Origin of the sequence: Sulfurimonas sp. RIFOXYD2_FULL_34_21 (genome assembly GCF_001830805.1) — a bacterium.
Classification (GTDB): domain Bacteria; phylum Campylobacterota; class Campylobacteria; order Campylobacterales; family Sulfurimonadaceae; genus Sulfurimonas.
Genome location: NZ_MICH01000015.1, coordinates 142,655 through 200,325, shown reverse-complemented (window position 1 = coordinate 200,325; position 57,671 = coordinate 142,655). Strand labels below are relative to the sequence as shown.

General features: G+C 34.5%; 60 protein-coding genes, 2 tRNA genes and 1 other RNA gene (2 of these 63 running past the window's edge). 29 read left to right on the top strand and 34 right to left on the bottom strand.

Going from position 1 to position 57,671, the window contains the following annotated elements; genetic code table 11:
• The 8 genes from A2530_RS11090 to A2530_RS11055 all read right to left on the bottom strand — a co-directional run.
• Window positions 1-1,112, bottom strand: partial view of a 2-hydroxyacyl-CoA dehydratase family protein gene (locus tag A2530_RS11090; RefSeq protein WP_294885315.1) — the 5' portion only. The gene continues 154 nt to the left of window position 1, outside the view; 1,112 of the gene's 1,266 nt are visible here — the first part of the coding sequence; its start codon is at window positions 1,110-1,112; its stop codon lies beyond the left edge, outside the window.
• Window positions 1,105-2,085: a 4Fe-4S binding protein gene (locus A2530_RS11085; protein WP_294885316.1), complete on the bottom strand. Its 981-nt coding sequence runs from the start codon at window positions 2,083-2,085 to the stop codon at window positions 1,105-1,107. The genes A2530_RS11090 and A2530_RS11085 overlap by 8 nt, the downstream gene beginning before the upstream one ends.
• Complete coding sequence (locus tag A2530_RS11080) at window positions 2,072-4,441, bottom strand: 4Fe-4S binding protein (RefSeq protein ID WP_294885317.1); 2,370 nt, start codon at window positions 4,439-4,441, stop codon at window positions 2,072-2,074. The genes A2530_RS11085 and A2530_RS11080 overlap by 14 nt, the downstream gene beginning before the upstream one ends.
• A 13-nt stretch (window positions 4,442-4,454) precedes the next feature.
• The gene (locus A2530_RS11075; RefSeq protein WP_294885318.1) at window positions 4,455-5,114 is read right to left on the bottom strand and encodes a sulfite exporter TauE/SafE family protein; all 660 of its coding nucleotides are present in this window, start codon (window positions 5,112-5,114) and stop codon (window positions 4,455-4,457) included.
• 10 nt (window positions 5,115-5,124) lie between these two features.
• On the bottom strand, window positions 5,125-5,502 hold the full coding sequence (locus tag A2530_RS11070; RefSeq protein WP_294885319.1) for a biopolymer transporter ExbD: 378 nt from the start codon (window positions 5,500-5,502) through the stop codon (window positions 5,125-5,127).
• Window positions 5,492-5,935, bottom strand: coding sequence for a TonB-system energizer ExbB (gene exbB, locus A2530_RS11065; protein WP_294885320.1), 444 nt, complete (start codon window positions 5,933-5,935; stop codon window positions 5,492-5,494). Before exbB ends, A2530_RS11070 begins: the two co-directional genes overlap by 11 nt.
• A 20-nt stretch (window positions 5,936-5,955) precedes the next feature.
• Window positions 5,956-8,151, bottom strand: a complete 2,196-nt coding sequence (locus A2530_RS11060; RefSeq protein WP_294885321.1) for a TonB-dependent receptor — start codon at window positions 8,149-8,151, stop codon at window positions 5,956-5,958.
• A 192-nt stretch (window positions 8,152-8,343) separates the two neighbouring features.
• A tRNA-Leu gene (locus A2530_RS11055) sits at window positions 8,344-8,427 on the bottom strand.
• Window positions 8,428-8,579: 152 nt separating this feature from the next.
• Between A2530_RS11055 and A2530_RS11050 the strand changes: the two genes are divergently transcribed.
• The 5 genes from A2530_RS11050 (at window position 8,580) to A2530_RS11030 (ending at window position 18,535) form a co-directional block, all read left to right on the top strand.
• Window positions 8,580-10,661, top strand: coding sequence for a flagellar biosynthesis protein FlgL (locus A2530_RS11050; protein WP_294885322.1), 2,082 nt, complete (start codon window positions 8,580-8,582; stop codon window positions 10,659-10,661).
• 69 nt (window positions 10,662-10,730) lie between these two features.
• The gene (locus A2530_RS11045) at window positions 10,731-12,920 is read left to right on the top strand and encodes a DNA translocase FtsK (protein WP_294885323.1); all 2,190 of its coding nucleotides are present in this window, start codon (window positions 10,731-10,733) and stop codon (window positions 12,918-12,920) included.
• The gene (locus tag A2530_RS11040) at window positions 12,920-13,312 is read left to right on the top strand and encodes a DUF3820 family protein (protein WP_294885324.1); all 393 of its coding nucleotides are present in this window, start codon (window positions 12,920-12,922) and stop codon (window positions 13,310-13,312) included. The genes A2530_RS11045 and A2530_RS11040 overlap by 1 nt, the downstream gene beginning before the upstream one ends.
• Window positions 13,313-13,436: 124 nt before the next feature.
• Window positions 13,437-16,022 carry a bifunctional aconitate hydratase 2/2-methylisocitrate dehydratase gene (acnB, locus tag A2530_RS11035; RefSeq protein WP_294885325.1) on the top strand — a complete coding sequence of 862 codons (2,586 nt, stop codon included), beginning with the start codon at window positions 13,437-13,439 and terminating at the stop codon, window positions 16,020-16,022.
• Window positions 16,023-16,156: 134 nt separating this feature from the next.
• On the top strand, window positions 16,157-18,535 hold the full coding sequence (locus A2530_RS11030; protein ID WP_294885326.1) for a diguanylate cyclase: 2,379 nt from the start codon (window positions 16,157-16,159) through the stop codon (window positions 18,533-18,535).
• Here A2530_RS11030 and lolA read toward each other — a convergent pair.
• A complete protein-coding gene (lolA, locus tag A2530_RS11025) occupies window positions 18,525-19,040 on the bottom strand; it encodes a LolA-like outer membrane lipoprotein chaperone (protein ID WP_294885327.1) in 516 nt (171 codons plus the stop codon). The genes A2530_RS11030 and lolA overlap by 11 nt on opposite strands.
• Before the next feature lie 176 nt (window positions 19,041-19,216).
• Between lolA and secA the strand changes: the two genes are divergently transcribed.
• Together secA and A2530_RS11015 are read left to right on the top strand one after the other, a co-directional pair.
• The gene (secA, locus tag A2530_RS11020) at window positions 19,217-21,790 is read left to right on the top strand and encodes a preprotein translocase subunit SecA (protein ID WP_294885328.1); all 2,574 of its coding nucleotides are present in this window, start codon (window positions 19,217-19,219) and stop codon (window positions 21,788-21,790) included.
• Entirely contained in the window at window positions 21,787-22,989 is a 1,203-nt protein-coding gene (locus A2530_RS11015; protein WP_294885329.1) for an ABC transporter permease, read from the top strand. Before secA ends, A2530_RS11015 begins: the two co-directional genes overlap by 4 nt.
• 7 nt (window positions 22,990-22,996) lie before the next feature.
• On the opposite strand, the gene A2530_RS11010 is transcribed toward A2530_RS11015, so the two are convergent.
• Complete coding sequence (locus tag A2530_RS11010; protein WP_294885330.1) at window positions 22,997-26,164, bottom strand: AsmA-like C-terminal domain-containing protein; 3,168 nt, start codon at window positions 26,162-26,164, stop codon at window positions 22,997-22,999.
• Between A2530_RS11010 and mltG the strand changes: the two genes are divergently transcribed.
• The 10 genes from mltG to A2530_RS10960 all read left to right on the top strand — a co-directional run bounded on the left by mltG (window position 26,094) and on the right by A2530_RS10960 (window position 37,099).
• Window positions 26,094-27,038 (top strand): endolytic transglycosylase MltG, encoded by a 945-nt coding sequence (mltG, locus tag A2530_RS11005; RefSeq protein ID WP_294891532.1) that lies wholly within the window; start codon window positions 26,094-26,096, stop codon window positions 27,036-27,038. The two genes, A2530_RS11010 and mltG, sit on opposite strands and share 71 nt — an antisense overlap.
• Before the next feature lie 139 nt (window positions 27,039-27,177).
• On the top strand, window positions 27,178-29,376 hold the full coding sequence (locus A2530_RS11000; protein WP_294885331.1) for an NADP-dependent isocitrate dehydrogenase: 2,199 nt from the start codon (window positions 27,178-27,180) through the stop codon (window positions 29,374-29,376).
• Between the two features lie 188 nt (window positions 29,377-29,564).
• Window positions 29,565-30,521, top strand: coding sequence for a malate dehydrogenase (mdh, locus tag A2530_RS10995; RefSeq protein WP_294885332.1), 957 nt, complete (start codon window positions 29,565-29,567; stop codon window positions 30,519-30,521).
• Window positions 30,522-30,523: 2 nt separating this feature from the next.
• Complete coding sequence (fumC, locus tag A2530_RS10990) at window positions 30,524-31,915, top strand: class II fumarate hydratase (RefSeq protein WP_294885333.1); 1,392 nt, start codon at window positions 30,524-30,526, stop codon at window positions 31,913-31,915.
• Between the two features lie 20 nt (window positions 31,916-31,935).
• Window positions 31,936-33,111: an ADP-forming succinate--CoA ligase subunit beta gene (gene sucC / locus A2530_RS10985; RefSeq protein ID WP_294885334.1), complete on the top strand. Its 1,176-nt coding sequence runs from the start codon at window positions 31,936-31,938 to the stop codon at window positions 33,109-33,111.
• A 13-nt stretch (window positions 33,112-33,124) separates the two neighbouring features.
• Window positions 33,125-33,997 carry a succinate--CoA ligase subunit alpha gene (sucD, locus tag A2530_RS10980; protein ID WP_294885335.1) on the top strand — a complete coding sequence of 291 codons (873 nt, stop codon included), beginning with the start codon at window positions 33,125-33,127 and terminating at the stop codon, window positions 33,995-33,997.
• A 187-nt stretch (window positions 33,998-34,184) separates the two neighbouring features.
• Window positions 34,185-34,520, top strand: coding sequence for a 4Fe-4S dicluster domain-containing protein (locus tag A2530_RS10975; protein WP_294885336.1), 336 nt, complete (start codon window positions 34,185-34,187; stop codon window positions 34,518-34,520).
• Window positions 34,520-35,674 carry a 2-oxoglutarate synthase subunit alpha gene (locus A2530_RS10970; protein ID WP_294885337.1) on the top strand — a complete coding sequence of 385 codons (1,155 nt, stop codon included), beginning with the start codon at window positions 34,520-34,522 and terminating at the stop codon, window positions 35,672-35,674. The genes A2530_RS10975 and A2530_RS10970 overlap by 1 nt, the downstream gene beginning before the upstream one ends.
• Window positions 35,674-36,531, top strand: a complete 858-nt coding sequence (locus A2530_RS10965; protein ID WP_294885338.1) for a 2-oxoglutarate ferredoxin oxidoreductase subunit beta — start codon at window positions 35,674-35,676, stop codon at window positions 36,529-36,531. The genes A2530_RS10970 and A2530_RS10965 overlap by 1 nt, the downstream gene beginning before the upstream one ends.
• 10 nt (window positions 36,532-36,541) lie before the next feature.
• Window positions 36,542-37,099, top strand: coding sequence for a 2-oxoacid:acceptor oxidoreductase family protein (locus A2530_RS10960; protein ID WP_294885339.1), 558 nt, complete (start codon window positions 36,542-36,544; stop codon window positions 37,097-37,099).
• An 82-nt stretch (window positions 37,100-37,181) separates the two neighbouring features.
• Here A2530_RS10960 and A2530_RS10955 read toward each other — a convergent pair whose 3' ends face one another.
• Window positions 37,182-37,799: a TetR/AcrR family transcriptional regulator gene (locus tag A2530_RS10955; protein WP_294885340.1), complete on the bottom strand. Its 618-nt coding sequence runs from the start codon at window positions 37,797-37,799 to the stop codon at window positions 37,182-37,184.
• 176 nt (window positions 37,800-37,975) lie between these two features.
• On the opposite strand from A2530_RS10955, the gene rnpB reads away from it, so the two are divergent.
• An RNA gene (gene rnpB / locus A2530_RS10950) (RNase P RNA component class A) lies at window positions 37,976-38,297 on the top strand.
• A gap of 375 nt (window positions 38,298-38,672) precedes the next feature.
• Here the strand turns inward: rnpB and A2530_RS10945 are convergent.
• The 22 genes from A2530_RS10945 to A2530_RS10840 form a co-directional block, all read right to left on the bottom strand.
• Entirely contained in the window at window positions 38,673-38,900 is a 228-nt protein-coding gene (locus A2530_RS10945; protein WP_294885341.1) for a hypothetical protein, read from the bottom strand.
• Window positions 38,901-39,574: 674 nt separating this feature from the next.
• Window positions 39,575-39,742, bottom strand: coding sequence for a hypothetical protein (locus A2530_RS10940; protein ID WP_294885342.1), 168 nt, complete (start codon window positions 39,740-39,742; stop codon window positions 39,575-39,577).
• Window positions 39,742-40,026 carry a plasmid stabilization protein gene (locus A2530_RS10935; RefSeq protein ID WP_294885343.1) on the bottom strand — a complete coding sequence of 95 codons (285 nt, stop codon included), beginning with the start codon at window positions 40,024-40,026 and terminating at the stop codon, window positions 39,742-39,744. Before A2530_RS10935 ends, A2530_RS10940 begins: the two co-directional genes overlap by 1 nt.
• Entirely contained in the window at window positions 40,016-40,420 is a 405-nt protein-coding gene (locus A2530_RS10930; protein ID WP_294885344.1) for a hypothetical protein, read from the bottom strand. Before A2530_RS10930 ends, A2530_RS10935 begins: the two co-directional genes overlap by 11 nt.
• Before the next feature lie 184 nt (window positions 40,421-40,604).
• Entirely contained in the window at window positions 40,605-40,754 is a 150-nt protein-coding gene (locus tag A2530_RS10925) for a hypothetical protein (protein WP_294885345.1), read from the bottom strand.
• A 12-nt stretch (window positions 40,755-40,766) separates the two neighbouring features.
• Window positions 40,767-41,303 carry a hypothetical protein gene (locus A2530_RS10920; protein ID WP_294885346.1) on the bottom strand — a complete coding sequence of 179 codons (537 nt, stop codon included), beginning with the start codon at window positions 41,301-41,303 and terminating at the stop codon, window positions 40,767-40,769.
• A 4-nt stretch (window positions 41,304-41,307) separates the two neighbouring features.
• A complete protein-coding gene (locus A2530_RS10915) occupies window positions 41,308-41,697 on the bottom strand; it encodes a hypothetical protein (protein WP_294885347.1) in 390 nt (129 codons plus the stop codon).
• Complete coding sequence (locus tag A2530_RS10910; RefSeq protein WP_294885348.1) at window positions 41,690-42,448, bottom strand: hypothetical protein; 759 nt, start codon at window positions 42,446-42,448, stop codon at window positions 41,690-41,692. Before A2530_RS10910 ends, A2530_RS10915 begins: the two co-directional genes overlap by 8 nt.
• A complete protein-coding gene (locus A2530_RS10905) occupies window positions 42,445-43,017 on the bottom strand; it encodes a hypothetical protein (RefSeq protein ID WP_294885349.1) in 573 nt (190 codons plus the stop codon). Before A2530_RS10905 ends, A2530_RS10910 begins: the two co-directional genes overlap by 4 nt.
• A 1-nt stretch (window position 43,018) precedes the next feature.
• The gene (locus A2530_RS10900) at window positions 43,019-43,660 is read right to left on the bottom strand and encodes a hypothetical protein (protein ID WP_294885350.1); all 642 of its coding nucleotides are present in this window, start codon (window positions 43,658-43,660) and stop codon (window positions 43,019-43,021) included.
• Between the two features lies 1 nt (window position 43,661).
• Complete coding sequence (locus tag A2530_RS10895) at window positions 43,662-44,027, bottom strand: hypothetical protein (protein ID WP_294885351.1); 366 nt, start codon at window positions 44,025-44,027, stop codon at window positions 43,662-43,664.
• Entirely contained in the window at window positions 44,028-44,252 is a 225-nt protein-coding gene (locus A2530_RS10890; protein WP_294885352.1) for a hypothetical protein, read from the bottom strand. It abuts the gene before it with no gap.
• 1 nt (window position 44,253) lies between these two features.
• Window positions 44,254-44,391, bottom strand: a complete 138-nt coding sequence (locus tag A2530_RS10885; RefSeq protein WP_294885353.1) for a hypothetical protein — start codon at window positions 44,389-44,391, stop codon at window positions 44,254-44,256.
• A 2-nt stretch (window positions 44,392-44,393) separates the two neighbouring features.
• Window positions 44,394-44,687 (bottom strand): hypothetical protein, encoded by a 294-nt coding sequence (locus tag A2530_RS10880; RefSeq protein WP_294885354.1) that lies wholly within the window; start codon window positions 44,685-44,687, stop codon window positions 44,394-44,396.
• A gap of 25 nt (window positions 44,688-44,712) precedes the next feature.
• Window positions 44,713-45,543, bottom strand: coding sequence for a major capsid protein P2 (locus tag A2530_RS10875; RefSeq protein ID WP_294885355.1), 831 nt, complete (start codon window positions 45,541-45,543; stop codon window positions 44,713-44,715).
• A 333-nt stretch (window positions 45,544-45,876) separates the two neighbouring features.
• Window positions 45,877-46,512 (bottom strand): hypothetical protein, encoded by a 636-nt coding sequence (locus tag A2530_RS10870; RefSeq protein WP_294885356.1) that lies wholly within the window; start codon window positions 46,510-46,512, stop codon window positions 45,877-45,879.
• A complete protein-coding gene (locus tag A2530_RS10865; RefSeq protein ID WP_294885357.1) occupies window positions 46,499-47,092 on the bottom strand; it encodes a hypothetical protein in 594 nt (197 codons plus the stop codon). Before A2530_RS10865 ends, A2530_RS10870 begins: the two co-directional genes overlap by 14 nt.
• A complete protein-coding gene (locus tag A2530_RS10860) occupies window positions 47,085-47,435 on the bottom strand; it encodes a hypothetical protein (RefSeq protein WP_294885358.1) in 351 nt (116 codons plus the stop codon). The genes A2530_RS10865 and A2530_RS10860 overlap by 8 nt, the downstream gene beginning before the upstream one ends.
• Before the next feature lie 91 nt (window positions 47,436-47,526).
• A complete protein-coding gene (locus A2530_RS10855; RefSeq protein ID WP_294885359.1) occupies window positions 47,527-47,718 on the bottom strand; it encodes a hypothetical protein in 192 nt (63 codons plus the stop codon).
• On the bottom strand, window positions 47,718-47,906 hold the full coding sequence (locus A2530_RS10850; protein WP_294885360.1) for a hypothetical protein: 189 nt from the start codon (window positions 47,904-47,906) through the stop codon (window positions 47,718-47,720). The genes A2530_RS10855 and A2530_RS10850 overlap by 1 nt, the downstream gene beginning before the upstream one ends.
• A gap of 1 nt (window position 47,907) precedes the next feature.
• Window positions 47,908-48,225, bottom strand: a complete 318-nt coding sequence (locus A2530_RS10845) for a hypothetical protein (RefSeq protein WP_294885361.1) — start codon at window positions 48,223-48,225, stop codon at window positions 47,908-47,910.
• Window positions 48,212-48,859 (bottom strand): helix-turn-helix domain-containing protein, encoded by a 648-nt coding sequence (locus A2530_RS10840; protein ID WP_294885362.1) that lies wholly within the window; start codon window positions 48,857-48,859, stop codon window positions 48,212-48,214. The genes A2530_RS10845 and A2530_RS10840 overlap by 14 nt, the downstream gene beginning before the upstream one ends.
• A 253-nt stretch (window positions 48,860-49,112) precedes the next feature.
• Here A2530_RS10840 and A2530_RS10835 point away from each other — a divergent pair, with 253 nt between their 5' ends.
• The 5 genes from A2530_RS10835 to A2530_RS10815 all read left to right on the top strand — a co-directional run bounded on the left by A2530_RS10835 (window position 49,113) and on the right by A2530_RS10815 (window position 51,825).
• Window positions 49,113-49,319 carry a hypothetical protein gene (locus A2530_RS10835; protein WP_294885363.1) on the top strand — a complete coding sequence of 69 codons (207 nt, stop codon included), beginning with the start codon at window positions 49,113-49,115 and terminating at the stop codon, window positions 49,317-49,319.
• A 118-nt stretch (window positions 49,320-49,437) separates the two neighbouring features.
• On the top strand, window positions 49,438-49,983 hold the full coding sequence (locus tag A2530_RS10830) for a response regulator (RefSeq protein WP_294885364.1): 546 nt from the start codon (window positions 49,438-49,440) through the stop codon (window positions 49,981-49,983).
• A gap of 100 nt (window positions 49,984-50,083) precedes the next feature.
• Window positions 50,084-50,158 (top strand) — tRNA-Glu (locus tag A2530_RS10825).
• Between the two features lie 84 nt (window positions 50,159-50,242).
• Window positions 50,243-51,541: a glutamate--tRNA ligase gene (gltX, locus tag A2530_RS10820; protein WP_294885365.1), complete on the top strand. Its 1,299-nt coding sequence runs from the start codon at window positions 50,243-50,245 to the stop codon at window positions 51,539-51,541.
• A complete protein-coding gene (locus A2530_RS10815) occupies window positions 51,538-51,825 on the top strand; it encodes a YggT family protein (protein WP_294885366.1) in 288 nt (95 codons plus the stop codon). Before gltX ends, A2530_RS10815 begins: the two co-directional genes overlap by 4 nt.
• On the opposite strand, the gene A2530_RS10810 is transcribed toward A2530_RS10815, so the two are convergent.
• The gene (locus A2530_RS10810; RefSeq protein WP_294885367.1) at window positions 51,822-52,307 is read right to left on the bottom strand and encodes a hypothetical protein; all 486 of its coding nucleotides are present in this window, start codon (window positions 52,305-52,307) and stop codon (window positions 51,822-51,824) included. The two genes, A2530_RS10815 and A2530_RS10810, sit on opposite strands and share 4 nt — an antisense overlap.
• 96 nt (window positions 52,308-52,403) lie before the next feature.
• On the opposite strand from A2530_RS10810, the gene mobB reads away from it, so the two are divergent.
• The 6 genes in view from mobB to A2530_RS10780 are tightly spaced (at most 34 nt apart) and all read left to right on the top strand, a layout consistent with a single transcriptional unit that may run on beyond the window.
• The gene (gene mobB, locus A2530_RS10805; RefSeq protein WP_294885368.1) at window positions 52,404-52,907 is read left to right on the top strand and encodes a molybdopterin-guanine dinucleotide biosynthesis protein B; all 504 of its coding nucleotides are present in this window, start codon (window positions 52,404-52,406) and stop codon (window positions 52,905-52,907) included.
• Window positions 52,908-52,912: 5 nt separating this feature from the next.
• Window positions 52,913-53,755, top strand: a complete 843-nt coding sequence (locus A2530_RS10800; RefSeq protein WP_294885369.1) for a class 1 fructose-bisphosphatase — start codon at window positions 52,913-52,915, stop codon at window positions 53,753-53,755.
• Entirely contained in the window at window positions 53,739-53,945 is a 207-nt protein-coding gene (locus tag A2530_RS10795) for a hypothetical protein (RefSeq protein ID WP_294885370.1), read from the top strand. The genes A2530_RS10800 and A2530_RS10795 overlap by 17 nt, the downstream gene beginning before the upstream one ends.
• 34 nt (window positions 53,946-53,979) lie before the next feature.
• Window positions 53,980-55,914: a methionine--tRNA ligase gene (gene metG, locus A2530_RS10790; protein ID WP_294885371.1), complete on the top strand. Its 1,935-nt coding sequence runs from the start codon at window positions 53,980-53,982 to the stop codon at window positions 55,912-55,914.
• The gene (locus A2530_RS10785) at window positions 55,911-56,909 is read left to right on the top strand and encodes a hypothetical protein (protein ID WP_294885372.1); all 999 of its coding nucleotides are present in this window, start codon (window positions 55,911-55,913) and stop codon (window positions 56,907-56,909) included. The genes metG and A2530_RS10785 overlap by 4 nt, the downstream gene beginning before the upstream one ends.
• Before the next feature lie 8 nt (window positions 56,910-56,917).
• Window positions 56,918-57,671, top strand: partial view of a TRAP transporter substrate-binding protein gene (locus A2530_RS10780; RefSeq protein WP_294885373.1) — the 5' portion only. It continues 377 nt past the right edge of the window; only the first 754 of its 1,131 coding nucleotides appear in the window; its start codon is at window positions 56,918-56,920; its stop codon lies beyond the right edge, outside the window.

The following is a 57,671-nucleotide window of genomic DNA, read 5'->3' as shown; positions in this document are numbered from 1 at the left end:
TCATACACCTGACAACCTGCAAACGCCTGATATATTACGCCATCAGCCTTATAATCTCTAACTAAGTCTATTATTCTTCTTTTTCTATCACTGTTTTTAGTAAAGATAGGGCAGGTGCAACCTTTGAGGTATCTATCTGCGATAGAATCAATCATATCGTTTACAAACCACTCATCAACGCTTATCATGTCGTTAAACATTCTATTTGACGAACATGTCTCATCGGCTACGATTATGGCGTCAGATTGCTCTATTAAAAGGGGTATTTTTAGATTTGGAAATATCGGCGGCGAACCGGTATAGACAATTCTAGGGCTCATTTTTGATGCCGCATTTACCTGAGTTTCTACTCTTTGCTCACACTCCTGCACAAGATTTTCCATGGCATCTATCCAGTTGTCTATCTTGTCAAAAAAGAATGCGTTAGTAACTAAAAACATATCTTTACCTAAGATAGGGGAGGCGGTATTTTTTCGCAAAATATTCAGCTTATGGTATAAATGTTGGGCATAACCAACTTTTTTAATTGACTCTTTAAGACTCTTTTTTGTCAGCTTTTTATTAAGGTCTATCGATAAATCTTTTGTAAATTTTCTAACACTTCTTCTCCAATACTCTCTACTCTCATGGCTCTCTTTGGTACGCGGAAACTCCATGTCATAAACACTAAATCCCATGCCTTCTATAATCGCACCAGACTTTGCTTTTTGATCACATGTAGTAGGAGATATGATAACATCGGGCTTGTCAGAGAAGTTATTTGATGCAAACTGCCCAACGGTTGCTTTTACCAAAGGGCATGATTTTGATGGGAGCAGGTCGCTTCCTATCTCATCGTCCGTATAAAAACCATTGCATAGTCTAAGCGGAACAGCGTCAAGCGCATAGATTATCTCTGATGGAACTTGAATACACATCGTTCCCACTTTTGCTTTGTCCACATGTAAAGACTCATGTTTGCAGTTTACTCTCTCATAAAGATCATAAAAGTAGCTCATTGCGCGAGGAGGCTCTTTAAAGTTGTGCTTTATTTTTTCTAGTACACTTGCTGCTTCCATCGCTTTATGGCGGTTTTGTCTCTCTCTTGATGTTTCTATTTTATGTTCAGTCATCTTTTTTCTCCAGCTTATCCATCTGCATTCTTTTTGCAAAACCGCCTTTTGTCGAGCTAAATAGTTTCATATTTAAAATATCTACATGTAGAGCATCATCCTCGGGACATGCCGCCACACACTTCATACAAAGGATGCAGTCGTCTCTTAATATATTTGTACTTTTTACATCATCGGCTATATCTTTTATCTGCATATCGCATACATTGTAACAATCGCCGCATTTTGTACATTTGTCACCATCTTTTTTAAGTTTTAAAAGTGCAGCGTCGCTAAATATATAGTGCATTGCACTCATTGGGCAAAAAAAACAGAAAAATCTTTTTTTAACAAACGAGCCGATAACAAATAACCCTGTAAAAATCAGACCCAAAGTAGTTAAAATCATTGCTGTTTTTGTAGAAAAATCAAGACTCCACTGAGAAACATCTCCCACAAAAAGAGGTGTTATCATCCTACCTGGGCAAATTTCACAAAATGCCGTTCTCCACTCGCCGCCGAGGATTCCCATACCAACACCCATAGGTGCTAAAATTACTAAAGCGAGCATTATGTACTTTATTTTTTTGAGCTTATCAAACTGTGGTTGTGTATATGTGCTGTAGCGGATGCCCATTTTTTTACGCAAACCTGTTAGCCAATCCTGCATAGTACCAAGCGGACAAGCATAACCGCACCACGCTTTGTTAAATACAACAAACCACAATAAAAAAGTTATAAAACCGATAAGAACAGATATACTTGCCGCACTAAAAAGCACATCCAAGGGGCGTGCCAGCTGATGTTGAAGCGGCAAGAAATAGCACATTCCGCCTACTTGTCTATCGTATCCGCATGAAAATACAGGTATGCTGTTTCCTAGATTAATAGCAAAATATCCGCCGTATATAAAAAGTACAAAGAAGAAGAGTTGAAGCCAAAAGCGAAATCTTCTAATGTCGGCTCTGTTTATAAAATCTCTAATTCTCTTCATCAAAACGTACCTCCTTAAAAGGTTTTTCCCGTCTTGTTCTGTACATGTAAATAACAAATCCGCTAATTATCATAATCAGTACAGCCGCGGATAAGCCATACGCATAAGATTTATATCCGCGTTCATTTGGGTAATAATAAGAGGGGTAGGTTGCACTATAATTTATTTTTTGATATTGGCGCTCATTATCTACCCCTGATACATCTTTTACATAAGATGCACTAAGTAAAAATTCATTTTTATATCTTTTGTTAAATTCATTCCAGTTTGGAAAATAGTCTTCTATAAGCGTAAAAGTTGCAACTCCGTTTTTGTCCGTTTTTAGAGTTTTAGACCAGAGAGTTTTTGTAGATAGTGTTACGTCTGCACCCTCAATTGCCTCCTCTTCAAGTACTACTTTAACTCTTAACTTTTTGCCTGAGTATAGAGCGTGAAAAAAAGTTTCATCATCCTCTCTTACTCTTAAGATATCAAAAGGAGCCTCTTTTATCGTGTGTGCATCCATCTTCTTTTTGTCATAGATAGCATAGTTGCTATGGTTAAATCTCAAAAACTCATATTTTGCCGTCGTTATATAGAGTGTGTTATCTTTAACATCTTTATTGACGTAAAAAAGATTGTAGTATCCGTTGTCAGGCATCTCAAAAGTTACCGATTTGCATCCTGCATCTTTTGATACCGTTGCCTCTTTGGTATTTAAGTTTGCATCAAGCAGATAAAGCTTTGCTTCTAGGGCACCTAAACAATTTTTTTTGCCCTCTGCATCTTCAAAAACAGGCCATACCTCTTTTGTAGCGACTCTGCCTCTTGCTCCGCCGTGACTGTGTCCGCCGCCGTAAGATTTTTTTTCTGCAGTAGGATTTATTTCAGAAAAATAGATAGTGTCACTGAATTCAGGCTTTATAAAAGTGGGTAAATCTTGTTTCTCTGATTTTTTGTTAACTCTCTCAACACCTCCATGACTTGCGTGTCCGTTTGATGCCTTGCCGTAAGTTTTAAAGATATAGCCGACGTACATGTTAACTGCTAGAAAAAAGATAATCAAAGATGCGGCAAACGGAAAAGCGGCTATTTTTCTTAATCTGCTAACATCAAGAAGTTTTACTCTTTTATATAAAATAATTAAAGCCCAGATTATAGCAACCCATTTTAGCAAATCAAATACATGTAACCAGCCATCGCCTCTGTTTGCTAAAGGAGCGACGTCAAGCGTAAATCCAAAACCGTAAGCAAACCCTTCTGCAATATGCTCGTAGCCTTTGAGAAAAAACATCTCAAACGAATGAGCGATTGAGCCGAGTATAAACAGAGGTGCATAAGAGTATCCTAAGTCGTAAAATACGGTATTAAAATCTTTTTTTAATATTTTTGCCGCTATAAACATACCGATAACCGCCGCTAAAATAGTAAAAATCAGCGCATATACAAATGCAAACAGACCTATAGGGTCAATAGCGCCAAAGTCTATATAATGTTTTAAAAATTCGGCTGTTTTTGACCATATCATGTCGCCTGCCGCATTACTTCTTCCTATGCCGTGATGAAAAGACATAGTTATTGAAATTGATGCCAATATAAGTATAAATGCCCAAACTTCTGCTTTTAGGACTTGAAACTTTGAAAATAGAGAAAACGAGGGGTTTTTATACTTAAAACTAACAGCTTCACATGCGCTGCTGCAGTCCATACACAGAGTACAGTCAGTCATAGAATTTCTGTTATCAAACGTAAAAGGTTTTAGGTTATATGGACATGCCGTCGCACACTCAAAGGTTCTACAATCATTGCAAGCACTTTTATATGTTCCGAGCCATGTAAAAGAGAGTTTAGAATAAGCGCGTGTAAGTGTTCCGATAGGGCAGATATATTTGCAATAGCTCATATCTTTATAGAGAAAGTAAACTATAAAAGCGATGAGTGTCATTACCGCAAATAAAATTGCAGTTCCAAGTGGAGTTCTAAAAAGGTTCGGGAACATGTAATATACTCCCCACCATCCAAACACAAGCAAAAATACGCCTATATATCTGTTTTGAAGCCATTTTGGCATAGTTTTTTTAAGTCCGTATTTTGTTATATATTTTCCCATAAATCCGTGAGGACAGATGCCGCAAAATATTCGTCCAAATGTAGGAAGAGTCAGAACCATAAACAAAGACCAAAATATTCCCCAAAATACGGCGGTTGTAAAAGTATTTTCTTTACCTGTATGTGTAAATCCGAAATATAGAGCATATAAAAAAAGCATAGAGATTGCTATTTTTAATATTGTTAAAAATTTTTGATTTTTAAACAAAACCCCCAGTAGAGGTTTTGCATATATATCATCTTTATCACGTTTTATAAAATTTACCATTACTTTCCTTTTTTTAAAGTTTTAAAATACCGTTAAACACAAGCAAACCTACCGCTATAAGCAGTAGTGCCGCAACTCGTTCTATGTGAAGTTTGTAGGATGAGAACTGAATCATCATCCCTTTAATAAATTTAGATACTATAAATCCGTAAAACAGAATTGAAAACATTACGGCTCCTAGACCAAAAAACAGACCGAGTCCTATAGTGTTATAGATATTGCTGCTGTTTGCGGCAACTCCCAAAAGTGCCATTATCGGAGCACAAGGGTTTATTGACATTGTTGCACCGATAGTAAAGAAGCCAAACTTATTTAACTTAGGTTTCTTTATTATGGGTGTAGCGTGCCCACATGAGTATGTAGGTTTAAAACTTTTATATAGTAAAAAAAGACCCATTCCTACAGTGCTTGTCCCAAGAATTAAGCCAAATAGAGAGTTGTCATCGAGTATCTGCTTTACCCAAGAAGAGCTAAGATACGCGACAACTGCTAAAAATGTATAACTAACAATTCTTCCAAGACTAAAGGGCAAAATAACATGTAAAGCCTCTTTTGTACCGTTTGAATTGTTAACAAGCAACGGTGTTAAAAATGGCATACATGAGAACATACATGCAGTAGCTCCGTAAGAGAGACCTATTATAAAAATAGATAAAAAAGCGGCATTTTCCATAATCGCTCTCTTAATCTTTTTTTGTGATTATTCCAAGGTTTGTAAAGTTCTTCTCTTTTAGAGTATCAAGAAGGATTACAAAAAAATCAAACTTCGCATCTTTATCACAATTTATATAAATTGGCATATCCGTTTTGTATTTGCATAGTTCTGCTTCAATATCTTTTACAAAAATGAGCGTTTTATCAAATAAAATATCACCGTTTTGTTTTATTGTAATAGTTAGATTTTTTTTATCATCTTTTGTCGCACTTTTTGAGCTAGGAAGGTCAACAGGAATAAGCCCCTTTGCCACAAAAGTTGCTGTTGTTAGAACAATCACAAGAAGAACAAGCATAATATCGATAAACGGTACTACGTTGATGGAATCAAATTTTTTAATTTGCAAGTTTTTCCTTTTGATGTATATCCCAATAAGCCAAAACAACCTCGATTTTTCTAGCTAAATGGTTATAAAACACGGTTGCAGGAATAGCTACCAAAAGACCCATTGCAGTAGCTTTTAGTGCAAGAGCCAAAGACGTCATAATCATTTTAGCATCCAAGGTATCACTCTGACCCATTGCATAAAAGGTAATAATTATCCCAAATACCGTTCCTAAAAGACCGATATATGGAGCATTAGAACCAAATGTCGAGATTATGTTAATATTATTCGTAAGAGCAATTTCAAGCTCCTCTTTTGTCTTAAAATTGCGCACGTCTATTGCTTTGTAAAATAGAAGTCGCTCAATCCAAAACCAAAAAGCCATAAAACTCATAACTCCCAAAAGTCCTATAATCCCATAATCAACAATATCTTTAAGTAGTTCTATATTCATATATCTGCCTAATATTTATATTAAAATTTAACCGACAATCCTGCTGTATATACTCTTCCGGCATTAACCGTAATAGACAAATCTTCGGCATTGAAAACACCGTCTTCATTTCTATCGCCGCTTGATCTTGCAGTGCTGTAATAACTTTTGTCAAAAACATTGTCAATTCTTGCAAAGAGGTTATACTCATAATCGCCTATTTTGTTACCGTAATTTGCAAGTAGATTTAGAGTTGCTTGTCCGGGGATTTTAATCTGATTTAAATCATCTGCATAATATTCTGATTTTGCATTAATTTCAGTTGATAATTTTAGATTTTTCATCGGCAAATAGTCTAAAATAAGGTTTACTTGATGTTTTGAAGTTCTAGGAATTTGATTGCTTGTTACATTATAAAACGTAAGATTTGATAAATAAGCGCTACCGTCTAAATCAATACCGAAATTGTCATATTTTGTATAATACGCATCAAGGTAAGTATATGCAAGGTTAAACGATAATTTATCCGCTGCTTTTCCCTCTGCTGAAAGTTCTAAACCTCTATGTCTAGCACCTCCTACATTATCCCACATGTCGGTATTTGTATTGTTAGCAGAACCGTAATTTCCTGATGTTTTCATGATAAAGTCATCTCTATCAATTTGAAAAATTGCAGCTTCATAATTAACTTCGTTAAATCTAGTTCTGACTCCTATCTCATAGTTATAAGATTTTTCAGGATCTAAATCAGGGTTGTTTTGAGTATATCCCCAACTACTCGTACTTCCTGCATATAATTGAGCAACGGTCGGTGCTCTAAAACCTGTTGAGTAATTTGCAAAAATATCAAAATTATCAACTATTTTATAGTTAGCACCTATTCTATATGAGTAAATTTTGAAATCCTCTTTGTAGCTGTTATTGCGATAATCTTCATAATCAAGTTTGATTAAATCATATCTAAGATTTGCGGTAGCACTTAGATTTTGCGTAAGTTGTTGTTTGTACTCACCGTAAATTGCATAAACATTTTCGTTCGTTGTATCATCACTCTTTTTATCTCCTGCTAGATAATAATCAGGTGTTACCGTTCTAATACCGCGCGGATATGAAACTAATGCTTGATTTACTCTATATGTAGATTTATTTTCATATGTGTTATCTCTTAAATCTAAACCTAAAAGTGCTGCAGATTGATTTGAAGAAGTACGATATTCACTCTTTATACCTCTTTGTATCTGTGCATAATCGTTATCGTAAGTATAATCGCTATCATCTAAAGACGGATCTGAAATCCCGCTGCTGTTTTGTGTTTGAGGTGATGACATGTACATAGTGTCATCAGTGTAAACATATCCGTTTACAAGTAAGTTTGAACTACTGTCAAAATCTTTTGAGTAGGTAAGAAATAGTTTTAAAAGATTAACATCATAATCTCTTGTATAATCCCTACTTTTTTGATCTCCGTCATAAATTGATTTAGGATTTGTTTTTGCAGCACTCTCGCCGCCTACCGTTCCGTGCGTATCTTTTGTTCTATCTGAATACTCAAATCCAAACGTAACATCCGACGTATCGTCTATGTAGTACTGCAACTTACCGTTTAGATATTTTGCCACACTTCCTGAATCTTCCCAGTATCCGTCAGTCTCTTTTTTGCTGGCTTGCAAATGAAAACTCAAATCGTCATTCGCATAACCGCTTCTAGCTAATAGCTTTTGATAACCGAAACTTCCAAATTCAACTGCACCGAAATTGTTGTTATATTTTGCACCTTTTTTCGTCGTAATGATTACTGCACCTGATAGCGCATCATCCCCAAACAGATAGGAAGCACCACCCTTTACAACTTTAATGCTCTCGATATTGTCAAGGTCAATATTTACACTTCCGGTTCTCTCAAAAACAGGTACACCGTCAATTACAATTGCAACACCAGGTTTTTCACCCATGTACATCTGATTTTCAACGCCGCGAAGATGAATTTTTACACTATCGCCTGATTTTACCTCTGTTGTTACACCTGGGATTGATTGTAAAATCTGTTGTATATTTTCAGTGTGTGCCATATCGACACTCTCACCGCTTATAGTTGTAGTTGTTGACACCTCTGTTTTTTTTGTATCAAACTTACTGTCAATGGTTGATGATTCAACCTTTATGGTTCCTAAATCAGATGCCGCAACATTGCTAATTGCCAATGCGCATATCACGGATAAATAGATTTTCTTATTCATTCTTTAACCTTTGCTTTAAAAATCGAGAATGAAGTATAATAACTAAGTGTTAATTTTGTGTTAATTTCTATTTATAAGTAATATTTAAGATAGGTGTACATGTTATGTATGATTAGTATAGTAAAAAATTTGCTTAAAATTCTGTATTTTGAAGGATTTTGTGTGTGTATGTAAGTTTATGATTTTGCATTATGGTACCTGCGGGCGGACTCGAACCGCCACAACTTGCGTTAGCGGATTTTGAATCCGCCGTGTCTACCATTTCACCACGCAGGCTTGAAGAGTGCAATGATATAAAGTTATAACTTAAAATATCGTGAAAATAAAAAATAAATAATATTTGTCGATATATCGGAAGTGGAACTTATGTTGCTTAATATTATAAATATTGGGTAGAATCTATAATTAGTCGGCGTTGGAGGTGTATTGTGAGAATTACAAGCGGTATGTACTATAAAAATATATATAGTGATAATAATTCGCAGTTGACGAATAGTCTTTTTAATGTAAATAAGCAAATAGCATCTGGATTAAAGATTCAATATGCAAAAGATGATGTAAGAATTTTTACCGAAACTATGAGGCTAGATAATGAGATAGCAACGCTTGGACAGATAAAAAGTAGTACTAAAAATGCTATAAAGATGTCGGATCAGTCAGATATTGTTTTAAATGAGTTTGAAACTACGATGAACCGTGCAAGAACGCTTTTTTTAACTGCTGCAAATGAAACAAATAGTGCAACATCGCTTGATGCGATAGCAAAAGAGTTAAGAGGAATTGAATCTAATTTTAAAAACTTGGCAAATACATCTATAAATGGACAATATATATTTTCAGGTTCAGCGCTTAGCACAAAGCCTATTTCTAGCAGCGGTGAATATATGGGAAATGATGCCGTATTAAAAGCATTTACAGGCTCAAAAACTTCACAACAATACAATATAAGCGGTAAAGAGCTTTTCTTTGGAGAACAAAAGTTAGTAAACAGAGAAGTTACTACAAATGTTGTTCAAAGCAGTTTAAGCGCTAGATATCCAGACTTTACCGATTCGACTGTTACCGGAGGAAACTCTACTATAATGCCAAGCGATACTATTCGTGATTTAATGGGTGATGCAGACAATGTCGTTGATGCTGTAAATTTTAAACACTATTTTTATGTAAGAGGTACAAATAGCAGCGGGGATTCATTTTCGCAAAAAATCAGTATGCGAGATGATGACAATGTTGATGATCTTTTGACTCAAATTGGCAATCTTTACGGAAATACACCAAATTTAAAAGTTGTTGATGTCGGTATGAATTCAAATGGACAGATTGTAATAACAGACAAGATTAAAGGTTCAAGTAAGCTTGATTTTCATATGGTCGGTGCAACGGATTTAAGCGGCGGTGCTGCTGCTAATGTAACGAATATAGATGATTTGGGAGTTGGAGAAACAGATTTTAGTAAAATTATGTTAGGAACTTCTACGGCAACAAACACTTCGCTACATGTAAAAGAGTTTATAAAATCTTCACTAACATCTGCAGATAGCGTTGCTGCAACAAATATTATAGACGGTACTATTTATGATAGAGTAGAGTTTGCCCAAAACGGTGCAAGATTATCCTCGAGTACTCCACAAATAGTAAAAGGTACAAATGCGTTTGCAACGCCTTCTACAAAGATTTCTGATGTAGCTACTTCCGGCACGCTAAACGGCACATCATTTACACTAGAAGGGACAGATGTAAACGGAGCGGCTTATAGTGCTCAAATTGATTTTGCTACTGCAGGTTCAACATTTACGGTCGGTGCTAATACATATGATATTTTTAATATGGAATCTCCAAGAGCGGCTGTTGATGCAGATGAGATGACATATGCTCAGTTAATGGATGTTATGAATATGGTTGTAACCGGCAACCTTCCTGCAGCAGCTCCCGGTTCATCGGCTCAGTATGACACGGCTATTGCGACATCCGATTTAAGAGGAAAAACATTTTTAAGTTATGACGGAAAAATAGGTTTTGAAGAGATTGGTACCGGAAATACTACAGCAAAAATAGCATTGTATGACTCAAACAGCGGTGATTTTTCTGCAGCATCGTCTGTCATGACATTTAATACTAACAATGCTATAACAGTAAGAGATCCTAAAACAGATTTTTTTAAAACTTTCAATGAGATGATTACTGCCGTAGAGAATAATAAAAATTATCCAGATAGCAGTTCCGGTGATATAAGAAATGTAGGTGTAGAAAATGCGATTGCTATGATGGATGACCTTCAAGACAGTATCTTTAGAGCACACTCTAAAATAGGATCACAAACAAATGCTCTAAATATGTCTATAGAGAGAACTGAAATATTAGAAATTGGTTCAATCAGCCTTAGGTCATCAGTCGTAGATACTGATTTGGCAGAAGCTGCATTGACGCTAGCGCAATTAGATACAAATTATAAAGCAATGCTCTCAAGTGTTAGTAAAATTTCACAATTAAGCTTAGTGAACTATCTATAAAAGTGTTCTTTATGGAACACTTTTAGCTATACTTCTTTTTTACTAACTTAGAAAAAGGAAACTCATAGTTTGAAAGATACTTTGTTTATAATAAGCTTTGGTTTACTAACCTATTTTGGATTTGCAACGATTTTCGGTGATACTGCCTTGATGGGTCGTTATGGTGCTATCTTTGCTAAGTATAATCATCAATATTTTGGTTACATTTCGTATGCATATATATTTCTCTCTTTAATTCCACTCTATATTTTTTATAAAAATAGTGCTTTAAATACAAGAAAATTTGAGTTAGCTATAACATCTTTTTTGATTTTGTTCTCTTTATTATTAGCTCAAGCTTTAGTGGTAAATGACAAACTAAGAGGAGAAATAGGCGGAAGTTTTGTAGATTTTTTATCCCCATACATCGGTTCATTCGGGCTTTGGATATTTTGGTTGATTATAACGCTGGTTTCAATAGTTATAATTATTGATAAGAGTGCCCATGAAGTGCTTGATATATTTTTTGGAAATTTAAAAAAAAATTTATTAAAAAATAAAAACTCTTCAAAAGAAAGTTCAAAAATATTTACAAAAAATAGAAATGTTAAATATACACAAAATCAGAAACAGATAAAAGAAGAGTATTTAGAACCAATTACAGAACCGCTATTAGAAGAGTTTGAAAGTGAAATAGACAAACCTGCTTTTTTAAGAAAAGAGAATATAAGCGAAATAGTAGAATCTCAGCCGGAAGTTAAACATAATATTTTAAACCTTGTTTCAGATATAAAAGAGCAAAAAAACGCAATAGTAGTTGACGAACTTGAGGAGAATGCAAAACTGCTTGCTTCAATAGAAAAGGGAGAAGTTGAAAAACCTAAAAACTTTAAACTGCCATCAGTAGAATTTTTACAAAAACCAAACAATAAAGCGCATAGTGTAGATGAAAGTGAGTTGGATGACAAGATAAAATTTCTAATAGAAAAACTTGCACACTTTAAAATCGAGGGTGATGTTGTAAGAACTTATGCTGGACCAGTTGTTTCGACTTTTGAATTTAAACCTGCCGCAAATGTAAAAGTTTCAAGAATTTTAAATCTTCAAGATGACTTAGCAATGGCTCTAAGTGCTGAGACTATCCGTATCCAAGCGCCTATTCCCGGAAAAGATGTTGTAGGAATTGAGATACCAAATGAAAAAATTGATACTATTTATCTAAGAGAACTGCTTGATAGCAAGATTTTTAAAGAGTCATCTTCTCCGCTTACAATAGTTTTAGGTAAAGATATAGTCGGAAAACCGTTTATAACAGATCTTAAAAAACTTCCTCACCTTTTAATAGCAGGAACGACAGGAAGCGGTAAAAGTGTCGGCATAAATGCTATGATACTCTCTCTTTTATATAAAAACTCACCTGATCAGCTTAGACTTCTTATGATAGACCCAAAGATGTTAGAATTTTCAATATACAATGACATCCCTCATCTTTTAACTCCGGTAATTACAAAAGCAAAACAGGCTATTGTAGCACTAAATAACATGGTATATGAGATGGAGAGACGCTACTCATTGATGAGCGAGAATAGAACAAAAAATATAGAGAGCTACAACGAAAAAGTTAAACGTGAAGGTGGTGAGCATCTCCCATATATAGTAGTTATAATAGATGAGTTAGCAGACTTAATGATGACAAGCGGAAAAGATGTAGAGTACTCTATTGCTAGACTTGCACAGATGGCTAGAGCTTCAGGAATTCATCTTGTCGTAGCGACTCAAAGACCTTCTGTTGATGTTGTAACGGGACTAATTAAAGCAAATCTTCCGTCTCGTATATCATACAGAGTAGGGCAGAAAGTTGATAGCAAAATTATTCTTGACCAACAAGGAGCAGAGTCGTTATTAGGCAAAGGCGACATGTTGTTTACACCTCCGGGTTCAACCGGACTTGTTCGTCTTCATGCACCGTGGAGTACTGAAGAAGAGATAGAAAAAATCGTTGATTTTATAAAATTACAAAGAATGCCAAACTATGATAAACGGTTTTTGATAGAAGATAGCGAAAATAATTCTGCATCATCAAGCGAAAGTTATGAAGAGCTTGACCCTCTTTTTGATGAAGCAAAAAATGTTATCTTAAGCGATAGAAAGACTTCAATATCTTATCTTCAAAGAAAACTTCAAATTGGCTATAACAAATCTGCAAGATTGATTGAACAGTTAGAGGGAGAGGGCATCTTATCTGCACCAAACTCTAAGGGAATTCGTGAAATTTTATAATGAGTAAACCTAATCTCATCTTTACAAAATATAAAAACTCATTTAGTGTATATGTGAAAAATTTGGAGTTATTGTCAGTTGAGCAGATACAGATTATAGAATCTTTTGTAAGTACGCGAAAAGGAGTTTTTGATTTTAACTCATACACGTTTGTTATTCAAAAAAGATTAGAATTTAATGAATTCGTCGCACTGATAGAAAAAAGTTCAATTGATGCTAAATGTGAAGAGAATATTCCAAAAATTGAGCAAAAATCAAAAGTAGAGTTTGGAAAATATAAAGGAATGTACTATTGTGACATTCCGGACTCATATCTTTTGTGGTTAAAAAGTAACTATTTAGGAAAAGATAGAGATATTATAGACTTAGAATTAAATTTTAGAGCCTTGTAGTGTTACTAAAATAAACATATTTTAAATAAAATCACTTGCCAATGTTTACTTTGGTAACACATAGCTTTTACTGTTTACATATTTAGTTATAATCCCTATACTAAATTTATAAACAGGAATGACAATGGCATTTTTAGAAGAGTATAAAAAGCATATTTCAGAGAGAGAGGCACTCGGCGTACCGCCGCTTCCGCTTTCGGCTGAACAAACTGCGCAGGTAATTGAATTGATTAAAAGCGATTGTACGGATGAGTTAGTAGGACTTATTACAAATCGCGTATCTCCCGGTGTTGATGACGCTGCATATGTAAAAGCCGCTTTTTTAAATGATGTTGCATCCCAAAAAGTAACAGTTAGCGGTATCTCTCCGGCTCAAGCAGTTAAAATAATGGGTATGATGTTAGGCGGGTACAATGTTAGACCTATCATTGATTGTTTAACGTCTGCAAATAAAGATGTAGTTGAAGCCGCAAAAGAAGCATTAAAAAAGACTCTGCTTGTTTATGATGCATTTAACGATGTAGAAGAGTTACATAAAGCCGGTAATGCAGCTGCTACTGAAGTTATGACTTCATGGGCAAATGCTGAGTGGTTTACCTCAACTCCGGCATTAGCCGAAAAAATTACAGTAACTGTTTATAAAGTTCCTGGTGAAACTAATACTGATGACCTTTCTCCTGCTTCTGAAGCTTTTACGCGTTCAGATATTCCACTGCATGCTAACTCTATGTTGGTTTCTAAAATGGAGAACCCGATAGCGACTATTGCTAAGTTAAAAGAAGCAGGAAATCCTATTGCTTATGTAGGCGATGTTGTAGGTACAGGTTCAAGTCGTAAATCAGGTGTTAACTCTGTTCAATGGCACATGGGTGAAGATATCCCTGGTGTTCCAAACAAGCGTACCGGTGGTGTAGTTATCGGAGGTATTATTGCTCCTATTTTCTTTGCTACATGTGAAGACTCAGGTGCTCTTCCATTAGAGATGGATGTCACCGCTATGGAAACAGGCGATGTTATAACAATTTATCCATATAAAGGCGAAGCACATAAAAACGGTACATGTATCGCTACGTTTAAGTTAAACCCTAATACTATTACTGATGAAGTCAGAGCAGGTGGACGTATCCCGCTTATTATAGGTCGCGGATTAACTGCTAAAGCCCGTGGAGTTTTAGGTATGAGTGTTTCCGACGTATTTTTAACTGCAGAACAACCTGCAGATAGCGGCAAAGGTTATACTCTTGCTCAAAAAATGGTTGGTCATGCTTGTGGTATGAAAGGTGTTCGTCCAGGTATGTATGTAGAGCCTGTAACGACAACCGTAGGTTCTCAAGATACAACAGGTCCTATGACGCGTGATGAAATAAAAGAGTTGGCAGCTTTAGGTTTCTCGGCTGATTTGGTAATGCAATCATTTTGTCATACGGCGGCATATCCAAAACCCTCAGATGTTATAATGCACCATACTCTGCCTGAATTTATCTCTAACCGCTCAGGTGTGGCTCTTCGTCCAGGCGATGGCGTTATCCACTCATGGTTAAACCGTTTAACGCTTCCTGATACCGTAGGAACAGGCGCAGATAGCCATACTCGTTTTCCAATCGGAATCAGTTTTCCAGGCGGTTCAGGTATAGTTGCATTTGCGGCAGTTACGGGTTCTATGCCTTTAACTATGCCTGAGTCTGTGCTTGTACGTTTTAAAGGCGACTTACAACCTGGTATTACGCTTCGTGACCTTGTAAATGCTATTCCATATTATGCAATCAAAGAGGGTCTTTTAACTGTTGAGAAAAAAGGTAAGAAAAATATATTTAACGGTCGTATTTTAGAGATAGAAGGTCTTCCTAATCTTAAAGCCGAGCAGGCATTTGAGCTGTCGGACGCATCTGCTGAGCGTTCTGCTGCCGCATGTACTGTACTTTTAAACGAAGCTCCGGTTATTGAATATTTAAAATCAAATATTACATTAATTGAATCTATGATTGCCGATGGTTATCAAGATGCACGTACACTGCAACGCCGTGCAGATAAAATGAAAGAATGGTTGGCAAATCCGTCATTGATGCAGCCGGATGCCGATGCTGAATATGCAGCCGTAATTAATATAGACCTTAATGAAATCAAAGAGCCGATTTTAGCATGTCCTAACGACCCTGATAATGTTAAACTTTTAAGCGAAGTAGCCGGTGAAAAAATTGATGAAGTATTCTTAGGTTCTTGTATGACAAATATCGGTCACTACCGTGCGGCGGGTGAAGTTATGCGCGGTGAGGGAAAAGTTGAAGTTGAAAAATTCTGGATTGTTCCGCCGACTCGTATGGATGAGCAACAGCTGATTAACGAAGGTTATTACGATGTTTACAAATCAATTCAAGCGCAAACGGAAGTACCTGGATGTTCACTATGTATGGGTAACCAAGCAAGTGCACGCCCAAACTCAACCGTATTTTCCACTTCTACTCGTAACTTTGATAACCGTTTAGGTAAAGGTACTCAAGTATATCTAGGTTCTGCAGAACTTGCTGCTGTATGTTCTAAGCTGGGACGTATTCCGACCGTAGAAGAGTATATGAGCATAGTTCCTCAAAAACTTGCAGGTAAAACAGATGATGTTTATAAATATCTAAACTTTAACGAAATTAACAATTATCATTTAGAGGCACGTACTGTTGCCGAAGAAAAATACGGCGTTAAAATTAAAGCCGTATAATATATCTACAGCAGAAAAGGTTTGCCTTTTCTGCAAAACCCAAATTAATTAACTGCAAATAATTTTAATCTACTTTAATAAAATTAATTATATACTTGATACAATCACAAAAAATATATAAAAAAAGATGTTTAATGGAAAAATTTTTAAAAATAGGTGTGCTTCTTTTATTTCTAATAGGCGGAACTCTATTTTTGTTCAACAACTTTGTTTCAAATTATAATCATGAAATAGAAAAAACAAAACATAAAATAGATGGGGTTGAGTTTGCGCAAAAACTTCAAAAATTTGTTTTAAAACTTCAAAAACTAAGAGGATATAGTCAATTTGAAGAGATGTCAATCACTGAAACAAATTGGGATATTATTATAAATAGTGTTGAATCAATTAAAGCAGATGCAAAAAAAGATATTTTTAATATTAAAAAGTTCAATACGCTTTACCCTACGCTTTATGATGATGGTTATATTCATATAATAAACGAGATTGAAGAGTTATTAAATAGTTCTAAGCAAGAAGATAAAACTATTTTATATCAAAAATATACACATATTATTGCGCAGTTACATGAAAAGATGTACAACATAGGGTTTAAATCTAAACTTTTGCTAGAGTCGGAGAGCGATAAATACTTTTATGTAGAGACTATGCTAAAGCATATACCTAATCTTATTGAAGTGATAGGCAAGATTAGAGCAAAAACTACCAAAGCTGTAATGGATAATACTACAAATGCAGAGCTTAAATACTCAATTCAAAATAATTGTCTGATATGTGAAGAACATACAAAACAAATCTATAAAACTATAAGTGAAATAAGCAACGATGTAGAAAAAACAAGACTGTTATCCATGCTTGAAAATATCAATGTTGAAACAAAGAATATGAGAGAATATGTTAAAAGTACTATCATGTCAGATAAAACAAATATGGATGCGTTGGAGTTTTTTACGATAGCAACAAATTTAATCGATAAAGTTTTTTCACTTTATAGCGTAAATGCAGAGTTTTTAAATCAAAAGTTATATATAAAGTTAGATGAATTAAATGAGACTAAACGCTATGGAATTATTATTGGAGCAATAGTAGTTTTATTTATACTCATAACAATATTTTCAATGATTAGAAGCTACATGTTATATTCAAAAAGTGAAGATAAGATAAAAAATAATTTAACATCAATTATACAGCTAAAAAATGATTTAGAAAAATGCAAGACGATTCAAGACATATCTTCGTCTGCTCTTTACTTTTTTTCTGATAAATTTAATATTGTTCAAGGAGCGATATACCTTTTTAACGAAGAGAATAATAAACTCTATCTTGCATCATCTTATGCCACAAACAAAATGAAGCCTATCGTTGAGCTAGGGGAGGGACTAATAGGAGAAGTTGCAGTCCAAATGAGGCAAATTCATACATATTCAAGTGGCGATAAAAAAACAAAGTTTAATATAGAATCTATAACAATTGAACCAAACAATATACGCACAATTCCGTTGATAAGCTATGATAAAATATTCGGAATACTGCAATTGGGATTCATTAGAAAAAATGAGATAGTTTATAATGATGATTTTCAGTATTTTATTGATATGATTATCGGCTTTTTACGTGATGCAAAACATCTTGAAACAACAAAAAAATATATAGACCTAATAGATAAACATGTAATTACTTCAAAGACAAACACAAAAGGTATTATTACGGATGTTAGTGATGCATTTACAAAAATTTCTGGATATTCAAAAAAGGAGATTATTGGAAAATCACACTCTGTTGTTTCTCATCCCGATACTCCAAAAGAGATATATAAAAATCTATGGAAAACTATATTAAGCGGAAAAATATATAAAGGCGAAGTTAAAAATTTAAACAAAAACGGTAAGGAGTATTGGATAGAGACCACCATAACTCCACAAACGGATAAATATAATAATATTTTAGGATTTTCTGCAATAATTCGTGATATAACAGATAAGAAAAGAATAGAGGAATATTCTATTACAGACGCTTTGACAGGGTTATATAATAGACGTTTCTTTGATTCAAACTTTGCAAAAGAATATAATATTTCAAAAAGAGAAAATAAAAACTTAGTTTTATTAATTATAGATATAGACTATTTTAAACAATATAATGATTTTTATGGGCATCAAAAGGGTGATGATGTTTTAAAATCTATCTCAAAAGCCATGAAAATATCTTTTAAGCGCGCAAATGATTATGTTTACAGATTGGGAGGAGAGGAGTTTGCTATCTCATTTTATTCTAATAGTCAAAAAAATGCGCAAGATAGAGCAGAATTTTTACGTAAAAATATAGAAGAACTTAAAATAGAGCATAGTGCAAGTGATATTTCGCAATATGTTTCAATATCTATCGGGCTGTCATTTATGCCAAAAGAGTGCATAATGGGAATAGATGAGATATATAATGTTACCGACGAAGCTTTATATATAGCTAAAAACAACGGTAGAAACAGGGTTGAGACGGCAGTTCTCAATCTCTGATAATATCAAATTCCAGAGGAAAGACAGGAATAAAATTGTTAATATCTACCTCTTTATTTTGTTTTTGGTTCTTAAAAGTTATTTTAACCTTGTTTTCAAATTCATCCAAATATGAGATAGATTCTATTAAACTGTTGCTTTTCATTATGGTAAATTTCGTATCTTTATAGGTTGCGGTATATATGTTTTTTTCTATCTCTTTAGCGTTTGATATGATTTTAAAAAAGTCAAAATTTGATTCTAATCTTTTTATAATAACCTGTTCTATTTCCGATTCTACGATTGTTACTTCAAAATTATTTATATAAACCTCTTTTTTAACAGGTTTTAGATAGCTCCATCTTGCATTTTGAGGCTTAAGGGCTACAATCTTCCCGTTATACACTAATATCTTATTTTTATCATCGGTAATACTTTGTGTAAACTCCGCTTCAAATGAAGTTATAGTGTCAAATGATGCAAACAGATGTATAGTTGAAATGAGTATTAAAAGAAAATATTTCACTTTTTTCCTTGCTTTTTTTGAAAATTATATCTAAGCAATTGTTTACATATTGTTTAATATAAATATTTAAAAAAATCATTTGATGATTTATACAAATTATTATTATAAGTATGATAAAATAAACACAATTTCAGTGGTAGGCGTTTAAATAGCGCTTGTCTATAATAAGGTTTCGGATGCTACAGGCGTTAATGGGTAAGATTTTTGGTACTTCAAACGATCGTGAATTAAAAAAATATAGTAAAATAGTTAATAAAATAAATGAATTAGAAAACAGATATCAGGTTTTAAGCGACGATGAGTTAAAAGCTGCTTTTGCAGAGCTTAAAGATAGTGTTATTAGAGGCGAAAAGAGTTTGGATGATGTTTTAGCAGACTCTTTTGCTATAACAAGAGAAGCAAGTATCAGAACTCTTAATATGAGACATTTTGACGTACAGCTTATCGGCGGAATTGTTTTGCATGAAGGCAAAATTGCAGAAATGAAAACAGGAGAGGGTAAAACACTTGTAGCAACTCTTCCTATTGTTCTAAATGCGATTACGGGAAAAGGTGTTCATCTTGTAACTGTAAATGATTACCTTGCATCAAGAGACGGTAATGAGATGCGTCCACTTTATGAATTTTTAGGATTTAGCGTCGGTGTAATCCTAGATAGTATGCATGAACACTCCTTAAAGAGAGAAGTCTATAATGCTGACATCACTTATGGAACAAATAACGAATTCGGATTTGATTATCTAAGAGACAACATGAGTTATTCTCGTGAACAAATGGTTCAAAGAGGTCATAATTTTGTTATAGTAGATGAAGTTGACAGTATTTTAATTGATGAAGCTAGAACGCCGTTGATTATTTCAGGACCTACTAACAGAACTCTTCAGGATTTTAGCGATGCAAATAAGATTGCTTTACGGTTAGTTAAAGATGAACACTTTAGTGTTGATGAAAAAGATAAAATTATTCTACTAACAGAAGAAGGTATAACAAAAGCTGAAGAGTTGTTTGGTGTAGAAAATCTCTACAGTCCGGAGAATGCTTCACTTTCACATATTCTTGATCAAGCACTTAAAGCTAATCATCTGTTCGAGAAAGATGTTGACTACGTTGTAAATAACGGCGAGGTAGTTATAGTTGATGAATTTACGGGTCGATTAAGCGAAGGCAGACGTTACTCAGAAGGTCTGCATCAAGCACTAGAGGCAAAAGAGGGTGTTGATATAAAAGAGGAGACTCAAACATTAGCTGATATTACTTTTCAAAACTATTTTAGAATGTATGATAAGTTAGCAGGTATGACGGGAACTGCTCAAACAGAAGCATCGGAGTTTGCTCAAATATACTCGCTTGATGTTATTTCAATACCTACAAATATACCGATTTCAAGAGAAGATTTGAACGATTTGATTTATAAAACGGAAAAAGAGAAGTTTGAAGCGGTAATAAATACAATTAAAAAATTATCAAAAACAGGTCAGCCGGTTTTAATCGGTACTGCTTCTATCGAAAAATCTGAAATACTGCATGAAGTACTCAAAAAAGAGAAGATAGCACATACCGTTTTAAATGCTAAAAATCATGCTCAAGAGGGTGAGATAATTAAAGGTGCCGGAGTAAAAGGTGCAGTCACAATTGCTACAAATATGGCAGGACGCGGTGTTGACATTAAAGTTAATGATGAAGTTAAAGCATTGGGCGGTCTTTATATTATAGGAACTGAGAGACATGAAAATCGTCGTATAGACAATCAGCTTCGTGGAAGAAGCGGTCGTCAAGGCGATGCAGGAACAACACAATTTTATCTCTCTTTAGAAGATAATCTTCTTAGAATTTTTGGAAGCGATAAAATTAAAAGTATTATGGAAAGACTTGGTGTTGAAGACGGTGAATATATAGAGTCAAAAATGGTTACGCGTGCAGTAGAAAAAGCTCAGAAAAAAGTCGAGAATATGCACTATGAAGGTAGAAAGCAAATTGTTGAGTATGATGATGTCGCAAATGAGCAGAGAAAAATTGTCTATAAATTTAGAAATCAACTGCTCAATCCTGAGTATGATATTTCATCAAAAGTCAATGAAATTAGAGCCGAATATATAGAACATGTTCTTAACAGTTGCAATATTTTTGCAGGCGGCGCAAAAGAGGATTTCAATCTTGAAAAAGTTCTAAAACTACTACAAGAGGAGTTAAATCTTGAGATACATGTAGATGATTTATCCTCATTAGAGTATGAGGAATTATTAAACGCCGTAACACAAACTGTTAAAAAAGCTTATGACGATAAGATGAGCGTTCTAAATGACGGTATATGCAGCGAAATCGAGAGAGAATTATATTTAAAAGAGTTAGACAGCGCGTGGAGAGAACATCTTTACGCTATGGACAATATGAAAACAGGTATAAGACTTCGTGCATACAACCAAAAAGACCCTCTTGTAGAGTATAAAAAAGAGAGCTTTAACCTTTTTACAGAACTTATTGCCGATATCAAATTCAATACGATTAAAACTCTTCAGATTATTCAATTTAGAGTTGAAGACCCTGAAGAAGAGGCAAGAAGAGTTGCCGAACGCCTTGATATACAGAGAAAAATAAATGAAGCGGCAATTCAGTTTAACCTATATAATAATGAAGAAAGTAGTATAGAAAAAAAAGTTTCTAGAAATGATCTTTGCCCATGCGGAAGCGGTAAAAAGTATAAACTTTGCTGTGGTAAAAGTGGTCCTAAAAAAGGTGTTTTTGCTTCTTGAAAACATCAATAGTTCCTTATTTAGTAAAGCGCTTTTTGCGATTTGACAATGAGCAGCCGTTTATATTTTTATCTGCTTTATTGGCATTTTTAGGTATATCGCTCGGTGTTATGGTTCTTTTAATAGCAATGGCTCTTATGAATGGTTTTGATAATGAGTTTAGAAAGAAATTAACAATAATGAATTACCCTTTAACAATTATTCCTAAGTTTTACGGGGCAGTTAATGAGAATTTACTTTTAGATTTAGAGTCCAAATTTACAAATCTTAGCTTTAGTCCATACGTTCAATCTGCAGTCATGGCAAGAAGCGGTTCAAAACTTGAGGGCGGCTATATCTTTGGCGTTGACTTTAAAAGTGAAGCAAAAGTAAATAGTGTTTTAAGAGATGCTATAAAAGATAGAAATTTTGATAGATTTGATGTATTGATAGGTAAATCCCTAAAAGACGAGTTTGCTCTTTACGAGGGTGATAAACTTATGTATATATTTACACATGTAGAACCGGGCGGAATGTCTATTACCCCGAAAATCAAAAGATTTAATGTTACAGGTATTTTTGATTCAGGGCTTTCCGCGTATGATAAAGCTTATAACTATACAACTCTCTCCTCGCTACAATCTATAATGAATTTACCTTCTAATCAATATAGCGGAATTCATATATATTCGGATAATCCACATGAAGATATTTTAAAAATCAAAGAATTTCTTCCTCAAAGTGTTACTATTAAAGGATGGTGGGAAGATAATGTAAACTTTTTTGCAGCATTAGAGCTTGAAAAGGCCTCTCTTTTTATTGTACTAATGTTAATAATTTTAATTGCTGCAATAAATATTATATCTTCACTTTTAATGACCGTTATGAATAGAAGAAGCGAAATTGCACTGCTTTTATCTTTGGGAGCGACATCTGCAGAAATTAAAAAGGTATTTTTATATCTAGGCGTAGTAATAGGCGTAGGCGGTATATTAGCCGGAATAACTTTAGGAATGAGCGGTTTATGGGTGCTTAGTACTTTTGATATAGTTCATCTGCCAAAAGATGTTTATCCGACATCAACCCTTCCTCTTGATTTGGATGTAAAAGATTTCTTATTTATTGTTTTTGGAGCATTTATAATAGTTGTAGCATCTTCATACTATCCTGCGAAAAAAGCAAGTGAAATAGATATTTTAACTGTTCTTAGAAATGAGTAGAAGATATCTACTCATCATCTGTATCTTCACTTTTAAATAGTTCAAACGGGAACATAAGTGTTCTTTTTATAATGTTAAACGGTGCTACTGCTATATCTTTTGCTATTTGTGTATTTACATCAGGATTGTCTAGTGTACCGGTTACTTTTAATGTAGTTGAGAGATTCTCTTTGCCTAATAAAATATGTCCCACCAAAGGTATCTTTGAAATCGAACTGCCCAATGCAGTTTTTAAATTTAAATCTAAATTGATACTATTTTTTTCAATACTTGCTTCACCGATTCCTACTATTTCAATCTCTTTTGATTTAAGATATATATTGTTCATGTTATATACGTCATCTTTATAATTAAATGCCATGTATGCACTTTTTGCGGCAACACCGTTTTTATTGTAGCCAGGAAGAGAGAATGTTACTAATGAAGGGACTGTATTTACAAAAGCAAGAATATTATTTAAAATTTTATACTCAAGAATTGTAGTATCTTTTACATAAAACATACCGTTATACTCTTTTAATGCACCGATAATATAAAATTCTAAAGAGCCGCCTTTAAATTTGGATAGAGCAAAGAGTTTTTCCATAAATTCATCATTAAAATTTTTGCCGTAAAGATACAATTTGTTATCATTAAGGTTAAATACCGCTTTTGCGTTTTTATACACGAGTTCTGCAGATAAAACTTTATCTAGGTATTTAAAGTTGATTGTATCTGAGATTATTTGTCTATTTTCACTTAGATATATATAACAATTTTTAGTATCAATATAAACATTAATATCTTTTTTTGTCTCTTGGGTGCTATTTTTATCACCAAAAAAATCTATAATTTCATTTATATTTATTCCTATATTATCAGCTGCTATTTTAATATCATCTTTGACTTCTATCTTTACTATATTATTTACACTAATATTAATATCTTTTGTTTGGCTATCGTATTTACCGTTAATTACATAGTTATTTATAGGCTTGTTGTCTGATGCAAGAAATTTATATTTATAGTCTGTATTTAGCAAAAAATCAATGTCGTTTTGAGTATTTTTTTTACTCATAGTGAAATATCCGTTTGTCAAATTATACTCTTGTAAAATTTTTGAATATTTTTCTATTTTTTCTATTGAGTTAATCTTAAATATCCAATCATTATTGTCAAGAAGGTACTCAAGCTCATGTTCTTTGGAAACTACAGAAAACTTCTCATTTTTATTTTCTATAAAAAGCTTTATACCCTCATCATTTTTAAAAATTTCTCCAAAAGTATTATTTGTAAAATTTATATCGCTGATATCCAGAATTCCCGTAGAATTCTCTAAACTATACTCTGCAGTAACTCTTGATTTTATACTTTCTTCAAAATTAAATAGCAAATTTTCTACTTTAATTAATGATGGTGTAATATTTAAAGCTATATTTTCAAAATTTAACTTTTTGTTATTTATATCTATATCTAATTTATCTTTAGATGATAATGTTAATATCTCTTTGTCATATATAAGATTAAGCGAGTGCAGAGGTTTGTCTAATTTTATACCTAAATAACTCAACTTTAGTAAATCAATGTTGAGATTTGCTTTTTTTAAATCAAAATATATATCTCCTGACATAAAAATTGATGCCAATTCCGGTGAATTTATAGCTGTTTTAGGTATTTTTGTACTAAAATTTTTCATATCAAAAGGTAGTTCCATAGAATCTACATGTAAAATCTTCTCTTTAAATTGCCATATTGATTTGTCTATTTTTAAGTAATCTTGTTTAGGAGATATTATATAAGCCGCTCCTAGAGGTTTTTTATTGTTTAAAAGTTTTAGCGTACTCTGACTTAACTCTATTTCATCAAATCTAAAAGTAAGTTTTCCGCTAGATTCTTTGCCGTTAAAATCCAAATCAACATGTGAAGTAGCAATATCTCCATATTTCGCAACCATATTTTCTACTTTAACAACCGAATTATTTATAAAAATATGTGCATCAAATATATCAATATCCAAACCTAGATATTTTATCTGTGCATCTTGTGTATAAAAATCTCCTATTGCTTCTACATCCGTTGATATTAGATTGATTTCTAGTTTCAAATTGCTATCGATTGTACCTTTTGTCTGAATAAACGGCAATTTTATCTTGTATCTATCAAGCAGACTAATTAAATTTTTATTTGCTTGACCTTTAAAAAGTAGATAGAGCGTCAAAAGCTCCTCTTGTTTTGAAAAATCAATCTTTAGCCAGCTTTTATCAAGAAAAAAATCATATGAATAGGCATCCTTCGGTCTTATATAAAGCACTCCGTCTTTAAATTCCAAATCTGTTTTACTTGTTCTAACGGAATCTACTTTCTCGTCATATATATAGGTTAAATCATTGGCTGTAGCTTTTGCATGAATGTTCAAATATGCTTTGTTGAGATTTTTATATTCAATATCTCCATAAAACGTATCTAATGATAAACTTGACATCTTTATTGCATCATAAATCCAATATTTAATTCTAGGATTTATATCAAATAAATCCACTATTTGCTTTGCATCTTTAATTGCGCTTTTTGACTCTATCTTATAAAATAATTGTTTTATATCACTATATACATAGAGATTAAGTTTTGTTTTATCGCATAATCCTATATTAAGTGCTGCAACTAATTCAGGATTATTTTTTGCATTAACAACAATATCTCCGTCAATTTTTAAATTATTCTCTAGAGCTACAAATTTATCAATTGCTACATGTATTAGGTTGTTCTCTTTTTGCAGTGAACTATTAAGCATAAAATCAGGAGCCGATATGCTTATTGCTCCTTTTTCATTATCTAAATATTCTAATGTAGCATTAATATCATTGAATGATATCTTCTCGATTGTGATTTTTTTAAACCAATCTGTAAAAGGGAGAATATTTTGTACTATTTTTATAATTTCTTTATAACTATTCTGTGATTTGCTATCTCTTTTTTCTTTTAAAACATGAAACTCTTTAACCGTTAAACTAATTTTTTCATCCCATTTGATGTATAATTTCTTAATTTTAACGTCTTGGAGAGATATATCTTCTATATATGTTCCGTTTTGTAAAAATATAAATATAATAAAGAGTAATAAAAATATGAACGACAAAGCACTAACAATAATAAAATGGATTTTTGAAATTGTATTAATAATTATACTATCGTTCATGTACTACCTAAATAAGCCTGTAAGTTCCCCAAAAGTCATCTATATTCCTAAAGGTTCTATTAACAAGATTATAACACAAATGCAAAGCAGAAATTACAATGTTAGCAAACTTGATATACTGCTGCTGAGACTATTTGGCTCACCGCAAAGCGGATGGATAAATATAGAAACGACACTAAATAGCAGATGGGATTTTTTATACAAACTAACAACGGCAAAAGCAGCACTTCAAAATATCACATTAATCCCTGGTGAGACTACATATATATTTTTAAATCAATTAGCAGATGAACTAAAGCTAAATAGAGATTTATTGCAAAAAGAGTACGAACAGCAATCACCGTACGAGGAAGGAGCGTTTACTCCAAACACATACAGCCTTCCAATAGGAATAACAGAAAAGATAGTAATTAAAATTTTGTTAAATGAGTCACTCGCACAAATGAAAAATCTATCTATAAAACTTTTTGGAATGTATAATGAAAAAAAATGGTTACAATATGTAACAATTGCATCAATTATTCAAAAAGAATCTGCCAGTATAGAAGAGATGCCCCTAGTTAGTTCCGTCATATATAACAGGATAAAAAAAGGCATGAAGCTACAGATGGACGGAACTCTAAATTATGGAAAAAACTCACATGTAAAAGTTACTCCGAGTATGATAAAAGAAGACACGTCAACCTACAATACGTACCTATATAGCGGCATTCCACCGCTTCCTGTATGTAATGTAAGTTTTGACGCTATTAAAGCTGCAATTTTTCCTGCGAAAAGTGATTATCTCTATTTTATGAAATCAAAAGATGCAAAGCATGATTTTACAAGTAACTATTCTACACATTTAAGTAATATAAAGCGTGCTACTAAATGAAACATAAATAAAATAAAGCTAATTAGTTACGTGGTGTAAATATACATTATTTATCTTTAGTGGTAAGATACCTATGTAACTTTTTGCAGAAGTGTTACCTTTTGCAAAAAAATTAAAAAACACTAACCAAGGACAAAAGATGTCAAAAATTATTTGGTCAAAAATAGATGAAGCACCGGCTTTGGCAACATACTCACTTCTTCCGATAGTAAATGCGTTTACTAAAGCAGCTGGAGTAGATGTAGAAACTAGAGATATCTCTTTGGCGGGAAGAGTTATAGCTACTTTCCCTGAGTATTTAACAGATGAGCAAAAAATTGCAGATGAATTGGCATATTTAGGTAGAGTTGTACAAGAGGTTGATGGAAATATTATAAAATTACCAAACATTTCAGCTTCGGTTCCACAATTAAAAGAGTGTATTGCAGAACTTCAAAGTCAAGGTTATAAACTTCCTGATTTTCCGGAATCTCCAAAAACAGCTGAAGAAGAAGCTATAAAAGAGAAATATTCTACATGTTTGGGTTCTGCGGTTAATCCTGTCCTTCGTGAAGGTAATTCAGACAGACGTGCAGCTGTTGCCGTTAAAAATTTTGCAAAGAAAAATCCTCATAAACTAAGAGCATTCTCTGAAAATTCTAAAACTTATGTTTCTCACATGAGTAGCGGTGATTTTTATGAAAACGAGCAGTCTGTAATAAAATCAGGGGACGGTGCAGTAAGAATAGAGCTTAATGGCAAACTTCTTAAAGAGATTAAAGCAGTTGATAAAGAAGTTTTAGACGGTACTTTTCTGTCTGCAAAAGCATTGAGAAAATTCCTGCAAGAAACGCTTGTTGAAGCAAAAGAGAAGGGCGTTTTATGGTCTATTCACTTAAAAGCTACAATGATGAAAGTTTCTGACCCTATTATGTTTGGTCATGCCGTTGAAGTGTTTTTTAAAGATGTTTTTGAAAAATATGCAGCAGACTTTAAAGAAATTGGATATAACTCAAATTTAGGTCTTGGCGATTTATACAAAAAATTAGAAAAATTACCTGCTGATAAAAAAGCTGAAATTGAAAAAGCTATTATGGATGTATATACTACACAACCTAATATCGCTATGGTTGACTCAGATAAAGGTATTACAAACTTACACGCTTCCAATGATGTAATTATTGATGCTTCTATGCCTGTTGTTGTAAGAGATGGCGGTAAAATGTGGAATGCTAAAGGCGAAGTTCAAGAGTGTGTATCCGTAATTCCTGATAGATGTTATGCAACAATGTACAAAGAGTGTGTTGATGATTGTGTTAAAAATGGTCAGTTTGACGTAACTACTATGGGTTCGGTATCAAATGTAGGACTAATGGCACAAAAAGCTGAAGAGTACGGTTCTCACCCGACAACTTTTGAAATCGCAGAAGACGGTGTAGTGAAAGTTCTTGATACGAACGGTTCTGAATTAATGAGCTTTAATGTAGAAAAAGGCGATATTTGGAGAATGTCTCGTGCTAAAGATATCCCAATTAAAGACTGGGTTAGATTAGCTGTTGAGAGAGCAAGACTTACAAATACTCCTGTTGTATTTTGGCTAGATGAAAAAAGAGCTCATGATGCTAACATGATTAAAAAAGTTAATGAATATTTGAAAGATTTTGATACATCCGGCTTAACTATCGAGATAATGGCTCCTGAAAAAGCTATGGCTTACAGCTTAAAAAGAGTAAGAATTGGTCTTGACACAATATCGGCTACAGGAAATGTTTTAAGAGATTATTTAACTGACCTTTTCCCTATTTTAGAGCTAGGAACATCTGCAAAAATGCTTTCTATCGTTCCGTTGCTTGCAGGTGGCGGTCTGTTTGAAACAGGTGCCGGCGGTTCTGCTCCTAAGCATGTTGACCAATTTTTGGAAGAGGGACACTTAAGATGGGATTCACTTGGTGAATTTTTAGCACTTGCAGAATCTTTGAGATTCATCGCACAAAAAAATAGTTCAAAAGAGCTTGAAGTTGTAACTTATGCGCTGGATATTGCAAATCAAGCTTATTTGGATAATAACAAAGCTCCGGGAAGAAAAGCGGGAGAGCCTGATAATAAAGCTTCTCATTTCTTTGTAGCACAATATTGGGCAAATGCTCTTGCAGCTCAAAAAGATGATGCGGCACTTGCAGCTAAATTTGCTCCTGTTGCAAAAGCTTTAGTAGAAAATGAAGCAAAAATTATGGAAGAGTTACTTGCCGTTGAAGGAAAACCTCAAAATATCGGTGGTTACTACCATCCGGATGATGCAAAAGCATCAGCCGCAATGAGACCATCAGCAACGTTAAATGCTATTATAGATAGTATATAATATTATATTCAAAGAGGAAGTTCTCCTCTTTGTTTTTTCTTTTTATATGAAACTATTTAGGTTTTATACAAAAGGCAAAAAATGTCTTTACATGTAGTGTTTTTGAAGTGTTCTTAATTGAATTTTATTAGTATATTCAGTTAAGGGTGTGGGGATAGAACATTATAATTTTATTTCAAGGAGTGTGTATGAATCAAGGAAAAAGGGTAGGGATAGTCGGTGCAGGAAATGTCGGTGCAACGGTAGCATACTCTTTAGCGATGCTTGGTTCTTGTCATGAAATAATTCTTCGTGATAACAAGATAGATGTTGCTAAAGGCAAAGCGCTTGATATGAGTCAAGCTGCTTCTGCGGTAAGAAGTCACACGGTAGTTAGTGTTGCTGAGGATATGTCTGATTTAACTAATTGTGATGTTGTCGTCGTAACGGCAGGAAGCCCTAGACTTCCGGGTATGAGTCGTGATGATTTGCTTATGATTAATGCAAAAATAACAAAAGAGGTTATAGGCGGTATTGCAAAATACTCTCCGGATGCAATTATTATTATGGTTTCAAACCCGCTAGATGCTATGACTTATGTAGCCCTTAAAGAGAGCGGTTTTGAGCGAAGCCGTGTTATTGGTATGGCAGGGGTTTTAGATAGCGCTAGAATGGCTAGTTTCATTCAAGAAAAATTAGGTTATGGAGGCGGTCAAATACGTGCTTCGGTTATGGGCGGACACGGTGACGATATGGTTCCGCTTCCTCGCTATTCTACGGTTGCCGGCGTACCTCTTACAGATGTTTTAACATCAAGTGAAATTGATGAGATAGTTACTCGTACTCGTAACGGCGGAGCTGAAATTGTCGGTCATTTAAAAACAGGTTCAGCGTATTATGCACCTGCTAGATCTACAACTATAATGGTTGAAGCAATTTTAAAAGACACTAAACAAATTCATCCGTGTGCGGTTTATTTAGACGGTGAATTTGGGTACAGTGATATAGTTTCCGGAGTGCCTGTGATGCTCGGTGCAAACGGTGCGGAAAAGATAATTGAAGTTACGCTTAATGATATAGAAAAAGAGATGTTTAAAAACTCTTGTGATTCAGTTAAATCTTTAATTGACACATTAAATAAAAATAATTTTTTTAAAGGAGAATAAATTTGAGTACTCGTATTGAAAAAGACACAATGGGCGAGATAAAAGTTCCGTTAGATGCTTATTGGGCTGCACAAACTCAACGTTCAATTGAAAATTTTGCTATAGGCGAAGAGACAATGCCTTATGAGATAACAAGAGCTTTCTCGTACCTAAAAAAGGCTGTAGCACTTGTAAACAAAGATTTAGGCAAATTAGATGCAAAAAAAGCAGATGCGATAGCGTCAGCTTGTGATGACATGTTAGCAGGCAAACTTGACGGTAATTATCCGCTTGTTGTTTGGCAAACCGGTTCAGGTACACAGTCAAATATGAATAACAACGAGGTTCTCGCTTCTCGTGCAACTGAGATTTTAGGCGGCGATTTTAGAGTTGAAAAACTTGTTCATCCAAATGATGACGTAAATAAATCACAATCTTCAAATGATACTTATCCGACTGCTTTACATGTAGCTTCTGTCATTGCCGTAGAGACTCGTGTTTTGCCTGCAATTGCCAAACTTAAAGCTACTCTTATAGAGAAGTCTGCAAAGTTTGATTCTATTGTAAAAATTGGACGTACTCACCTTCAAGATGCAACACCTTTGACTTTAGGTCAAGAGATTAGCGGCTGGGTAGAGATGCTTAACAAGTGTGAAAAAATGGCTAAAGACTCTCTTGAAGCCGTTCGTGAACTAGCACTTGGCGGAACAGCTGTGGGAACCGGGCTAAATGCTCATCCTGAACTTGGAGAGAGAGTAGCACGCAAATTAACTGAACTTACGGGACATGATTTTGTTACTGCTCCAAATAAGTTTCATGCTCTAACATCTCATGATGCTCTTGTTTTTGCTCACGGTGCATTAAAAGCATTATCTGCAGATATGATGAAAATAGCAAATGATGTTCGCTGGCTAGCATCAGGACCTCGTTGTGGAATAGGGGAGATTACTATTCCTGAGAATGAGCCAGGTTCTTCAATAATGCCAGGTAAAGTAAATCCTACACAATCTGAAGCAGTAACTATGGTTACATGTCAAGTTATGGGAAATGATGCAGCAATAGGCTTTGCTGCATCTCAAGGCAATTTTCAGTTGAATGTTTTTAAACCTGTAATAGCATATAACTTTTTACAGTCTTGTCGTTTATTAGGAGATTCAATTATCTCTTTTAATGACCACTGTGCTATAGGAATAGAACCTGTTGAAGATAAAATAGATTTTTATCTAAATAACTCATTGATGTTGGTTACTGCACTTAACCCGTATATCGGATATGAAAATGCGGCAAAAATTGCTAAAACAGCACATAAAAACAACTCTACATTAAAAGCCACTGCAATTGAGCTTGGTCTATTGAGTGCTGAAGAGTTCGACAAATATGTAATACCTCAAGATATGATATCGCCAAGAGCGTAAATTTAAAAGAAGGAAGATAGATGAATATACATGAATATCAGGCAAAACAAATTTTCGCTAAGTACGGCGTACCGACACCAAAAGGGTTAATGGCCGAGAGCGTAGAGCAGGCAGTTGCTAATGCAAAAGAGTTAGGCGGACCTATCTGGGTCGTAAAAGCTCAAATACATGCAGGCGGTCGTGGTCTTGGCGGCGGTGTTAAGCTTGCTCGCTCAATTGAAGAGGTAGAAAAGCTCTCAAAAGAAATTCTCGGAATGACTTTAGTTACTCACCAAACTGGACCTGAAGGTAAATTAGTTCAAAAACTATATATAGAAGACGGTGCAGATATTAAAGATGAACTATATCTTGGTGTTGTTCTTGACCGTGCTCGTGAGATGCCTGTTATCATGGCTTCAACAGAGGGTGGTATGGCAATTGAAGACGTAGCACACGACTCTCCCGAGAAGATTATCAAAATAGCAGTTGATCCGGCTATCGGTTTTCAAGGTTTTCATGGAAGAGAACTTGTGTTTGGTTTAGGCATAACAGATCCTGCCGAGCAAAAAAAGTTCATTAGTTTTGCTTCAAAACTATATAAATTATATATGGAAAATGATGCAGAAATGATAGAAATCAATCCTCTTGTAAAAACAGGAAGCGGTGACTTTTTAGCGCTTGACGGAAAAATGGGATTTGATGATTCAGCACTTGGGCGTCACCCTGATATTGAAGCAATGAGAGATATAAGTGAAGAAGATGCGGATGAGCGTGAAGCAGGGGAACATGGGCTCTCTTATGTTTCACTAGACGGTGAAATCGGTTGTATGGTTAACGGTGCAGGGCTTGCAATGGGAACTATGGATACAATCAACTACATGGGCGGTACTCCTGCAAACTTCCTTGATGTTGGCGGAAAAGCAAATGCTGAAACCGTTGCGAAAGGTTTTGAGATAATTCTTAAAAATCCTAAAGTAAAAGCTATTTTTGTGAATATTTTTGGTGGTATTGTTAGATGTGACCGTATTGCGAACGGTATCTTAGAAGCTACAAAACTTGTAGATGTACATGTACCTGTTATTGTTCGTCTTGATGGAACAAATGCTCCTGAAGCAGCAGAAATTCTAAGAAATGCAAATATTGCAAATGTTATAGCAGCTACGGACTTGGCTGATGGCGCTGCAAAAGCAGTTGCAGCTGCAAAACAAGCTAAGTAAAAAGGATATTTATATGAGTATATTAGTAAATAAAGATACAAAAGTAATAGTTCAAGGTTTTACGGGTAAAGAGGGTTCATTTCACGCTGAGCAGTGTTTAGCTTACGGAACTAAGATTGTAGGTGGCGTAACTCCAAATAAAGGTGGAAGTGAGCATTTAGGAAAACCTGTGTTCAATACTGTAAAAGAGGCTGTTCAAGCCACTGGAGCTACAGTTTCTATGATATTTGTTCCGCCTGTATTTGTTGCAGACGCTGTTATGGAAGCAGCGGATGCTGGAATCGAACTTGCCGTAATTATTACTGAAGGCGCACCTGTTCGCGATATGCAAGCTGCTAAAGCTTATGCAACTAAGCATAATATGAAAACAATCGGACCAAACTGTCCGGGTATTATTACTGCCGAAGAGTGTAAAATTGGAATCATGCCGGGGATGATTTTCAAAAAGGGAAATGTCGGTCTTATCTCAAAAAGCGGTACGCTAACTTATGAAGGCGCCAACCAAGTTTGTAAAGAGGGATTTGGTATATCTACTGCTGTTGGTATCGGCGGAGACCCTATTATAGGTCTTTCATACAAACAGCTCTTACCTCTTTTTGAAGCTGACCCTGAAACACATGCGATTGTAATGATTGGTGAAATTGGCGGTGATCTTGAAATTCAAGCTGCGGCATTTATCAAAGAGCATATTACTAAGCCTGTTGTTGCTTTTATTGCAGGTCAGACTGCTCCAAAAGGTAAAAGAATGGGTCATGCCGGAGCTATTGTTTCAGGTGGAGCAGGTACTGCGGCAGAAAAAATGGCAGCGCTTGAAGCTGCAGGTGTAAAAGTTGTAGTAAGTCCAGCGGATATCGGTAAAGCAGTAGCGGAGGCGTTAGCTAAGTAAATATGCTTTTGTGCGAGCCTCATAATGTAACATTAGTGTTATTTATGAAGCGTCATCAACACAATATGGAGTAATATTAATTAAACTTAGTTAATCTATTTTATGAAAAATAAGTTAGCGTTAATTAAGAAAGTTAGCGTTAAAAACAGTGCAAGCTTGCTTAGTACTTAATAAATGAGGAGAATAAATGGGAACTTTTAAAACTGAAAACCCAGGCAATCAACCTGTATGGGTAAATACAAATAACTGTAAAGCATGTGATATTTGTGTTTCTGTGTGTCCGGCCGGTGTACTTGGAATGAGATATGACAATAAATCTACTCTTGGTGCTATGATATCCGTTGAGCATCCTGAGTCATGCATCGGTTGTAGTGAATGTGAACTATCATGTCCTGATTTTGCAATTTATGTTGCAGATAAAAAAGAGTACAAGTTTGCAAAACTAACGGATGAATCAAAAGATAGACAAGTGGCGGTAATAGCAAATAATTACATGTCACTAGCTGAAAAAGGAGTTAAGTAATGGCAAGAGAAGTAATCGGAAACGGTAATGAATTAGCTGCTGAAGCAGCTATTGATGCTGGTGCAATGTTCTTCAGTGGATATCCAATCACGCCATCATCTGAAGTTATGCACGTTGCATCGGACCTTTTACCGGAAGTTGGCGGAAAATTTATTCAAATGGAAGACGAGATAGGCGGTATTGCTGCTGCACTTGGTGCATCAATGACAGGTGTTAAGTCTTTTACGGCAACATCAGGACCTGGTATTTCACTAAAAGCAGAACAGATAGGACTTGGATTTATTGCAGAGATTCCTCTAGTAATTATAAATGTAATGCGTGGCGGCCCATCAACCGGTCTTCCTACCCGTGTATCTCAAGCCGATATCGGTCAAGCGCAATATCCTACTCATGGAGACTATGCATCTATTACGTTATGTGCAGGTAGTTTGACAGAGTGTTATACACAAACAGTTCGCGGGTTTAATCTAGCAGAAAAATACATGACTCCTGTTTTTGTACTTCTTGATGAAACTATCGGACATATGCATGGGAAAGCTGTACTTCCTGATTTAGAAGAGGTTAAAGCTAGTATTGTTAATCGTGCTACTTTTGACGGTGCTCCAGCTGATTATAAGCCGTATGATGTTCCAATGAACAAACCTGCAGTGTTAAATCCAATGTTTAAAGGCTATAAGTACCATATTACAGGTCTTCACCACGGACATGAGGGTTTCCCTACTGAAGATGCTGTTCAATGTGAATTTAATATTGAGCGCCTTGTCGGTAAAATAAATGTTGTTGCGGCAGAGAATGATGGACTTGATGATTTACCTGATTATGAAGAGTACATGCTTGATGATGCAGAAGTTTGCGTTATTGCATATGGTTCAATAGGACTTGGTGCTTACGAGGCAGTAAATAAACTTCGTGAACAAGGAATAAAAGCAGGTATGTTTAGACCAATTATGTTGTGGCCGTCTCCAGCTAAAAGAATAGCAGAACTTGGCGAAAAATTTAAAGATAAAATTTTTATTACAGAACTTAATATGGGTCAATATTCTAAAGAAATTGAGAGAATTATCAAAAGAAATGATTTTACTACACTACTTAAAGCAAATGGTCGTCCTATAGCACCTGCTGATATGGTAGCAAAAGTTAAGGAGATGATGTAATGGCATTTAATTATGATAAATATTTACGTGTAAATAAAATGCCGACACTTTGGTGTTGGGGTTGTGGTGATGGTGTTATTTTAAAAGCAACTATTCGTGCTATTGAAAAAATGGGTTGGGATATGAATACTGAAGTTTGTGTTGTTTCAGGTATTGGTTGTTCCGGTCGTTTTAGCTCATACATTGATTGTAATACGGTTCATACTACTCATGGTCGTACGATGGCTTATGCAACCGGTATTAAGCTTGCTAATCCAAAAATCAATGTAATTGTTGTTGCGGGAGACGGTGATAGCCTTGCAATAGGCGGTAATCATACGATTCATGCATGTCGTCGTAATATAAATTTGAACTTTATTCTTATTAATAACTTTATTTACGGTCTTACTAATTCACAAATATCTCCTACTACCCCTCAAGGTATGTGGTGTGTATCTGCTCAAAACGGCAATATTGATCCAACATTTAATGCGGGCAATTTAGCTATGGGTGCAGGTGCTACGTTTGTATCTCGTGAAGCAGTTATTGATCCTAAAAAATTAGAAAAAATGTTAGTTAAAGGTTTTAGCCATAAAGGCTTTAGCTTTATGGAAGTTTTATCAAACTGTCATATTAATTTAGGTCGTAAAAATAAAATGGCTAATGCTATGGAAAATCTTAACTGGATTGACAGTATTACGGTTCCTAAAAAGAAATGGGATGAACTTCCACCTGAAGAACAGATGAATAAACTTGCTACGGGTGTACTTAAAGAAGTTGAGCAACCTGAATACACTGATATGTATGAAGAGGTTATAAAAGCTGCTCAAGGTAAACGTGGTAAAATCACACAAGCTGATTTTGTGAAAAAGATATAGGGAGCCTGATATGAGAAATTCTTTAAGATTTACCGGTGTTGGTGGTCAAGGTGTTTTACTTGCAGGTGAGATTATGGCAGCATGTAAAATCAAAGACGGTGGACACGGTTTAAAAACTGCTACATATACATCACAAGTACGCGGTGGTCCAACTGTTGTTGATATTACTTTGGATGACAATGAAATTCGTTATCCATATGCAAATGAGGGTGAAATCGATTTCATGCTTTCAGTTGCAAATGTTTCTTATCAACAATTTAAAAATGGTGTTAAACCAGGCGGTATAATTGTTGTTGATCCAAACCTAGTTACTCCAACTGATGAAGATCGTAAAAAATGGATTATCCATGAGATTCCTATTATTACAATTGCGAAAGAAGAGGTTGGTAATGTTATTACTCAATCTGTTGTTGCACTAGCAATTACAAACACAATGACAAATGTATTGCCAAAGCAGTCATTAATTGACACAATGCTTTCAAAAGTACCAGAGAAAGTTCATGCAGCTAATAAACTTGCATATGAACTTGGTGAAAAATATGCTAAAGAAGCTATGGCAGCAAACTAACATAAAGTCAAGACAACCTTGAAAAAGGTTGTCTTTTTTTTGTCAACATCTCTAATACTAAATAATATCTATCTTGTTAATATCAAACTTTTATACTCTCCCAAAAAAAATCTACATGCTTTTCAAATTGAGTGGATAAACTTGTTGTTGAACTACTATCAAATCTTAGAAGTGTAATTTGCAGTCTTATATAGAATAGGGTAGATATAAATTCATAAGCAACCATCATTGGATCTGCTGAACGAATTAAAGAGTTTTGCATCATTATAAAAAATGCTTCTGATAGCGTCTTAATATTATCATTATGAAATTCATTCATAAACTGCTCTCTAAGCTCTTTATTTTGAAAAAGCTCTATCATTAAAAGCCTAAACATATTTTCGTTCTTTTTATCAAATGTAAGAAGCTTATACTGCATAGTATATTTTTGTAAAAAAGATTTTCCTCTTAATGCTGATTCTTTGATATTGGCTTCATCAGAAGAAAAAGGGGTAGTAAATATCTCTTTAGCAACAGATATAAATATCTCTTCTTTATTCTTAAAATGATTATATAAAGCGCTCTCTCTTATTCCTACTTCTGAAGCTATTTTTCGCACACTCGTGCCTCTATACCCATGTTCAGAAAATAAAATAGATGATACTTTTATAATATTTTCTTTTGTGCCTATTTTCTTTTTAATAGTCCTGTTTTCTGGCATTTTTTAACCTTTTTTATGTGTATGAACATTCGTTAATATAAGCACAATTATATATGAACATTTGTTAATCTACTCTTATACAAAAAGAACGTTTGTTCATATACTGTTTTTATAAAGTGAACAGGTGTTCTTTAGTTAAAAAAAGAGCTTTAAAGGAAAGATTTTGTATCATAACGCAGGTACAACAGATAGTGACTTGATATATTCAAGAGGAAAGTCCGAGCTGCTATAAGACAGTGTTCCATTTAACTAATGGCCGTAGTAATACGAGGGAAAGTGCAACAGAGAGCAGACTGCCGCTTTGCGGTAAAGGTGAAAGGGCGGTGTAAGAGACCACCAGTCTTTATAGTAATATAGAGAGCTTGTAAACCCAACATGGCAGCAAGAAACAGATGGTCAGCGTCTTATAATGCTATTGTTTCGCTAGAGTTATTATGTAAATAATAAAGTAGATTAATGCTATCAAAACAAAACTCGGCTTACAGTTGTACCTGTCTTCTAGTTCCCAAATTAACGTTATTTTGCTATAATTGCGAACATAGTAATTCTCAATATACTATTTAATATTAGGCAGTGCTTACAATAAGCAGTATTTAAATCGCCGTCGATTAGTTAGATAGAAACGAAAAATATTTTCAAGAGAATTTACATTAAGTTTCAAATTAGCGTTTAAGTTTAAGGATAAAATAAGAGGGTAGTGTGATATAATGTTCACAAGATTTGCCCAACAGGTAAATTTAAAAACAAAGTTATCCTTTTATTAATTTAATTGGCTGGTGAGGCCTTGTTTTTTACTTCGCTAAACAGCTCCAACTGTTCAGCTTCTAGCCACTCCAATGGCTAGAAAATAAAAATCTCCGTATTGTATCATATTTAGCCCGTGGGCTGTTCCAAAAGTCCTATAAATCGTAAAAATTCATCATCATTCATATATTCTAACATTACTTTTCGTAACACTTCTGACATACTAAGTTCGTGTTTTGACTTTAAGTTGTTCATGTTGTCTCTTATTCTCATTCGCTCTTCTAAGCTCATTCTAAAATAAAACCTATGCTCTGATACTTTTGCCAAGTCCTCTTTAGTTAATAGTTCCTTTCCCATGCTACACCTCCATAGCTCAATTATACAGCTCTAAAACTCAAACTAGCAATAAATATACCCTCGGGGTTTTTCGTTTAAGTTTAGAGCCTTAAAACGCCATATTTTACCTAAAAATTACCCCTCGGAAAAACGAGGGGTATCCATCGGATTTCCGAGGGGTCTATCCTATTACTCTTTTTATATTTAAAGCTAAGCTTTTATAGAGTGACTTTTTTTTGCTCAAAAAAACCGTTTAAGGTTTGCCAATAGCCAAATAGGAAAATCGCCCCGTGGGGTCGATGTTTCTTTTTGATTTGATGCCTGCGGCGCTGAAATGATGCAACTTCGTTGCCTCTATGGGTCGCTACGCTCCTGATTATCGCTATTCCCTCCTAAGGTCGGGGCTCTATTTTTGTCTTGTAGGGTAGCGTTCTAACATTGTCTGGTGGATTTTCTGTCTGGCTTTTGTAGTTTTAAATAGCTTGTCAGACTCATTTTAAGACGGTTTTTTGTGCTTTTTAACACTTAGTAAGGTCTTCGTTTAGGTTAGAGTTTTTTTTGTGTTGTAGGGCTTTATTTTGAGTTGTTTTTTAGAGTGGGGCGGGGCGGTTTGAAGTATTGCAAAATGTCATATTGATTTTGCGTTTTGTCATATTTTTTCTTCCCAGGAAGCGATTTTGTATGACAATTTGTCATTAGTCTAACATGCCTGTTTCCTTTAGTATATTTGAAATTTTATTTAAAGGTTTTACAAAAAGACCATTAAACAAGTATAGGAAACGAGAAACTTTCATATATAGTCTTTTTTCTTTTAATGTTGCATTATTAAACAACCTTTTTTCTATTAATGTCATATTATTCATTAGCAGTCCTTTATAGTTGCATCATATCTATCGTGAGAACACACACATTGAAAGTATGCTGTATTTTCTAATACCGTCATTAAAATTCTGTATTGTGTTCCTATAACTCGTATTGAGTATTTATCTTTGTCTTTTTTACAGTTAATTTTTTTGTAGTTTATCGAGGCATGTGTTTCATCATCTATAAAAGTTTGTATCGTTTTTTCTATCTTTTGTAGAAGTAGTTTATCTCGTTTAAACTTTTTTAAACTTGATGTATATCTGCTTGTTTCTTTAACTTGCACGCTCTAGCTCATGTCTAAGTTTTATTGCTGTAGTCGATACGGTCATGCCAAGTTTTATAGTGATTGTATAAAGCTCATCGGCTATACTATAGAGTTCAATGAAGACCTCTGAATCTTCTTTATGTTTAGTAGAGTTCTTAACAATAGCTTCTAACATGTCTTCAAGTTTGAGCATATCATCATGGAACTCTATCGTGTCAAGTTCTAAAGCTTTATTTGGATTTTTTTCTATCTCTATCAAAATTTTTTTTAAGTCGGTGTTTGTTTTTTTGAATGCGAAAATCATATCCATTAATATGGATTTTCCTATCTCTTTTGCACCTGCTTTAAAAGCGTTCAGCGTTGTCTTAAACAATGACGGAAAAAGAGAATCATAATGTAAATTAATTGTCATAACTAACCTTTAACTATCGTATATTTTGAAATTATATCATAGTTATTGCAATGTAAAAGTAATACCGCCGTTTATATAATCAAGCAAGATTACGATTACAAGCGGTAAAAGTAAGAAGAGTATTTTTACATGTAGATTTTTCATAAGTACGCCTTTTTTAAAATTTTAGCATACTTATAAAAATTTATTTCTTTACATTGTCTTTTAGATTTTTAATCTCTGTCTCATGTATGGTTAATATTTTATTGATGTCGTTTACATATTTTAGACCATATAGAAAAACGACTTCCCAATTGTTTGATAACCATATCAAGAGGTTTGTTTCTTCATTCAACTTATTGCCTCCTTATGCTATTAAATTGTTTTTTTGTGCCATTGCAAGATAGTGTTCGGGAGTACCTTTACCGAGCGATGAGTTATACCATCTCTTCCAATACTCGGCACGACCGCCTATAGTGTTTGGGATTGCATTTGGAACTAGCAAGTATTTCAATCTTGCAAAGATAACAGAGAGCAGGGGAGACCAGCGTAAATCCGTGTGAATCACTTTATCGATATCTACGCCGAAGCACTCTTTGACTTTTTGTTTTTTAGCTTGAGAAGTTCTTATTTTTACATCGTCAAAGCCTATTTTGTCAAACTGCATCAGTCCGATACCGGTGTTCCAAGTCAAGTCGTGTGCATCTCCCATATCTGTTTCTGCTGCACTTGTCTCAAGCAGCAACATTTTAGCAGCTGCTCCTCCGCCTAAGCACTCGACAACTCTATCGACTGCCTTATAAATGTCATTTTGTGAAATTAATCCGTAATACAAGATACTCCTTTTATAATAAAGTGTTGCAGCTGTGATTACAGCTGCTGCTATGATTATGTTGTTTTTCATAGTGTTAAACTCCAAGCTCCAGACATTTAGCCTCAAGCTCTTCTTGTGTAGCTGTTGCCATGATTTGAGCTTCTTTATCGTTGCCCGTTACTCTTAGTGTTTCAACCTGAGCGAATAAATCATTAAGAGTGTTTAACTGCACGGTTTCATCTTCCGTGATAGTTCCGCGAGTCTCTTTTAGTGTCAGCTGCACCGATTTAGCCGTGAGGTTTCTTTGATTTATGTCACTACCGACTAAATCCGTTATAGCTTTAGCTGTTGCCGTGTCAATCTCTTTGCATTTCTCTTTTTTTATTTTTAAAAAAACTTCATCTGCTGTCGGGAGTGAAGCGTTAAACTTAAATATCTCTTTTTGTGTCATTTCGACTTGTTTGCCGTTTACTGTTTTAAGCATAATTTACTCCTAATAATGTAATTTCCCCGCTCCATAAAGTACTTCCAAGGTCTATTTTCATATATCCAAGTGCAGCACTGTCATTTTGAACACCTCCTATATGCCCGATACTAGAATAGTTATATCCGTTAGTTCTGCCGGTAAACAGACCTGTGAAAGTAGCTTGTGTAGCTTTTGAAAAATCTTTAAAAGATATATCATAGCTTTGTGCTTCATTGCTGTTAGGTGTTACACTCATAGCTATATTTTGCTTTTGATCTTGTCCGCCTTGAGTAACACTACCACCAAGATAACCATGTAGTGCATAAGAAAAGTTTTTCAATGTTAAACTATCCACGCCTGCGTATATATCTGGCTTATTGTAATCCGTGGAAGAAGAGGTTTTACCTCTAATAAGTAGTCTAATTTCATCATAATTTACATCTGTAAACTCGTGTATTTGGATTCCGGACATGTTCGAAGTTGCTATTACTTCCCAACTACCAATTGGCGCACCGCCACCTGTTAAAGCATCAACTTGTTCTTTAGTATAGTACCTTGTATCGTGAGTATGTGTTGCTGTAGCTAAAGATATATTTCCTGTGCCTGCAATATTTTCGTTGTTGATTGTTTTTAGGTCGGATTGTACTAATATGTCTGTATCTGCGGCAAGATAGTCGGAATCGTGATTATGATTAACATCTGCTTTACCCAATAGAGCTGTTAATATATTTTTGATTTTATAAAAATAGTTTGTACTTGCTACACTCATGATTCAACTCTTTTAACTTCTAAAACATTTAGAGTTATAGTCTCTGTTGGATGAGGATTATAAGCGTGGACTGCTCCCTCTGTCGTGATGTACTCTACACCTCCGACTTCTATCCATGCACCCTCATTTCCGCTTGTAGTTGTGTTGTCTCCAAAAAAGATACCGTCTAAATTATCACTTTTTACACCTATGCGTAACTCTTTTCTCGTTGCATCTGCAGCAGATACAAGAACTGTAGTTCCCGGTGCAACTGCTAAGAGTGGTTTTGATTTGTTAACATTTGCTACTTCGATAGAAGTTTGAATATTGACACCGCTTATATTCGACCTGCTATCAAATACCGAGCCTTTACCAAGGGACATTACCACATCTTGAGCAACTTCGCTATAAAGAGTAACTTTTGTAAATTGTTCTGTAGTACCTCCCATGCCTTGCGTGCGCGTAATAATTGAACCATCATTAAATTGTATATAAACCGGGCTAGTGGCCGTTATAACATGAAATGTGTCTCCGTGAACATCAAAAGAAACCTTTTGACCAATCTCTAGTCGTGCTTTGTAATCATTCATATTATTTTCCCCCTCTTGCCAATAAATATAGTGCAACTACAGCACTTATTGCATAACCGGCTTTTAGCATATTGTCCGATATCTGAGAGAGTGCTTGACTGGCTTCCGAGCGTGTAGAACTGTTTGCAAAGGCTAAAGCTTCGCTTACTTTTGCATTTGCCTGTTCATTTGAAGCATTAATAAACTTCATAGCACCGTTTCCAATCTCCGTGATAGTTTTCAGACTTGAGTCAAAGCTATCTCCTGCAAAATCCAAACTCTCATTTACTGTACTATCTACGACACCCAAGCTGTCACTTACTACATCTTCTATAGCGTCAAGCGACTGTTTATTTAGTGTCTGAGCTAAATCATTGTTTGCCTCCAGAGCATCTTCCATAAAGTCCATACCTGAATCAATAGTTGCAGTCGTAATTTTTCCTGCAACCGTTAGAGCAGTTGAACTGAACTCTCCGGCTTTATCAATTGCTCCCATATCCGTAACACTTACATGTGATGTTGCACCTGCTCCTATATCAAGATTGATATTGCCGCCGATAATACCGCCGTCTTGAGCTTGTCTGTAGTCGCTTAAATCTGTATTAGTCTCATTTGTGGTGTTATTTGTAGTACTTGCATTGGAACTAGAACTTTTTCCACCCATTTTAGAACTCCTTTTTTAATATATATTCATCGTTTTCAAATTTGTAAACGAAAAAACCTAAAGACTCATAAATCCTTACGAGTCCTTTATTAACAACATGTGTTCGTATTGACCTGATATCATTGTTAATACAAAACTCACATAGAAATTTAACCGCAGGTCTAAGTCCACGCCCGACCCCGATAACTAGCACCAACTCGGTATTTTCTAGCCTTGTGACTAGATATCCCGAGTAGGGTGCTTTTAATCTCCATAATTGAGAGATACCGCTTTGAATCTCACTTACAATCAAGTCCGTATATCCGCGTGAAGCTAAATCAATTTTTGATTTAACTTCATTTGATACCGTTTTAATCTCCGTAAACATTTAAAGCTTCTCGTATGCAACATAAAGAGCCAATACAGCTATTAATGCACCGATTAAAAACTGGTCGCTCACTTTTGCATTTGGATTAGTTTTACCACCGAAATATTTATCTCCCGTGGTAACACCGCCTCCGCCGCTGTAGCTACTTCCTGCAGCACTTTCTGCATCTCCAAATTCAGGAGTTATTCCACCTTCGCCGCCTGCTAAATCACCAAAAGTAAACATCTTAAGCCTTTTTGTAAATGTAGTAAATAGCACCGCCCGCGAGTGCCAATGTAGCAAGTCTAGAAGCTGCAGAGCTTGCCACGAAAACAGTTCCGCCGCCTACAAATGCACCTGTGCCTAAAGCTAATAAAAGAGGCATAGTTACAACTTCTTAACTAAAATAGCAAGAACTACGACACCGACTAGACCGCCTATAACAAGCTCTTTATTATTTGTTATAAAATCAGTACCGCTTAAAGCACTGTCTTTGGGTGCAACCGTAGTATCTTGTACCTTTTCGGGCGTATTTGCCGTGTATTTATTAAAAAGGTCGGATATCGCACTGTCGGGAATTTTATCTACAACACGATTTAAAAGACCCGTCGTATCTTCATACAGAGTATCAAGAAAGCCAAATAATCCGCCGTCGTCTGTTTGTTCTATTGTTTTACTCATATTTCAGCCTTTGGAAATTAGGCGATTAATCGCCTAATCGTCCGAGATTTTCAGTTAAAATCGTGATATTGCTTGCACCCGTCATTTCAAGTTTATATCTCAAATCGTGTACCTGTAGCAAACTTAGAGGGTCGCCTCCGTAACCGCCTTCGGTTCTATCAACTACGATATAACCGCTTTGAGGTTTACGAACTCCGTCAGTCTGTATCATCTCATTTAGAGCTTTTGAGCGTTCAAACACTGTGTATCCGTTACGCTCAATCGTAACCTTAGAGATACTGTTTACATCAGGAATAAATACGATACGGTTTTGAGCCATGGAAGTAGAGTTTCCGCGAGGCAGGTCGGAAATTGCAAACTCTCCCGCACCTGTAGGGGAGTAATTAAACTTTCCACGATGTAAAATCGTTCCTGCACCGCCGACTAGTGTATCACTCTGCAAAGCAGTCATACTTAGTACCGGGGCGACTGCCAATGCATCGATATCTATCTCAACCGTAACGGAAGTTATGGAAACACCTGTTTTAGGGTCGATAGAACCCGTGTTAAGAGCCGTCTCTATCTCTGCAGGAACTGTTTTTAATTTATATCTGTCAAACGGGATGGTAAGTGTTCCGTTCGCGGCTGCTCTACCGTCAAATTTATTCATGGTATCACACTCGACGCCGCTGTATCTATGTATAACTTTACCGTTTACGATTACGCGGATTTCATTCATGTGCAATAATGCAAATGTAGTACCGCTGTATGTTAAATATAAAGCGTGATATCGTCTTCCGATAGGAAGTTTGAAAGTTGCCGTTTGTCCTGCTCCTACACCTTGCGGCGAGGGCATTCTTACTGAAATTCTTGCCATAATTTACCCTTAACCGTAAATCATGTCTTTTAGAGGCTCTAAAGCGTCCACTCTGTTGATAGCCGTTAGGGCTACAAATACAATTCCGATTGTCATTAACTGTGTTTTTGTTGGCATTTTATATATCCTTTAAACGTGCTTTTAAACGTCTTTTTTGATTTGTTTTACACACATTGGAAACCTATTTTTTAAGAGACTAGGACTCATTTTATATCTTTAATTTTGGTTTTATGAAAATTTCCCAAATAGATGTGGAAATTAAACTAATTATTACTGCCTGAACTATTGTTTTTGTTTTCATTTCATCTCTCTTTTAACCTCCTTTTTTGTGGTCTAAAGTACATGAGCCACTCTGCTTGAAACTCCCAAAATATGGGGCTTAAAATCTTCATCTATCATCAGAAAATGAAACTTTTGCAGGTTTTCCGCCGTTTGTACATACTCTTTACCGATGTATTGAGCTATATATTTTTTATCGTTTGGCTCTCTTACTCTCGAGAAAAAAACTACATCAGTTTGACTTGTCAAGTTCCTTGAGATATTCGCACTTCGCCTCGAGGTCGTAAATATATCAATCTCATTATGACGACCGTAATGGATAATCTGATAAAAACTAGCTTTTCGTGTCATTGTAGGCGGTGCAAACATATCTATCTCATCAACTAAGAAAGATATCTTTTTCATTTTATAAACAAGTGCCGCCAGCTCTTCAAAGCTCTCTTCATCAAGACCGTTGACTACAAGCTGCAGTTTACAACGATAGAACTCTTTGCGATTGCCGGAGTTTAAAATATACTTCCTAAAGTGTCCTACATTTTTAAAGTGTCTGCGATACTCTTTAGGCTCATACTGATAACGCGGGTCTGCTATGATGCACGGCTTTTTATTAAGCAATATTAAAAGCTCCGTAAGCTTCGTTTTACCGTAGCCTTTGTGACCGATTATCGAGTATATTTTATTTTGAATCATCGGCTTTATTCTTTTTTACATGTAGAAATTTATTTTTTAGCTTTTGGATTAGTCCGGGAGCATTTTTAAAACCTACAAGACTGTCAAAAAGAAGCGCAGCACCCGAGATATAAAGCAGGGCGATAGAAGACTTGTTTATATCCATCTGACCGTTTTTTACTTTATCGTCCGCATATACGACCGCTTGTTTTTTGAAAACTTCACTAGCCATTGCATTTAAAGGCTCTCCGTCACGGTTTTGTTTCATAGCAGATAGCATCATTAAAGCAGTTGAGATAAACTGCTCCGTTTCACTCTCCGTTCTTGCAGCTCTCGCATGTGTCTCTTTTTCTTCCAGGTCCGTCACACCTTTACCGAGAATCAAATCGCATAATTCCGCTTTAGCTGTTTTTTCCAAAGTCTTGAGTGTTTTTGTGGAGTAGGGCTGTGCCATCTTTGCAAGCTCTTTGCCCGTAAGCTCCATCAACTGATTACGATTTAATTTACTGCTATCTTGTCCATCATTGAACTGTCCGTCAATATCCAATTCTGTTTCGTTAACCGCCCCGTTAAGCGTTCCGTTATCTCTACCGTTACCCATGATTTTGCTCCGTGATATCGTTCTGGACGGCTTGCGGGCGGTTTTGGGTTAAAAGAAGAGTCGCAGCACCTAAAGCAAGAACTCCGAAAATGATAATCGGGAATATGCCAAAGCCTTTTTTATCTTCCTCTTCATCTTCAAGTGGAATTTCTTCTGCAACATCCTCCGCATCACTTGCAAGTGATAGCTTTTCGTCTATGAGTTTATTAACTGTTCTCTCAAGCTCTTTAGATGTTAAGATATCTGCAATATCATCATCACTATTTTTTTCTTCGGGTGGAGTAGATTCCACTTCGTTTTTTTCTTCGAGTTGTTCTAACTCTTCATCTTTTTCTTTTGTCATTTTGTTAATCCTTTAAATATGCGTTTAAACATTTTTTTTGATTGTTTTACATCTTTCGACAACCTTTAAAAGGTAAAAGTAACTTATCGGTTTATTTGCAAATTTCTTTTACATCCTCGATAGTTATTCGCTTTAATTGACCTTTTTTATCTTGAATTATAACTTCAATGATTCCGCTGTTCTTGAAAAATGGAAGCGGCTTATTTACTCCGATAACTAGCCACTTTTTAGCTCTCTCTGAAACATTTATTTTGATAAAATCGCCTCTTTTTGCTTTTAACATCACTTATCCTTTGTACTATTATTGTCATTTAACAAATACTCTTTAGTGTCTTTGTATGTTTTGAGTATTCCGCCTACATCTTCCGCGACCGCCGCACCGACTGCAATCGAACTCACTATGGTTGCACCGCTTATCGCACATCCGCTAAAACTTAAAGCCATTGCTAGCGGTATTATCGTTTTATACATTTTAAACCTTTCCGTATCGAAATAAACACGCTGTAGAAGCTACCAATGTTATAGAGTATCTCCCGACTATATTATGTTTTTTCAAGCACTTTATAAATGCTTTTGTTGAGCAATTTTCATCATGCTTCTCACAACAGTTGCCTATATAAATCTTTCTCATTTTCGGTATATAAAACCGACCTAAATACCATTGAAGCCAATACTCGGGAAATCCCGTACACCAATCGGTTTTTTTATCTTCCGATGCTTTTTTTTCGCTTGATGGTAGAGTAGGGGAGTGGCTAGAACCATCTAAAATAGGGGTTTTAGTCATTTTCATTTTTCTCATTGGCTAATTTTGTCAGTTCGTCTAAAGTCTTGCTTTGAGCTTTAGTTCTTAGAACTTTAAAGATTATTTGCCGACTCATCCACATCCTGTCAAACACCTCCTGACTCTCATGAGGCTCTAACTGAATACGCTCTTCGCCAGTCGGGTATAGATACATTAAGTACTTGCCATGATTTGAAAGCTCAATAGCGTAGTTTTGCGTCAGTCCGCCGATATTTACAGGGAAACGAATACCTTTACAATCTGCTCTTAACCAAGCGATAAACAATCTCTTATCATTCTCTATAGACTTTTTACGCTCTTTTTCACGCTCTTTTTTGAGTCTGTTTCTCCAAGTATTATAAGGGTCGATAAGCCAGATAACACGCTTAAAATCTTGCGGATACATCTCGTTTTGTTTTGCATTTAATTTGACATGTAGATAACCGGCTTTTACAAGATTTTTTAAAGCGTCTCTTATAGCAGTTTCTTTTTTATCAATTAAGTGTGTAAGAGTGTCATTTGTTATGCGGCTATATCCGTGTTCATTTACATGTTCAGCTATGATTAGATATAATCTGATGTCAAAATCTTTGAGTTTTTTGTCTTTGTAAAGTACTTTTGGTATTGATACTGAGTATCCCATTTTTTGCCTTGTTTTTTTGAATTTTCACATGAGGTAACTCGTGTTTTTCATGGCGGGATATATGGAAATTTGTCGTTTAAGTTTCGAGCGTGTTTTTTTGCTAACCTTAAACGGTTTTTTATATGTTTTGTTAACCAAAAAAAATATGAAGCCCTAAAATAGGGAGTTTGCAACAAAAAATTTTCAAGAGAATTTACATTATGTTAACCAATACATGTATTTGTAATATTTAAACTTTTAAAAAAGAGAAAAAATGAGCACAAAAGAGCAATTAGTAGCAGATATAGAAAATTTACTTAATACTTATGAAGGAATTCATAAAACAGATATTAATCCTGACATATTAAAGTTTATGGACAAAAATACTTTAATTAGCATAATAGATTCACTTCTAAATCAAAAAGAGTATTCCAAAGAATCAGATTTGGAATGGTTGGAAAAATTTAAAAAATACTCCTAACTATGCCCTATTTGTGGTAATTTGTTTTCATTTAGTTTTATTTAATCAGAATCCGTTTGATTTGTTACCAAATTATCTGGTATAATTATGTCACATTTAAAAAAAAAAGGATTTTGTTATGTCTAATGTAGATTTAGTTCAATTAACGCAACAAACAAAAAAATTATCGGCAATGGTTGTGGAGGATGAAAAAGTAGCAAATGAGCTTTTAAGCTCAACTTTTAAAAACTTTTTCTCGGACGTAAAGTCATGTTTTAACGGAAAAGAAGCGTTGGAAGCATATTCCAAATCTGTTCCAGATGTTGTTTTTGTTGATATTATAATGGCGGGAATGGATGGTATTGAACTTTCACGTAAAATTCGTGAAATAAATCCTAGTCAAATTATTATCGTAATTTCAGCAAGTAACGATATTGACAAAATATCGGAATCTATTGAAGTTGGAGTAAATAGCTTCATTCAAAAGCCAATTGATACGAGAAAAATCATTGAACTTTTGACAAGTGTTATATCTATGATAAATAAAAAGAAGAAAATAGAAACAAAAACATTTTCAATCTCTTTACCTTTAGATATATATGAAGTGGTTAATGATAATGCTAAAGCTGAAAGTATTTCAAAAAATGCAGTAATTATTAGAGCGCTTCGTAATTTTTACGAATAATTAAATTTCTTGCTGAGCCTTAAGTAATTTAATGATTTATTAAGAAATAAATCTATATAATTTCGGCTCAGTAATTAATACTGAAAAAACGCTATAGAGTGGCCCCGTCGTCTAGCGGTCAGGATCCATGGTTTTCATCCATGTTACAGGAGTTCGATTCTCCTCGGGGTCACCACTTCTTCTAAAAAAACAATCAAAAGTAAAACATATCCTCAGCTAAAATACGCTAACATTTCAAAAATTATTTTTAGGATTTTTAATGTTAAGATTTGCGCCTAGTCCGACCGGTGATATGCACATAGGTAATCTAAGAGTTGCCCTATTTAACTATATTGTATCAAAACAAAAAAATGAAGAACTTATTGTCAGAATTGAAGATACTGATAAAGAGAGAAATATCGAAGGCAAAGATAAAGAGATATTAGAAATCTTAGATCTTTTTGGTATTGAATATTCTCAAGTTATGTATCAAAGTCATAATGCACGTTTTCACTCGGCAATGGCACTTCAACTTTTACATGAGATAAAAGCATTTAGCTGTTTTTGTTCATCAGAATGGCTAGATAAAAAAAGAGAAGAAGCTAAAGAGAGTAAAACAGCTTACAGATACGATGATGCATGCAGTAACTTACCTGGTGAACTTGTAATAGACAATATGAATCCATTTACGGTAAGAATTAGAAAACCGTTAGAAGCTATTGTTGTTAAAGATCATATTAAGGGTGAAATTAAATTTGATCCTAATGAAATTGATAGTTTTATTATTATGAGACAGGATAAAACGCCTACATATAATTTTGCATGTGCCGTTGATGATATGCTTAGCGATATTTCATTGGTAATCCGCGGCGAAGACCATGTAAGCAACACTCCTAAGCAGATTTTAATAAGAACTTCACTTGGATATACTAAAAATATTGAGTATGCACATTTACCTATTATATTAAATGATAATGGTAAAAAAATGAGCAAAAGAGACGATGCTTCTAGCGTAAAATGGCTTTTGGAAGAGGGATATCTACCTTCTGCAATTGCAAATTATTTAATATTAATGGGAAATAAGCCTCCAAAAGAGATTTTTGATATTAAAGAAGCTATTAAATGGTTTAATTTAGAAAATATATCAAAATCCCCTGCTCGTTTCGATATTAACATGTTAAAACATATAAATAAAGAGCATCTTAAAATGTTGGATTCCAAAGAACTGTCTCGCTATGTAGGTTTTGCAGATGAGGAGATAGGCGAACTTGCAAAAGTATATCTTGAAGAAGTAAGTACTACAAAAGAGTTGAAATCAAAAATAAAACCTATATTTTCTGAAAAAGAAATTCCTAATGAATTTAAAGAATCAGCAAATACAATAATTAAAGTTATTAAAAATGCGCCCTACTTTGAAGAATATGAAGATTTTAAAAACTATGTAATGAAAGAATCAGCTCTTAAAGGAAAAAACTTTTTCAAACCATTAAGACTTCTTCTCACAGGTGCGGAGCATGGTCCAGATATTGCAGTTATTTACAAATATATTAAAAATTATATAGGAGAGATTGTCAAATGAGCATTATTATAGAGATAGTTCAAGGCGTAGGTTCAATCGTTCTTGGACTGATAAATATTTATATATGGGTAGTTATTATAACAGCTCTTCTTAGTTTTGTTAATCCTGACCCATATAACCCTATAGTTCAGTTTTTATATAGAATTACAAATCCTGCGTATGTACTTGTAAGAAAATTTATAAAAACTAATTTTAATGGCTTAGATTTGGCACCGCTAATAATTATAATTGGATTACAAATTATAACTGTTCTGCTTGGTTCAATTCTACATGCTCTTTATTAATCTTTTAAATATTTTAATGCAGACGAAGATAAATTATCGTTTTCTAAAATAAGGTTTATTGACTCTGCTTGTTTAAATGTAACGAGATAGTATCTATTCCAACTATTTTTTGTATCCACTAGGTGAGAAAACTTATTCTCACTAGAAAGTTTTTCAATTTTAGCAGGTAGCTCTGAATTTAGTTTTAGCTTTAAATCTAAATCAGACGGGCTACTTTGGTCATATATCTCTCTTGCTTGTTTCGTAAAAAAAAAGACAAAAAAGTACTCTTCTTGATTATATATCTCAGGATATACCTCATTCAGATATATAGCTGAAAGTACACCCTCAACTTCACCATCTTTAGATACTATTTTACTGCTTTGCAGACTTGATATGCTTAGCTCTTGAACTTTATCCATTTTAAATTCGTTAAAAGCATTTTTCTTAGAGCATCCTGCAAAAACTATTGAAAATATTAAAATCGTAAAAAAAAATCTCATCTAAATTCCTATAAATAATGAGAGAATTATATCTTATTAAACAAGCTTTTAAAGACTATTTTGTATAATCACCTAAATTTTAATAAAGTGTTTAAATTGAAAAAAAGATTAGCAGTTGCATTTACAGGTCCATCAAATAGCGGTAAAACTACTCTTATACTAAAAGTTGCGCGAAAACTCATTCATGAATACAAAAAAGATGTTGCTATAATTAAACATGATCCAAAAGATAAAGCTCGTTTTGATGTAGAGGGAAAAGATAGTTATAAATTTTCAGATACCGGTGCCGAAGTAATTGTGACTTCTCCAAACCGCACTACATACTTTTCACAAAGACAAAAAGATTTGGATGAAATGATAAGATTGTTTGATAAGTTTGATATTTTGTTAGTAGAGGGCTTGAAAAATCTACCTCTACCTAGAATTAGTATATTTAGAGACTCTTTGGATAGTGATTATTTTCCGTACATGGATGCACTTGCTACAGATGGAAGCGTAAATATTAGCGATTATAATTTACCGGGTAATGTTGATATACTGGATATAAACAATTGTGAAGATGTAATATCTTGGATATTAAAAAATGCGAAAGAAGTGTAAAAAAGATGAATGATATATTTAAAGCGATACAAAAAACTGCTATAAGAATAAAAGATGCGATAGATACCAAAGATATAGGTTATTCGCAACAAGAAAATAGTTCCGGTGAAACTCAACTTCAACTTGACATTAAATGTGACATGATAATTGAAGAAGAATTTTCACATGTAGTTTCTATTCATACGATAGCAAGTGAAGAGAAAGAAAAAGAGATGCTTTTACATAAAGACGGCAAATATTTTATTGCTTATGATCCGCTTGATGGTTCATCTTTAATAGATGTAAATCTTAGCGTAGGTTCAATTTTTGGAATCTATGAAAATGCTTTTGGTGCAAAAAATATGGTTGCTTCATGTTATGTTGTTTTTGGTCCACGCGTTGAGATGGTATTTGCTCACAATAAAACAAAACTACATTTGCTTCAAGCTGGTGAATTTGAATTTGTTAAAGAGATTCGTCTAAACGAAAAAGGTAAATTAAATGCACCGGGCGGAACACAACAAAACTGGAAGCCATATCATAAAACAATGGTTGATAGCTTCTTTGCAGAAGGATATCGTTTGAGATATTCAGGCGGAATGGTTCCTGATTTACACCAGATATTGCTTAAAGGTGGCGGACTATTTAGCTATCCTGCAACATCAGACAAACCGGATGGAAAACTTCGTAAACTTTTTGAAGTATTTCCTTTTGCATTTATATACAAAACTGCCGGTGGAGAAGCTATAGATGGTCAAAATGATTTAATGACACTTGAACATACACATATTCATGACACTTCACCATGTTTCTTTGGCTCAAAATATGAGATAGCAAGAGTAAAAGAAGTTTATGCAAGCAACAGATAGTCAGAAACCTGATAAATTTGAACTTTATCTTGATGAGATGGTAATAAAAGTTGAAAGTTGTCAAAAAGACAAGAGTTTAAAAAGTTGCAGTAGTTGTGAATTGTACATAAGCTGTCAGCTAAGAAGCAATTATGTTAAAGCTGTTTATAACAGTATGTCTAAAGGCGATACCGGTGGATTTGAGTTCTAGTTACAGTGTGATATTAAATAATAAAGGATAAAAATTGAGTAAATATATAACAACACCTATATACTACGTTAACGGAGAGGCTCATATCGGGCATGCATACACTACTTTTATAGCTGATAGTATGGCTAGATACGAAAAGTTAAAAGGTGAAGATACTTACTTTTTAACCGGAACCGATGAGCATGGTCAAAAAATTGAAGAATCAGCACAAAAAAATGGCAAACCTACTCAACAGTTCGCCGATGAGATAAGTGCTAGTTTTAAAAATCTATGGGATGAGTTTGAGATAGATTATGACAAATTTATTCGCACAACAGATGAAGACCATAAAAAAGGTGTACAAAAAGCTTTTGAAGCAATGTATGCTAAAGGTGATATATACAAAGACTTTTATGAGGGGCATTACTGCGTTAGTTGTGAGACATTTTTTCCTGAAACTCAACTTGTTGACGGCGAATTTTGTCCTGATTGCGGTAGAAGCACAAATATCATAAAAGAGGAGAGCTACTTTTTTAGACTCTCAAAGTATGAAGATGCCTTGCTTAAACATTATGAAGAGAATTCTGATTTTATTATGCCTCGTTCTCGTGCGAATGAAGTAATAAACTTTGTAAAAGGCGGCTTACGTGACCTCTCAGTTACAAGGACCTCTTTTACATGGGGCGTTAAAATGCCGAACTCTATTAAAGATGATAAACATGTTATGTATGTTTGGCTTGATGCCCTGTTAAATTATATAACAGGGCTTGGTTATGGCAAAGATGATAAAAATATGCATTTTTGGCCGGCAAGCGTTCAGTTTGTAGGAAAAGATATTCTTCGTTTTCATGCTATCTACTGGCCTGCATTTTTAATGAGTCTTGATTTGCCTCTTCCAAAGCATATAGCTGCTCATGGATGGTGGACAAGAGACGGAGAGAAAATGAGTAAATCAAAAGGTAATGTTATCTCTCCAAAGCAAGTTGCTGATGCTTACGGTGTTGAAAACTTAAGATACTTTATGCTTAGAGAAGTTCCTTTTGGGCAAGACGGAGATTTTTCTCAAAGAGCTTTTATTGATAGAATAAATTCAGAACTTAGCAATGATTTGGGCAATCTTTTAAATCGTATTATAGGTATGAGCGGCAAATATTCAGACTTTGAGATAGACAGCGTAGATGTTCTTAAGTATCATGTAAAAGAGCTTGAGGCTATGAATACAGTACTTGATTCACTTGATACGTATATGCAAAATTTTCAGACACACAGATACCTAGAAGAGTTATGGAGACTTTTTTCTATCGGAAATAAAGCCATAGAAGAGCATGCTCCGTGGGTTAAAATGAAAGAGAATAAAAAAGACGAAGCACTTGCCACTGTTGCACTGGTTGCAAATATACTTGCAAAAGCAGCCATTATGCTCTCTCCTATTATGCCGCGCACGACAAATACAATAGCAGATGCTTTACATTTTACAATAGACAATTCAAGCTACACAGAGTTTGTACAAAATAAAAAATTATTGAAATTGTTTAATATCAAGGTAGTTCCACCTCTTTTCCCACGAGTAGAAGAGCCATTAATGCCTGAAGCTCCTGCTGCACAACCAAATGCTCCTAAAGAAATTGCTAAAGAAGACAACAAGTCTTTGGTTGAGCAAGACAACCTTATAGAAATCGGTCAGTTTTTTGAAACATCTCTAAAAATTGGAGTTATTATAGAAGCTGAAGAAGTTGAAAAAAGTAAAAAACTTCTAAAACTTCAAGTTGATTTAGGTGAAGGTAAATTAAGACAGATTGTAGCAGGTATAAGAGAATTTTACACTGCCGAATCTTTATTAAATACGCAAGTATGCGTTGTTGCAAACTTAAAACCTGCAAAACTTATGGGAATGATTTCAGAAGGAATGATTCTTGCTGCTAAAGATGAAGATGGTTTATGTTTAATTAGACCCCAAATACCTAAAAAAGCAGGCACACCTATTGGATGAGACTTGAAAATTTTCTAGCACTAACACAAACAACTCTTATTAATGAGCCGTGCATAAACAGTTTTGAAAATATTGTTTTTGAAGCTTCAAGGATTAAAAGAGGTGATTTGTTCTTTGCTTACAACACTCAAGATATCTCATTAGCTGTGGCGAACGGCGCGTACTGTGTTGTTTTTGAAAAGTTGACACCTGAAATAAGAGACAATGAAATAGCTTGGGTATATACAGAAAGCTTAGACGATACATTAAAAAGATTGCTTCGTTTTAGAATGATAGAAAAAGAGTCCATAGCTTATGAATGTAATGAAATAATTTTAAAGCTCTCTTTACAAACTATTACAGAATCAAATTTTATTGCATTAAGCGGTGATTTAAAGTCTGTTTTTAAATCTCTTTGGGATATTCAAAACAGGACGACTGTGCTATTCTGCCCTGCCCTAAGCGATAAAGAAATATTTACTGCTGTTAAAAAAATTCCTGATATATCTTCTCAAACAATTGAAATAATTGAGCAGACTCTATTTGAAACATCATTTATTTATGATAACACTTTTTATGAAAGACAGCTTATATCACCTTTTTTCATCCCTTATTTGGAAAAACTCTTACATTTCTATAAAACACTGAAAATTAAATATAAATTAAAAAAATTTACTCCAATAGAACACTTTGAAGCTGTTTTTACAAATACAAAATTTGAAATTAAAAGCTTTGGAAGCAGCGATAAAGTACTTATATTTGAGCCAAATATAACTCTAATAGACTCTCAGATGATGTTTTTACAACGTCATGCATCTTGGGGAAAAATAATTTTTATTATTCCATCAAGCATCATAAAAGAGGAGAATGAAAATATTTTTTCTTATCACAACGAAAAAGATATTATTAATATATTAAAAAACAACCATTTTCATTTTGCATTAATTGTGGGGGTTGATAAATCCATATTAAATAAACCATTGTCAAATCAAACACAGCTTACTTTGAATTTTTAGGAAACAGCATGAATCGTAGAGACTTTTTTACAACTGCCACCGTATCTGCTACATTTGCCCTTAGTGGATGTAACGATAACAACAGAGAAGCGATTAACTACTCAAAACATCCGCAAAAAAAAGATGGCGATGCGAAAGTTGTACATGTAAATAAAAATAAAAAAGCTGTTATAAAACTTGCAACAAGTTGGCCTGCAAGCTTTCCTATAATGGGAACTGGCGTTGAGAGATTTGCTCAAAGATTAAAAGATATCAGCGGCGGCTCTTTGGAAGTAAAAATTTATCCAAAAAATGTTCTTATTCCGGATTTAGCTGTTTTTGACGCGGCTAGCAGCGGACAGATTGATGCTTTTCACTCTGGTCCCTATTATTGGAAAGGAAAAAATAGTGCTTTTTCGCTATATAGCGGAATCCCATTTGGTTTTACAGCTGAGGAGATAAACTCTTGGATGCTTTTTGGCGGCGGATTAGATTTATGGAGAGAACAGTATGCAAACTATAACCTTTATCCGTTTATGGGTGGAAATACCAATATTCAAATGGGCGGCTGGTTTAGAAAAGAGATACGCTCGCTTGATGACATGCAAGGCTTAAAGATGAGAATACCGGGTCTTGGCGGCGAAGTCTTCTCTAAAATGGGAGTAAATTCAGTTTTATTGCCCGCAGGAGAAATATATACTTCACTTGAACGAGGTGTCATTGATGCTACAGAATGGGTTGGACCTGCACTTGATATCAAAATGGGCTTTTATAAGGTAGCGC

What these genes read in the sequence shown, in the direction of transcription:
- A2530_RS10840 (WP_294885362.1), bottom strand. Translation starts at nt 48,859, where the DNA reads ATGGGATACTCAGTATCAATACCAAAAGTACTTTACAAAGACAAAAAA.
- A2530_RS10890 (WP_294885352.1), bottom strand. Translation starts at nt 44,252, where the DNA reads ATGTTTACTTTTGGTGATTTAGCAGGCGGCGAAGGTGGAATAACTCCT.
- A2530_RS10945 (WP_294885341.1), bottom strand. Translation starts at nt 38,900, where the DNA reads ATGGGAAAGGAACTATTAACTAAAGAGGACTTGGCAAAAGTATCAGAG.
- A2530_RS10815 (WP_294885366.1), top strand. Translation starts at nt 51,538, where the DNA reads ATGAGCATTATTATAGAGATAGTTCAAGGCGTAGGTTCAATCGTTCTT.
- gltX (WP_294885365.1), top strand. Translation starts at nt 50,243, where the DNA reads ATGTTAAGATTTGCGCCTAGTCCGACCGGTGATATGCACATAGGTAAT.
- A2530_RS10910 (WP_294885348.1), bottom strand. Translation starts at nt 42,448, where the DNA reads ATGAGTGTAGCAAGTACAAACTATTTTTATAAAATCAAAAATATATTA.
- A2530_RS11080 (WP_294885317.1), bottom strand. Translation starts at nt 4,441, where the DNA reads ATGGTAAATTTTATAAAACGTGATAAAGATGATATATATGCAAAACCT.
- A2530_RS10855 (WP_294885359.1), bottom strand. Translation starts at nt 47,718, where the DNA reads ATGTTAAAAGCAAAAAGAGGCGATTTTATCAAAATAAATGTTTCAGAG.
- A2530_RS10865 (WP_294885357.1), bottom strand. Translation starts at nt 47,092, where the DNA reads ATGGGTAACGGTAGAGATAACGGAACGCTTAACGGGGCGGTTAACGAA.
- A2530_RS10955 (WP_294885340.1), bottom strand. Translation starts at nt 37,799, where the DNA reads ATGCCAGAAAACAGGACTATTAAAAAGAAAATAGGCACAAAAGAAAAT.
- A2530_RS11075 (WP_294885318.1), bottom strand. Translation starts at nt 5,114, where the DNA reads ATGGAAAATGCCGCTTTTTTATCTATTTTTATAATAGGTCTCTCTTAC.
- A2530_RS10845 (WP_294885361.1), bottom strand. Translation starts at nt 48,225, where the DNA reads ATGAAAATGACTAAAACCCCTATTTTAGATGGTTCTAGCCACTCCCCT.
- A2530_RS11040 (WP_294885324.1), top strand. Translation starts at nt 12,920, where the DNA reads ATGAGTAAACCTAATCTCATCTTTACAAAATATAAAAACTCATTTAGT.
- A2530_RS10835 (WP_294885363.1), top strand. Translation starts at nt 49,113, where the DNA reads ATGAGCACAAAAGAGCAATTAGTAGCAGATATAGAAAATTTACTTAAT.
- A2530_RS10970 (WP_294885337.1), top strand. Translation starts at nt 34,520, where the DNA reads ATGGCAAGAGAAGTAATCGGAAACGGTAATGAATTAGCTGCTGAAGCA.
- A2530_RS10915 (WP_294885347.1), bottom strand. Translation starts at nt 41,697, where the DNA reads ATGCTTAAAACAGTAAACGGCAAACAAGTCGAAATGACACAAAAAGAG.
- mltG (WP_294891532.1), top strand. Translation starts at nt 26,094, where the DNA reads ATGAACGACAAAGCACTAACAATAATAAAATGGATTTTTGAAATTGTA.
- A2530_RS10810 (WP_294885367.1), bottom strand. Translation starts at nt 52,307, where the DNA reads ATGAGATTTTTTTTTACGATTTTAATATTTTCAATAGTTTTTGCAGGA.
- secA (WP_294885328.1), top strand. Translation starts at nt 19,217, where the DNA reads ATGCTACAGGCGTTAATGGGTAAGATTTTTGGTACTTCAAACGATCGT.
- A2530_RS11060 (WP_294885321.1), bottom strand. Translation starts at nt 8,151, where the DNA reads ATGAATAAGAAAATCTATTTATCCGTGATATGCGCATTGGCAATTAGC.
- A2530_RS10900 (WP_294885350.1), bottom strand. Translation starts at nt 43,660, where the DNA reads ATGGGTGGAAAAAGTTCTAGTTCCAATGCAAGTACTACAAATAACACC.
- A2530_RS10850 (WP_294885360.1), bottom strand. Translation starts at nt 47,906, where the DNA reads ATGTATAAAACGATAATACCGCTAGCAATGGCTTTAAGTTTTAGCGGA.
- A2530_RS11000 (WP_294885331.1), top strand. Translation starts at nt 27,178, where the DNA reads ATGTCAAAAATTATTTGGTCAAAAATAGATGAAGCACCGGCTTTGGCA.
- A2530_RS10930 (WP_294885344.1), bottom strand. Translation starts at nt 40,420, where the DNA reads ATGACAATTAATTTACATTATGATTCTCTTTTTCCGTCATTGTTTAAG.
- A2530_RS10870 (WP_294885356.1), bottom strand. Translation starts at nt 46,512, where the DNA reads ATGATTCAAAATAAAATATACTCGATAATCGGTCACAAAGGCTACGGT.
- A2530_RS11030 (WP_294885326.1), top strand. Translation starts at nt 16,157, where the DNA reads ATGGAAAAATTTTTAAAAATAGGTGTGCTTCTTTTATTTCTAATAGGC.
- A2530_RS11085 (WP_294885316.1), bottom strand. Translation starts at nt 2,085, where the DNA reads ATGAAGAGAATTAGAGATTTTATAAACAGAGCCGACATTAGAAGATTT.
- A2530_RS10905 (WP_294885349.1), bottom strand. Translation starts at nt 43,017, where the DNA reads ATGAATGATTACAAAGCACGACTAGAGATTGGTCAAAAGGTTTCTTTT.
- A2530_RS10920 (WP_294885346.1), bottom strand. Translation starts at nt 41,303, where the DNA reads ATGAAAAACAACATAATCATAGCAGCAGCTGTAATCACAGCTGCAACA.
- A2530_RS10965 (WP_294885338.1), top strand. Translation starts at nt 35,674, where the DNA reads ATGGCATTTAATTATGATAAATATTTACGTGTAAATAAAATGCCGACA.
- acnB (WP_294885325.1), top strand. Translation starts at nt 13,437, where the DNA reads ATGGCATTTTTAGAAGAGTATAAAAAGCATATTTCAGAGAGAGAGGCA.
- A2530_RS10875 (WP_294885355.1), bottom strand. Translation starts at nt 45,543, where the DNA reads ATGGCAAGAATTTCAGTAAGAATGCCCTCGCCGCAAGGTGTAGGAGCA.
- sucC (WP_294885334.1), top strand. Translation starts at nt 31,936, where the DNA reads ATGAATATACATGAATATCAGGCAAAACAAATTTTCGCTAAGTACGGC.
- exbB (WP_294885320.1), bottom strand. Translation starts at nt 5,935, where the DNA reads ATGAATATAGAACTACTTAAAGATATTGTTGATTATGGGATTATAGGA.
- A2530_RS10785 (WP_294885372.1), top strand. Translation starts at nt 55,911, where the DNA reads ATGAGACTTGAAAATTTTCTAGCACTAACACAAACAACTCTTATTAAT.
- A2530_RS10895 (WP_294885351.1), bottom strand. Translation starts at nt 44,027, where the DNA reads ATGTTTACGGAGATTAAAACGGTATCAAATGAAGTTAAATCAAAAATT.
- mdh (WP_294885332.1), top strand. Translation starts at nt 29,565, where the DNA reads ATGAATCAAGGAAAAAGGGTAGGGATAGTCGGTGCAGGAAATGTCGGT.
- A2530_RS10795 (WP_294885370.1), top strand. Translation starts at nt 53,739, where the DNA reads ATGCAAGCAACAGATAGTCAGAAACCTGATAAATTTGAACTTTATCTT.
- A2530_RS10830 (WP_294885364.1), top strand. Translation starts at nt 49,438, where the DNA reads ATGTCTAATGTAGATTTAGTTCAATTAACGCAACAAACAAAAAAATTA.
- A2530_RS11010 (WP_294885330.1), bottom strand. Translation starts at nt 26,164, where the DNA reads ATGAACGATAGTATAATTATTAATACAATTTCAAAAATCCATTTTATT.
- A2530_RS10800 (WP_294885369.1), top strand. Translation starts at nt 52,913, where the DNA reads ATGAATGATATATTTAAAGCGATACAAAAAACTGCTATAAGAATAAAA.
- A2530_RS10880 (WP_294885354.1), bottom strand. Translation starts at nt 44,687, where the DNA reads ATGAGTAAAACAATAGAACAAACAGACGACGGCGGATTATTTGGCTTT.
- A2530_RS10860 (WP_294885358.1), bottom strand. Translation starts at nt 47,435, where the DNA reads ATGACAAAAGAAAAAGATGAAGAGTTAGAACAACTCGAAGAAAAAAAC.
- A2530_RS10975 (WP_294885336.1), top strand. Translation starts at nt 34,185, where the DNA reads ATGGGAACTTTTAAAACTGAAAACCCAGGCAATCAACCTGTATGGGTA.
- A2530_RS10960 (WP_294885339.1), top strand. Translation starts at nt 36,542, where the DNA reads ATGAGAAATTCTTTAAGATTTACCGGTGTTGGTGGTCAAGGTGTTTTA.
- sucD (WP_294885335.1), top strand. Translation starts at nt 33,125, where the DNA reads ATGAGTATATTAGTAAATAAAGATACAAAAGTAATAGTTCAAGGTTTT.
- A2530_RS10940 (WP_294885342.1), bottom strand. Translation starts at nt 39,742, where the DNA reads ATGAATAATATGACATTAATAGAAAAAAGGTTGTTTAATAATGCAACA.
- A2530_RS10885 (WP_294885353.1), bottom strand. Translation starts at nt 44,391, where the DNA reads ATGCCTCTTTTATTAGCTTTAGGCACAGGTGCATTTGTAGGCGGCGGA.